The 57671-nt window shown below is 64.9% G+C and carries 46 protein-coding genes, 1 tRNA gene and 1 other RNA gene (1 of these 48 running past the window's edge); 20 read left to right on the top strand and 28 right to left on the bottom strand.

What is annotated here, in order from left to right; translation table 11 throughout:
- Window positions 1–178 precede the first annotated feature (178 nt).
- Entirely contained in the window at window positions 179–742 is a 564-nt protein-coding gene (gene greB, locus ACOJB8_RS10265) for a transcription elongation factor GreB (RefSeq protein ID WP_368728486.1), read from the top strand.
- Window positions 743–831: 89 nt separating this feature from the next.
- Here greB and ACOJB8_RS10270 read toward each other — a convergent pair whose 3' ends face one another.
- Window positions 832–1983, bottom strand: coding sequence for a porin (locus tag ACOJB8_RS10270; RefSeq protein WP_069262673.1), 1152 nt, complete (start codon window positions 1981–1983; stop codon window positions 832–834).
- Window positions 1984–2531: 548 nt separating this feature from the next.
- Window positions 2532–2732, bottom strand: a complete 201-nt coding sequence (locus tag ACOJB8_RS10275; protein WP_083245145.1) for a hypothetical protein — start codon at window positions 2730–2732, stop codon at window positions 2532–2534.
- 410 nt (window positions 2733–3142) lie between these two features.
- On the opposite strand from ACOJB8_RS10275, the gene ACOJB8_RS10280 reads away from it, so the two are divergent.
- Window positions 3143–3346, top strand: coding sequence for a cold-shock protein (locus tag ACOJB8_RS10280; RefSeq protein WP_028205165.1), 204 nt, complete (start codon window positions 3143–3145; stop codon window positions 3344–3346).
- A gap of 275 nt (window positions 3347–3621) precedes the next feature.
- Window positions 3622–4788, top strand: a complete 1167-nt coding sequence (locus ACOJB8_RS10285; RefSeq protein ID WP_475012422.1) for an exonuclease domain-containing protein — start codon at window positions 3622–3624, stop codon at window positions 4786–4788.
- A 6-nt stretch (window positions 4789–4794) separates the two neighbouring features.
- On the opposite strand, the gene ACOJB8_RS10290 is transcribed toward ACOJB8_RS10285, so the two are convergent.
- From ACOJB8_RS10290 to ACOJB8_RS10300, 3 genes are all read right to left on the bottom strand, one after another.
- Complete coding sequence (locus tag ACOJB8_RS10290) at window positions 4795–5385, bottom strand: chorismate mutase (RefSeq protein WP_069262671.1); 591 nt, start codon at window positions 5383–5385, stop codon at window positions 4795–4797.
- A gap of 251 nt (window positions 5386–5636) precedes the next feature.
- Entirely contained in the window at window positions 5637–5786 is a 150-nt protein-coding gene (locus ACOJB8_RS10295) for a hypothetical protein (RefSeq protein ID WP_176732842.1), read from the bottom strand.
- Window positions 5787–6349: 563 nt separating this feature from the next.
- Complete coding sequence (locus tag ACOJB8_RS10300; protein ID WP_368603984.1) at window positions 6350–7468, bottom strand: aldo/keto reductase; 1119 nt, start codon at window positions 7466–7468, stop codon at window positions 6350–6352.
- A gap of 117 nt (window positions 7469–7585) precedes the next feature.
- Here ACOJB8_RS10300 and ACOJB8_RS10305 point away from each other — a divergent pair, with 117 nt between their 5' ends.
- The gene (locus ACOJB8_RS10305) at window positions 7586–8539 is read left to right on the top strand and encodes a LysR family transcriptional regulator (RefSeq protein WP_368603983.1); all 954 of its coding nucleotides are present in this window, start codon (window positions 7586–7588) and stop codon (window positions 8537–8539) included.
- 126 nt (window positions 8540–8665) lie between these two features.
- On the opposite strand, the gene ACOJB8_RS10310 is transcribed toward ACOJB8_RS10305, so the two are convergent.
- The 3 genes from ACOJB8_RS10310 to pepN all read right to left on the bottom strand — a co-directional run bounded on the left by ACOJB8_RS10310 (window position 8666) and on the right by pepN (window position 12780).
- A tRNA-Thr gene (locus ACOJB8_RS10310) sits at window positions 8666–8741 on the bottom strand.
- 66 nt (window positions 8742–8807) lie between these two features.
- Window positions 8808–9824 (bottom strand): class 1 fructose-bisphosphatase, encoded by a 1017-nt coding sequence (locus ACOJB8_RS10315; RefSeq protein ID WP_368603982.1) that lies wholly within the window; start codon window positions 9822–9824, stop codon window positions 8808–8810.
- Between the two features lie 265 nt (window positions 9825–10089).
- Entirely contained in the window at window positions 10090–12780 is a 2691-nt protein-coding gene (gene pepN / locus ACOJB8_RS10320) for an aminopeptidase N (RefSeq protein WP_368728484.1), read from the bottom strand.
- Between the two features lie 362 nt (window positions 12781–13142).
- Between pepN and ACOJB8_RS10325 the strand changes: the two genes are divergently transcribed.
- Entirely contained in the window at window positions 13143–13841 is a 699-nt protein-coding gene (locus tag ACOJB8_RS10325; protein WP_321929933.1) for a DUF4136 domain-containing protein, read from the top strand.
- A gap of 111 nt (window positions 13842–13952) precedes the next feature.
- On the opposite strand, the gene guaD is transcribed toward ACOJB8_RS10325, so the two are convergent.
- The 7 genes from guaD to ACOJB8_RS10360 form a co-directional block, all read right to left on the bottom strand.
- Window positions 13953–15260, bottom strand: a complete 1308-nt coding sequence (guaD, locus tag ACOJB8_RS10330) for a guanine deaminase (RefSeq protein ID WP_069262664.1) — start codon at window positions 15258–15260, stop codon at window positions 13953–13955.
- 243 nt (window positions 15261–15503) lie between these two features.
- Window positions 15504–16565 carry an adenosine deaminase gene (locus ACOJB8_RS10335; RefSeq protein WP_083245121.1) on the bottom strand — a complete coding sequence of 354 codons (1062 nt, stop codon included), beginning with the start codon at window positions 16563–16565 and terminating at the stop codon, window positions 15504–15506.
- 40 nt (window positions 16566–16605) lie between these two features.
- Window positions 16606–17664, bottom strand: coding sequence for a xanthine dehydrogenase accessory protein XdhC (xdhC, locus tag ACOJB8_RS10340; RefSeq protein WP_069262663.1), 1059 nt, complete (start codon window positions 17662–17664; stop codon window positions 16606–16608).
- Between the two features lie 118 nt (window positions 17665–17782).
- Window positions 17783–20140: a xanthine dehydrogenase molybdopterin binding subunit gene (gene xdhB / locus ACOJB8_RS10345; RefSeq protein ID WP_475012652.1), complete on the bottom strand. Its 2358-nt coding sequence runs from the start codon at window positions 20138–20140 to the stop codon at window positions 17783–17785.
- A gap of 23 nt (window positions 20141–20163) precedes the next feature.
- Window positions 20164–21720, bottom strand: a complete 1557-nt coding sequence (gene xdhA, locus ACOJB8_RS10350) for a xanthine dehydrogenase small subunit (protein ID WP_475012428.1) — start codon at window positions 21718–21720, stop codon at window positions 20164–20166.
- A 373-nt stretch (window positions 21721–22093) separates the two neighbouring features.
- Window positions 22094–22624 (bottom strand): disulfide bond formation protein B, encoded by a 531-nt coding sequence (locus tag ACOJB8_RS10355; RefSeq protein ID WP_069262660.1) that lies wholly within the window; start codon window positions 22622–22624, stop codon window positions 22094–22096.
- Window positions 22625–22762: 138 nt separating this feature from the next.
- Window positions 22763–24142 (bottom strand): amidase, encoded by a 1380-nt coding sequence (locus ACOJB8_RS10360; protein ID WP_406953954.1) that lies wholly within the window; start codon window positions 24140–24142, stop codon window positions 22763–22765.
- Between the two features lie 213 nt (window positions 24143–24355).
- Between ACOJB8_RS10360 and ACOJB8_RS10365 the strand changes: the two genes are divergently transcribed.
- Together ACOJB8_RS10365 and ACOJB8_RS10370 are read left to right on the top strand one after the other, a co-directional pair.
- The gene (locus ACOJB8_RS10365; protein WP_069262658.1) at window positions 24356–26113 is read left to right on the top strand and encodes a cation:proton antiporter; all 1758 of its coding nucleotides are present in this window, start codon (window positions 24356–24358) and stop codon (window positions 26111–26113) included.
- A 133-nt stretch (window positions 26114–26246) separates the two neighbouring features.
- On the top strand, window positions 26247–27617 hold the full coding sequence (locus tag ACOJB8_RS10370; protein WP_342948562.1) for a gamma-glutamyl-gamma-aminobutyrate hydrolase family protein: 1371 nt from the start codon (window positions 26247–26249) through the stop codon (window positions 27615–27617).
- 81 nt (window positions 27618–27698) lie between these two features.
- Here the strand turns inward: ACOJB8_RS10370 and ACOJB8_RS10375 are convergent, their stop codons facing one another.
- Complete coding sequence (locus tag ACOJB8_RS10375; RefSeq protein ID WP_342948563.1) at window positions 27699–28238, bottom strand: GNAT family N-acetyltransferase; 540 nt, start codon at window positions 28236–28238, stop codon at window positions 27699–27701.
- Window positions 28239–28582: 344 nt separating this feature from the next.
- Between ACOJB8_RS10375 and tcuC the strand changes: the two genes are divergently transcribed.
- Window positions 28583–29878, top strand: coding sequence for an MFS transporter (gene tcuC / locus ACOJB8_RS10380; protein ID WP_069262655.1), 1296 nt, complete (start codon window positions 28583–28585; stop codon window positions 29876–29878).
- Window positions 29879–29961: 83 nt separating this feature from the next.
- On the opposite strand, the gene ACOJB8_RS10385 is transcribed toward tcuC, so the two are convergent.
- Entirely contained in the window at window positions 29962–31899 is a 1938-nt protein-coding gene (locus ACOJB8_RS10385) for a tetratricopeptide repeat protein (protein ID WP_475012430.1), read from the bottom strand.
- Between the two features lie 153 nt (window positions 31900–32052).
- Between ACOJB8_RS10385 and ACOJB8_RS10390 the strand changes: the two genes are divergently transcribed.
- The 3 genes from ACOJB8_RS10390 (at window position 32053) to ACOJB8_RS10400 (ending at window position 35526) form a co-directional block, all read left to right on the top strand.
- On the top strand, window positions 32053–32373 hold the full coding sequence (locus ACOJB8_RS10390; RefSeq protein WP_342948565.1) for an ArsR/SmtB family transcription factor: 321 nt from the start codon (window positions 32053–32055) through the stop codon (window positions 32371–32373).
- Window positions 32370–33428, top strand: coding sequence for a cation diffusion facilitator family transporter (locus tag ACOJB8_RS10395; RefSeq protein WP_342948566.1), 1059 nt, complete (start codon window positions 32370–32372; stop codon window positions 33426–33428). Before ACOJB8_RS10390 ends, ACOJB8_RS10395 begins: the two co-directional genes overlap by 4 nt.
- A gap of 409 nt (window positions 33429–33837) precedes the next feature.
- Window positions 33838–35526 (top strand): FAD-dependent monooxygenase, encoded by a 1689-nt coding sequence (locus tag ACOJB8_RS10400; protein ID WP_342948567.1) that lies wholly within the window; start codon window positions 33838–33840, stop codon window positions 35524–35526.
- A gap of 46 nt (window positions 35527–35572) precedes the next feature.
- Here ACOJB8_RS10400 and ACOJB8_RS10405 read toward each other — a convergent pair whose 3' ends face one another.
- The 4 genes from ACOJB8_RS10405 to ACOJB8_RS10420 are packed head-to-tail and all read right to left on the bottom strand — an operon-like array spanning window position 35573 to window position 40847.
- Entirely contained in the window at window positions 35573–35812 is a 240-nt protein-coding gene (locus ACOJB8_RS10405) for a formate dehydrogenase subunit delta (protein ID WP_342948568.1), read from the bottom strand.
- A gap of 4 nt (window positions 35813–35816) precedes the next feature.
- Window positions 35817–38753, bottom strand: a complete 2937-nt coding sequence (gene fdhF, locus ACOJB8_RS10410; protein WP_342948569.1) for a formate dehydrogenase subunit alpha — start codon at window positions 38751–38753, stop codon at window positions 35817–35819.
- A gap of 13 nt (window positions 38754–38766) precedes the next feature.
- Window positions 38767–40338: a formate dehydrogenase beta subunit gene (locus tag ACOJB8_RS10415; protein WP_475012433.1), complete on the bottom strand. Its 1572-nt coding sequence runs from the start codon at window positions 40336–40338 to the stop codon at window positions 38767–38769.
- A complete protein-coding gene (locus tag ACOJB8_RS10420; protein ID WP_342948598.1) occupies window positions 40335–40847 on the bottom strand; it encodes an NAD(P)H-dependent oxidoreductase subunit E in 513 nt (170 codons plus the stop codon). The genes ACOJB8_RS10415 and ACOJB8_RS10420 overlap by 4 nt, the downstream gene beginning before the upstream one ends.
- 130 nt (window positions 40848–40977) lie before the next feature.
- Between ACOJB8_RS10420 and ACOJB8_RS10425 the strand changes: the two genes are divergently transcribed.
- From ACOJB8_RS10425 to ACOJB8_RS10435, 3 genes are all read left to right on the top strand, one after another.
- A complete protein-coding gene (locus tag ACOJB8_RS10425) occupies window positions 40978–42075 on the top strand; it encodes a substrate-binding domain-containing protein (protein WP_069262648.1) in 1098 nt (365 codons plus the stop codon).
- Window positions 42076–42187: 112 nt separating this feature from the next.
- Window positions 42188–42454, top strand: a complete 267-nt coding sequence (locus tag ACOJB8_RS10430) for a hypothetical protein (RefSeq protein ID WP_342948571.1) — start codon at window positions 42188–42190, stop codon at window positions 42452–42454.
- Between the two features lie 268 nt (window positions 42455–42722).
- Window positions 42723–42998, top strand: coding sequence for a hypothetical protein (locus ACOJB8_RS10435; protein WP_475012435.1), 276 nt, complete (start codon window positions 42723–42725; stop codon window positions 42996–42998).
- 17 nt (window positions 42999–43015) lie between these two features.
- On the opposite strand, the gene ACOJB8_RS10440 is transcribed toward ACOJB8_RS10435, so the two are convergent.
- The 7 genes from ACOJB8_RS10440 to ompA form a co-directional block, all read right to left on the bottom strand.
- Window positions 43016–44080 (bottom strand): T6SS immunity protein Tli4 family protein, encoded by a 1065-nt coding sequence (locus ACOJB8_RS10440; RefSeq protein ID WP_342948574.1) that lies wholly within the window; start codon window positions 44078–44080, stop codon window positions 43016–43018.
- 14 nt (window positions 44081–44094) lie between these two features.
- Window positions 44095–45672, bottom strand: coding sequence for an esterase/lipase family protein (locus ACOJB8_RS10445; RefSeq protein ID WP_342948575.1), 1578 nt, complete (start codon window positions 45670–45672; stop codon window positions 44095–44097).
- A gap of 501 nt (window positions 45673–46173) precedes the next feature.
- Window positions 46174–46662 (bottom strand): hypothetical protein, encoded by a 489-nt coding sequence (locus tag ACOJB8_RS10450; RefSeq protein WP_342948576.1) that lies wholly within the window; start codon window positions 46660–46662, stop codon window positions 46174–46176.
- A gap of 214 nt (window positions 46663–46876) precedes the next feature.
- Window positions 46877–47246: a transfer-messenger RNA gene (gene ssrA, locus ACOJB8_RS10455) on the bottom strand.
- A gap of 103 nt (window positions 47247–47349) precedes the next feature.
- Window positions 47350–48072 carry an HAD-IA family hydrolase gene (locus ACOJB8_RS10460; RefSeq protein ID WP_368605533.1) on the bottom strand — a complete coding sequence of 241 codons (723 nt, stop codon included), beginning with the start codon at window positions 48070–48072 and terminating at the stop codon, window positions 47350–47352.
- A gap of 86 nt (window positions 48073–48158) precedes the next feature.
- Window positions 48159–48857, bottom strand: coding sequence for a bifunctional 2-polyprenyl-6-hydroxyphenol methylase/3-demethylubiquinol 3-O-methyltransferase UbiG (ubiG, locus tag ACOJB8_RS10465; RefSeq protein ID WP_069262645.1), 699 nt, complete (start codon window positions 48855–48857; stop codon window positions 48159–48161).
- Window positions 48858–49071: 214 nt separating this feature from the next.
- Window positions 49072–49716, bottom strand: coding sequence for an outer membrane protein OmpA (ompA, locus tag ACOJB8_RS10470; protein WP_042260999.1), 645 nt, complete (start codon window positions 49714–49716; stop codon window positions 49072–49074).
- A 563-nt stretch (window positions 49717–50279) separates the two neighbouring features.
- On the opposite strand from ompA, the gene gyrA reads away from it, so the two are divergent.
- The 6 genes from gyrA to ACOJB8_RS10500 form a co-directional block, all read left to right on the top strand.
- Window positions 50280–52889 carry a DNA gyrase subunit A gene (gene gyrA, locus ACOJB8_RS10475; protein WP_475012438.1) on the top strand — a complete coding sequence of 870 codons (2610 nt, stop codon included), beginning with the start codon at window positions 50280–50282 and terminating at the stop codon, window positions 52887–52889.
- Window positions 52890–53085: 196 nt separating this feature from the next.
- Window positions 53086–53694: a DUF2059 domain-containing protein gene (locus ACOJB8_RS10480; RefSeq protein WP_069262944.1), complete on the top strand. Its 609-nt coding sequence runs from the start codon at window positions 53086–53088 to the stop codon at window positions 53692–53694.
- A 235-nt stretch (window positions 53695–53929) separates the two neighbouring features.
- A complete protein-coding gene (gene serC / locus ACOJB8_RS10485; protein ID WP_069262943.1) occupies window positions 53930–55012 on the top strand; it encodes a 3-phosphoserine/phosphohydroxythreonine transaminase in 1083 nt (360 codons plus the stop codon).
- A gap of 62 nt (window positions 55013–55074) precedes the next feature.
- Window positions 55075–56160, top strand: coding sequence for a prephenate dehydratase (pheA, locus tag ACOJB8_RS10490; protein WP_069262643.1), 1086 nt, complete (start codon window positions 55075–55077; stop codon window positions 56158–56160).
- Between the two features lie 128 nt (window positions 56161–56288).
- Window positions 56289–57410 (top strand): histidinol-phosphate transaminase, encoded by a 1122-nt coding sequence (gene hisC / locus ACOJB8_RS10495; protein WP_475012441.1) that lies wholly within the window; start codon window positions 56289–56291, stop codon window positions 57408–57410.
- Window positions 57397–57671: the 5' end (the start) of a prephenate dehydrogenase gene (locus ACOJB8_RS10500; RefSeq protein ID WP_368727376.1), read on the top strand. Its footprint extends 715 nt past the window's final position; 275 of the gene's 990 nt are visible here — the first part of the coding sequence; the start codon lies at window positions 57397–57399; its stop codon lies off the right edge, out of view. The genes hisC and ACOJB8_RS10500 overlap by 14 nt, the downstream gene beginning before the upstream one ends.

The following is a 57671-nucleotide window of genomic DNA, read 5'->3' on the forward strand; positions in this document are numbered from 1 at the left end:
ACGACCCCTTGGTTCGTAGCCAAGTACTCTATCCAACTGAGCTACAGCCGCACGCAGAAAAGAGATTATAGCAGGGCTTTAAAAAAAGGGAAGGCCCTGTCGTGATTTGTGTTGCGGCGAGGTTCGTGTACGCTGGTAGTCATGACTGAATCAGTACACGTACCGCAGTGATCCCATCATGAACAAGGCATTTGTCAAAGAATCGACCGACAACGACGACGACGATCTCGAAGCCGGTCTCCCGGAAGTTCCCACCGGCACGAAGAACTACATCACGCCCGCCGGCTATGAGCGCATGCGCAGCGAACTGCTGCACCTGATCGACGAGGAGCGGCCCGAAGTGGTCAAGCTCGTCTCATGGGCGGCCTCGAACGGCGACCGTTCCGAAAACGGCGACTACATCTACGGCAAGCGCCGGCTGCGCGAAATCGACCGCCGCATCCGCTTCCTCACGAAGCGACTGGATCTGGCCGAAGTCGTGGACAGCAGCCGGCAGGAGAGTGTGGACCAGGTATTCTTCGGCGCGACCGTCGAGTACGGCACCGGGGACGGCGAGGCGCATTCGATCACGATTGTCGGCATCGACGAGGTCGATCTCGACCTCGGCCACGTGAGCTGGGTTTCACCCATCGCGCGGGCGCTTCTGAAGGCGAAGATCGGCGATCAGGTCACGCTGCACACGCCGGCGGGGCCGGAGCCGATCGACGTCCTGGACGTGCGCTATCCGCCGCCGCGAGGCTGAGCGTATCGGTTGCCGCAGAAATAAAAAAAGGCACCCGAGAGTGCCTTTTTCAGCTGCAGTGCTGGCCGAGACGGCCAGCAGCGTGCTGCTTAGAAGCGGTGACGCATACCGACCGTCACAGCAACCTGGTCCTGACGGGTCGAAGCCGAACCCAGACCGTTCAGGTACGCGCCGATACCGTCCTGGTTCGACGACACGTGCTGCCAGTCGCCTTGCAGGTAGACGTCGGTGCGCTTCGACAGTGCGTAGTCCGACTGCAGTGCGACCGTGTTGTAGTTCGGGTTCACGCCGCCGCCGAAGTTCGCACGGGTGTACGTGTACGCGCCAGCCAGGCTCAGGGCCGGGGTCAGAGCGTAACGGATGTTGCCTTCAAAGTTCTGGAAGCGTGCGCTGTTACCGCCCAGCGAGATGCCCTTGCTCGTACCCGACTGCGCCGGCGAAATGTTGATCGCGTTGCCCAGTTGGGTTTGCGTGTAGACGAAGCCAGCCGTTGCCGGGCCGAACGTGTAGTTCACGCCGCCGCCGAACGTGCTTTGGCGGCCTGCGCCGAACGTGTAGTCGCCCGCTTGCGCGCCCGAGAACGAAGACGAGTTGAACTGCTGGTTGTTGATGTTGTTGTTTGCGTGCAGGTAAGCAGCTGCAACGTTCAGGCCGGCGTAGTTATACGTCGCGCCGAAGCTGTACGCACGGTTGTTCGCGAATTCGGTGCTGTTCGAGAACGAGTACGTGCCGCCGAACTTGAAGCCAGCGTAGTTGACGCTCGAGTACTTGATCGTGTTGTTGAAACGGACCGAGTTGTTCAGATTGTCGTTGTCATACGGGTGGGCAGCGATCGTGCCACCGTATTGCGTCCCGGTGTTCGACAGCGGTGCAAGGTAGTCGACCACGGAGTCGTACTGGCGACCGAGGGTGACCGCGCCGAACTGGTCGCTTGCCAGACCGACGAACGCCTGGCGGCCGAACATGCGGCTCGACTGGCCAAGCGTACCGTTCTGGATGTTGAAGCCGTTTTCCAACGTGAAGATGGCCTTCAGACCGCCACCGAGGTCTTCAGCGCCACGCAGGCCCCAACGGCTGCCGTTGACGGTGCCGCTCGATGCCTTCCAGAGGCTGTGGCCGCCGGAGTTGTTTGCGTAGGTGATGCCTGCGTCGATCAGGCCGTACAGCGTAACGCTGCTTTGCGCGTGTGCAGCCGTTGCAAAAACGCCCGTCAGGGCGGCGACCATGAGAGTCTTTTTCATCTTTGTAACTCCGAGAACAGAGGTGGGTTTCGTTGAACCCTGTTTGGGAAACCGACCATGCGAAGCGCAGCGAGAGGCAAAGTTCGCGTGGTACGAATTAATCAGTCCGAGACAATCAGTCCGAGACGGTTTCCAGACAGGCAGAGTGTAGAGAGGGTGCTCGAAGAGGGGGTATTCCGAATTCCGCAATAAAGTATTGCGATATCGGAAATGATTATCTCGCTCGTCTTAAGCCCTGCTGGTAAAGGCTTTGAGCGGATTTCTCGGGAGAGGGATGAAACTGTCAACCGATCGAGCGTTGTGCGATCGCTACAACAATCGGTTGCTGAAAACGGCCTAAAACGATTTCAACTGATTATTGCGCGCAGCGTAACAGATGATTGCGCGCCGTATACTTAATCGTGAGACCTGGCTCCGGCTATACTTCCATCGCTGCTTTCCGAAGCAGACTTTTTCGTTGACGAAAAAGATCTCCAAACCTTTGTCGGCGCGGCCTTTTCAGCCGCGCTTTTTTTTGCCTGTCTTCAGCCACGCGCGCTACGCGTACCTTATCGGGTGCCCGCGTGCGGCGGTTCCGGCTGCAGGCTCCAGTCTTCCATTACGTAGTGCCTGGCGTCCATAGGGGAACACAGCAGGTTGTGCCAGTGGTCCCCGTGCCATGCGCCGTAGGTTTCGGCTTCTTCAGCCGTTGGCGCAATCCCGTCCGTTTGTACGAGCCAGTGAATCCATCGCTGCAGAGCTGTCAGCATGATGACCTCCGATGCCGCTAACAATATGAATCATGAATTGAATGTATTACTCGAACAACCGGGAGAAACACTTACGTTTGACACGAATTGTTACATTTCGGGAAAACTTCCCGGTAGAAATGACGTGAGCGAGATAATCGGGTAAAAACGACGTACTTTTATATATTCATTCGGATGGCATACGATTTTCTTGCCGCTTTTTGATGCGTACCGCTTTTATCGCTGAATCGGGAATGCTGTTATAAAAAATTCGCTTGACTGGCGATTGTCGTTCCCCGTATAACGGCAAGGCTGATTTTCGTTCTGCTGCATTTCAAACCTGGAATTCGCGAAGCGGGACGGCGGGAATTGGCTGGATACGGCGTGAGGGTTATTACCCGCGTCATTAAAATCTCGAGGGAAACTGAAACATGGAAACCGGTATCGTCAAATGGTTCAATGATGCGAAGGGCTTTGGCTTCATCACGTCTGACGCGGGCGGCGACGATCTGTTCGCGCACTTCTCGGAAATCCGCGCCGACGGCTTCAAGTCGTTGAAGGAGAACCAGCGTGTGTCGTTCGACGTCAAGGTCGGTCCGAAGGGCAAGCAGGCCGCGAACATTCAGCCGCTGTAAGTACAGCGTGCGAGCGCTCGCTACGCGTACGCTCATGCGACACCAGGCCCCGGGCAAACCCGGGGTTTTTTATTTTGACATATTGATATTTAGTCAAATCTACTTGTCATGCTTTTAGTCGCGGAATTAATCGGGAAAACCCTGGAATCCGGGATTTTTCTGATTCGGGTTTTCACTAAAAGGCAAAAGTCGTAGTTGCACTGCCGGAACCGTCGGCGCGTGGCGTCCAAACGGTGCATACTTGGGCCGTTTTCCATTTCCCCTGTCGTTTTCCCATGTTTGAATCCTCCTCGAGCGCCGCACAGCCCGCCGGCGATCTTCCCATCGTCTTCGTGGACCTCGAGACGACCGGCGGTTCGCCAGGCGAGCACCGCATTACCGAAGTTGGCGTTGTAGAGGTGGCCCAAGGACAGGTAACACGATGGAGCACCCTCGTCGATCCCGGTCAGCCTATCCCGCCCTTTATCCAGCAGCTCACCGGTATTACGGACCAGATGGTGCGCGGCGCGCCGCGCTTCGCCGAGATTGCCGCGGAACTCCACGAGCGACTCGCCGGCAAGCTCTTTGTGGCGCACAACGCGGCCTTCGATCGCGGCTTTCTGCGCGCAGAGTTCGAGCGTGCCGGTTATTCCTTCAACCCCGATGTGCTGTGCACCGTGCGCCTTTCGCGGGCGCTTTTTCCGGGTGAGAAGCGCCACGGGCTCGACGCGCTGGTCGAACGCCACGCGCTCGTGCCGTCCGATCGACATCGCGCGCTCGCCGACGCCGATCTCCTCTGGCAATTCTGGCAGCGGCTACCCGTGCTAGTGCCCGGGGAAGCGCTGGCGTCGCAGATCGAGCGTACGACGCGCCGCCACGTACTCGCCGGCGACATCACCGACGAACTCATCGACACGGCGCCGGCAGGCCACGGCGTGTATGCGTTCTACGGCGAGAGCGACGTCCCGCTCTATGTGGGGCGCAGCGTGCGGGTGCGCCAGCGTGTGCGTGCGCATCTTTCGGGTGAGCGGCGCTCGTCGCGCGAACAACGGATGGCGCAGCAGGTCCGTCGCGTGGAGTGGCGAGCGACAGGCGGCGAGCTTGGCGCGCTCCTTGTCGAGGCGCAATGGATCGCCACGCTCAAGCCCTCGTTCAATCGCATGCCGCGTGTGTCGAAGCGCGACCCTGCCGACCTTGGGGCGGCGCCCTGGCCATTCGGCGGCGCAGTGGTCGTGCTCGAGCAGGACTCGACGAATGGCGCCGACGTTTATCACCTGATCGATCGCTGGTGCTATATGGGCGCCTTTCCCACCACTACCGAGGCTGAGGCGCTGGTGGACCACAGCGCCGAGCGGGTATTCGAGCTCTCGACCTGGCGCATCCTGCAGACGCACTTCGAACGCGGCCTTCGCGTGCAGGTGCTGCAGCCCTCCGAGGCCGACGGCCTCACGAGCGCGGCATAGCAGCGCTTAGGCGGTTCCGCCCACGCCGCCCGATTCGCACACGTGTTCCAGCGCCTGATTCATCGCATTCGTGCGCGCGGAGTCGTATCGTGTGAGCTCTTTCCAGTTCGCCACCGTCCTTGCGACGCGCGCCGGGCAATCCGGTGCGCTGCGCAGCGGCTGCACGCGTGCGAGCGCGCCGATCAATTGTCCGGTGAGTCTGTCGAGTTGCGGCCGTGTCGCCGTAGCGAGATCGGGTGCCGGGTCGCTGGGCGCCTGGGAGGCACGCCACGTGTCGAATAGCGACTTCTGCATTTGCGTGCTGGCATCGATCTGATCGCGGAAGAATGCACGCGCAAACGCGGGATCGACGCCGGCTGCCGTGGCGCGCTTCTGCACGTCGGCGAGCAGGGCGTCTTCGCGGGGCGTATCGGTGATCGGCTTGTGATGCTGCCATTTCCAGTGCGCGACCGGTTCGGCGAGCGCCAGCCGCTGGGAAACGAGCGCGACGAGGTTGGTCAGGGCGGTGTCGTCACCGTCGGCGTGGACGGATGCGATCGGCAGGGCGAAGAGCAGCGCTGCAGCGCAACGCGCGCTCGCACGGGTCAGCAATGTCATCGAGTGGAAGAGAGACGCCGGCAATAAAAACAGAAGCATAGCCGGTTATGGCGCGCTTGCGTCTAACGGCGCTGAGGTCGAATCTTCGAGATGGTCGCATCGAGGCGCGCCCGCGATCCAGCGCGCCGGGTGCAAGCTGCTATTGCGCAAAACTGCGCGCAGCACGACACGCGCGTCCCCGAGCTACGCGTGTCTTTAGTCACACGAACGTCTACCGCGTGCTCGCGAGCGCGTACGTGTGCATTTCCCCGTCACTTCTGTTCGTGTGCCTTGCGTTGCTCATCGAGAAATGCGCGCACGTGAGCGGGCAATTCATCGCCGAGAAACTCAACGGCCACCGGTTCCGGATCCGGGCTGAAGACTTGGTCCGGGGTCGGAACCCTTGGCGGTTTGGCGTCCATGATCTTTCTCCTATGTAAGCCGATTATCCGGCTCGCTACTTCTGCTGCGCTAGTCCCGCTTACGGTAACAGTGCTTTTCTCGCACGCGTGTTGCTTCTTCGCACAGCGATACAAATGATTAACGGCGCGGGAATATAATTGTTGAGATGTCCTTCATACTGTCGCATGCTGCGTGAATCGCGCACGTCCCACCGCACGTCCCACGTTTCTCCCAACACTCCCGCGCAGCATCTGCTGCACTCGCACAACGCCACGAGCGCACTTCCCCCGGGTCTGAGCACGGCGCGGGTCCTGCCGCCTTGCCGCGTTCGTATTGCGCGACGCCGCAAGGGCGGGCCGGTCCCTCGGGGCTTGGCTGGCACATACCGTTTATGTACAACGGTCGATTATGCTTAGCCGTTGACGTCGAAACGTTAATAAGAATTAAAACTATGTAAGCGACCGTTTCTATCCAATTGGGCGATTAATACTTTGTTGCGCGTCATTTGGCCGCGATTAATGACCGAACGTGCGTAAATGGCCGCGCATTGGGGCGCGCCCTCTTGATGCACTCCGATAATTCGTTACGTTTGGGCCTCCGGCGGCGCCGGCACGCGCTGCACGTGAGCATGGTTCGCGGGCGTCGCGCGCACGTCCACCTGACCGTGAATACGTGACTGGTGGACGTCCGCGAACATGTAGTACGGGAACGGGTGTGCGGGCTCGGAGGCCGCATCGAGACGCGCGACCAGTTCGGGCGCGAGCGTGAAGTCGAGCGCGCCAAGCGACTCTTCGAGTTGCTCCGACCTGGTCGCGCCCACGATGATGCTCGCCACGCCGCGCTTCTGATACAGCCAGTTCAACGCGACCTGCGCCATGGGCCGGTTGGCCTCGTGCGCGACCCGCTCGAGCTCGGCGACGATCGCGAAGTTGCGCGCCGAGAGCTTGTCGAAGCCGGGCGGCGGCTTGGCGCCCATCGTCTGCAAGCGGCCCGCACCGCTCACGCCTTCGCTTGCCTGCGACGGCCGATATTTTCCCGACAGCACGCCCATGCCGAGCGGACTCCAGGGCACGAGCCCCATGCCGAGTTGCGTCGCGAGATCGGCGAATTCGTGTTCCGCGTTGCGCTCGATCAGGGAGTATTCGAGCTGCATGGCGGCTACCGGCTCGAAGCCGCGCCAGTCGGCCAGCGTCTGCGCGCGGCCCGCGTACCAGGCGGGCACGTCGGAGAGGCCCACGTAGCGGATCTTGCCGGCGCGCACGGCGTCGTCCATGGCGCGCATCACTTCGTCGACGGGCGTCATACGGTCCCACGTATGCAGGTAATAGAGATCGATGTAGTCGGTGCCGAGGCGTTTGAGCGAGCCGTCGAGCGCACGCAGCAGGTTCTTGCGATGGTTGCCGCCGGCGTTCGGATTGCCCGCTTGCGCGTTGTATGAATACTTGGTGGCGATGACGAGTCGCTCACGCAGACCGCGTGCCGCCGCGAAGCGCCCGACCCAGGTTTCGCTCGTGCCTTCTGTATAGAGATCGGCGGTATCGATGAAATTGCCGCCTGCGTCGACATAGAGGTCGAAGAGTCGCTGTGCGGCGGCTTCGTCGGCGCCCCAGCCCCATTCGGTGCCGAACGTCATCGTGCCGAGGGCGATGGGGCTGACGCGTAGGCCCGAGCGGCCGAGCAGGGTATAGCTGTCGAGTTTCATGGCGGTTTCCTCAAAGAGTGATTGGCGAACGCGAACTCATCTTGCGCTATTCCTTTTTGTGGAAAAATCGGGTTCACCTGAAAGCACTGTGAAGTCAGGCTTCACAATGGAGACGAGATGAGCCCGGTTTCCACTCCGGCGTTAGCGCCGCCCGTCACCTCGGGACTGGCGGGACGCCTGCCTGCACTGCTGGCGGTGGCTGCTGTCGCGCGCCACGGCAGCTTCACGCGTGCGGCGTCCGCCGCGGGCTTCTCGACGTCGGCGCTATCGCAAACCGTGCGTGCGCTCGAAGCGCAACTCGGCGTGAGGCTCTTCAATCGCACGACGCGCCGGGTCGCGCTGACCGAGGCCGGCGCGCAGTTTCTCGCGCGCGTCCAGCCCGCGCTCTCACAGATCGAGGCGGCGTTCGAGGCGCTCGACGCCTCGCGCGACGCGCCGGCCGGCACGCTGCGCATCAACCTGCCGCGCGTGGCGAGCGAGCTGCTCGTCATGCCGCACCTCGCGGAATTCATGACGCGTTATCCGCAGATCAAGCTCGAACTCGCGCTCGACGATGGTTTTGCCGATCTGGTCGGCGACGGCTTCGATGCAGGCATTCGCCTGGGCGAATCGGTTGCGCCGGGCATGGTGGCGGTGCCGATCGGCGGGCCGGTTCGCATCGTCGTGGTGGGCTCGCCCGCATACTTCGAACGCCACGGCCGGCCGGTCACCCCCGACGACCTGGCCGCGCATGATTGCCTGCACTATCGCTTCGCGACGGGTGGGGTCTACCGATGGGAGTTCGCGCAGCCGGGCGACCCAGGGCGCGTGTTCGAAGTGGTCACCGAGGGCCGCTTCGTGACGAACGATCTGCGTACCATGGTGCGCGCCTCGGAGCAGGGCGTGGGTCTTCTGCACGTGATCGAGGATTACGTGCGCGCGCCGCTGGAGGAAGGCCGGCTCGTGCCGGTGCTCGAGCCGTGGGGCGCATCGTTTCCGGGGTTCTATTTGTATACGGTCGGACGTGCGCAGTTGCCGCCCAAGCTGCGTGCGTTCATCGACTTTCTGCGCGAGAAGCGTGAGGGCGCTTAAGCTCAGGTAGCGCGACTTGGGGGGCGATGGGAGGATGGGATGGCAGAGGCGGGCGAGGCCGCTGCGTGCACGCCGACGCCACAAAGCAAAAAGCCCAGTCGAAGACTGGGCTTTTTGCTTGAATCCTGGTGCCGGAAAGAGGAATCGAACCCCCGACCTTCGCATTACGAATGCGCTGCTCTACCGTCTGAGCTATTCCGGCGCGCATCAGAGAAGAAAGATTATAGGAAGTCTCCGCGAACTATGCAAGCCCTTCCCTCCTCTTTTTTCATTTTTTCGCTTCGTGGTGGTAGCGCGTGACGCGCTCGACCTCGCTCTTCGAGCCGAGGAACACGGCAACGCGCTCATGCAGGCTCTTCGGCTGGATGTCGAGAATGCGCTCTTCGCCGTTGGTCGCCATGCCGCCCGCCTGTTCGACGATGAACGACATCGGGTTCGCTTCGTACATCAGGCGCAGCTTGCCGGGCTTGGACGGATCGCGCTTGTCGGCCGGGTACATGAAGATGCCGCCGCGGTTCAGAATGCGGTGCACGTCCGCGACCATCGAGGCAATCCAGCGCATGTTGAAGTTCTCGCCGCGCGCGCCGTCCTTGCCGGCGTTCAGCTCGCCGATGTACTTCTGCACCGGCTCATACCAGTGGCGTGCGTTCGACGCATTGATCGCGTATTCGCGCGTCTCTTCCGGAATGCGCATGTTGCTCTGCGTGAGCACCCACGAGCCCAGTTCACGGTCGAGCGTGAAGCAGTTCACGCCGTGGCCGGTCGTGAGCACGAGCACCGTTTGCGGGCCGTACACGGCGTAGCCTGCGGCGACCTGCTTCGTGCCGGGCTGCAGGAACGATTCCTCGGTTGCCTGCTGGCCGTCCGGGCAGCGCAGCACCGAGAAGATCGTGCCGATCGACACGTTCACGTCGATGTTCGACGAGCCGTCGAGCGGATCGAACACGAGCAGGTATTCGCCCTTCGGATAGTTGGCCGGAATCGGGAAGAACGTTTCCATTTCCTCCGAGGCCATCGCGGCGAGGTTGCCGCCCCATTCGTTGGCGTCGAGCAGGATTTCGTTCGAGAGGATGTCGAGGTTCTTCTGCACTTCGCCCTGGACGTTCTCGCTGCCGGCCGTGCCGAGGGCGTCACCGAGCGCGCCCTTGCTGACGTTGAAGCTGATCGCCTTGCACGCGCGCGCGACGACTTCGATCAGAAGACGCAGGTCGGCGGGCAGATTGCTGTGCTGGCGCTGCTGCTCGATCAGGTACTTGGTGAGGGTGGTGCGACGTTGCAAAGCCATTGCAGTACTCCGGATACGCTTAGGGATGTCGCAATTCTACCCGCTCGACTGTGACCGCCCGCCGCACAGCCACGCAAAATAAAGCGCCGGGGCGCCGCTGGGCTTGCTGGAGCGGCTTTTCGCGCGGCGACGGGTCGCTTCACCCCGCCAAAAATAATCGTGAAAAAATGCGCAAAAAAACCGGCGCGAAGGCCGGTTCGTGTATCGCCGCGCGGCGCTGCCCGGCCGCCGCGCGTTGTTCGCCCAATCGCTATGTTTCGTCTGATCAAGCCAGCGCTTTTTCGACGATCTCGCGTACATCGCGCGATTTGGCTTCGGCGGCGACGCGCTCCAGCGCCGCTCGCATCGCGTCACGCAGTGCGGGCGTGAAGCGGCGCCACAGTTCGAGATTGCGGGCGAGGCGCGCCGCGACCTGCGGATTGAGCGCGTCGAGCGCGATCACCTGGTCGGCCCAGAACGCGTAGCCCGATCCGTCGGCGGCATGGAACTGCGCGGGGTTCGCCGCGCAGAAGCTGAAGATCAGCGAGCGTGCGCGGTTCGGGTTCTTGATGTTGAACGCCGGGTGGCCCATCAGCGCGCGCACCGTTTCGATGGTCGGGCGTTGCGCAGTGCCCCGTTGCGTGGCTTGCAGCGCGAACCACTTGTCGATCACGAGCGGTTCCTTCTCGAAGCGCACGTAGAAGTCTTCGAGCGCGCGGCGCGCGACGTCGCCGCCCGTGGCCGCCTGCACGTTCAACAGCGCGGAAAGCGCCGCCGAACGGTCGGTCATGTTGTTCGCGGCGTCGTACTGCGCCGTGGCGAGCCGTACCGCTTGCGCGGAGTCGTCGAGTTCCGGGAGATACGAGAGCGCGAGGTTCTTCAACCCGCGGTGCCCGGCCGCCTCGGGCGTCGGCTCGTACGCGCCAGGCGTGACATTGCGCTCATAGGCCGCGAGCCATTCGCCTTGCAGCACCGTTGCCAGTTGCTTGCGCACGAACTGGCGCGCGGCATGCACGGCGGCCGGATCGGATTCGGTCATCTGCTCGGCGAGATACGTTTCCGAAGGCAGCATGAGCGCAAGCTCGCGGAACGACGGCGAGAGCGATTCGTCGGTCAGCACGCGGCGGAAGGCATCGACGAGCGCGTCGTTGATGTCGAGCGGCTGGCCCGCGGCGGCGCGCCCGGCGAGCGCGAGCAGTTCGCGCGTGGCGAGGCGCTGGCCCGCTTCCCAACGGTTGAACGCATCGCTGTCGTGCGCGAGCAGGAACGCGAGTTCGTCGTTGCCGTAGTCGTAGTCGACGATGACCGGCGCCGAGAAGTTGCGCAGCAGCGAGGGCAGGGGCTTGGCCATCACATCGGCGAACGTGAAGGTCTGCTGTGTGTCGGTCAACTCCAGCACGCGCGTCGTGCCGTGCGCGGCGGCTTCGCCTTCGAGGCGCAGCGGCAGGTCCGCGCCGTCCGGGCCGATCAGGCCGATCGCAAACGGAATGTGCAGCGGGCCCCTCTGCGTTTCGCGCGCGGCGGGCGAACCGTTGGCGTAGCCCTGCGTGAGCGTCACGCTGTAGCAGCGCGTGCCTTCGTCATAGCTCGTGCTCACACTCACGCGCGGCGTGCCCGCCTGGCTGTACCAGCGCTCGAACTGCGCGAGGTCGCGGCCATTGGCGTCGGCCATGGCGTGGCGGAAGTCGTCGCAGGTCACGGCCTGGCCGTCGTGGCGCTGGAAGTACAGGTCCATGCCTTTGCGGAAGCCATCGCGGCCGAGCAGCGTTTGATACATCCGCACGACTTCCGCGCCTTTTTCGTAGACGGTCATCGTGTAGAAGTTGTTGATCTCGACGTAGCTCTCGGGGCGCACTGGATGCGCCATCGGGCCTGCGTCTTCGGCGAACTGCATCTGGCGCAGCACGCGCACGTCTTCGATGCGTTTGGTCGCGCGCGCCGCTTCGTTCTCGTCGCCGCCCGACATCGCCGCCGAGAACTCCTGGTCGCGGAACACCGTGAGGCCTTCCTTCAGGCTCAGCTGGAACCAGTCGCGGCAGGTCACGCGGTTGCCGGTCCAGTTGTGAAAGTACTCGTGGCCGACCACGGCCTCGATGTTGGCGAAATCGACATCGGTGGCCGTTTCCGGATTCGCGAGCACGTACTTCGTGTTGAAGATGTTGAGCCCCTTGTTCTCCATCGCGCCCATGTTGAAGTCGCTCACGGCGACGATCATGAAGCGGTCGAGATCGAGCTCGAGGCCAAAGCGCTGCTCGTCCCAGTGGATCGAGTGGACGAGCGAGTCCATGGCGTGGCGCGTCTTGTCGAGATCGTGCGGCTCGACCCAGACCTGCAGCAGCTTTTCCTTGCCCGAGCCGCTCTGGATGCGCTCTTCCAGCGCCACGAGCTTGCCCGCCACGAGCGCGAACAGATAGCTCGGTTTGCGGAACGGGTCTTCCCATTTCGCATAGTGACGGCCGTCGGGCAGCTCGCCTTCGGCGATCAGGTTGCCGTTCGAGAGCAGCACCGGGTAGGCGGTCTTGTCTGCGCGCAGCGTCACCGTGTAGGTCGCCATCACGTCGGGCCGGTCGAGGAACCAGGTGATGCGGCGAAAGCCTTCGGCTTCGCATTGCGTGAAGAAGTTGCCGCTCGACACGTACAGGCCCGAGAGCGTGGTGTTGGCGGCGGGCGCGCACGCGCCGGTGAGCGTGAGCTCGAAAGTTTCGGGCACGTTCTCGATCGTGAGCCCGTGTTCGTGTGCGCGCACATTCGCGTACGGCTTGCCGTCGATCGCCGCGCCGATGAATTCGAGTTGCTCGCCCATGAGTTCGAGATGCGCGGTGGGCTGCGCATCGGGATTGCGACGCACGCGCAACGTGCTCTTGACGATCGTGCGCTCGGGCACGAGGTCGAATTCGAGGTCGACGGTATCGATCAGAAACGCGGGCGGCGCGTAGTCTTCGCGGCGGATCACGGTGGGCGTGGCGGTATCGGACATGGTCTGGATAGGGGCGGGTCGGATCGGGGGGGATCGCTCGGTGTTGATCGAATGGGCCGGCCGCGGCGGCGTGTGCGCCCGCGGGCGCTGCCTGCCGTCGCGGGAGCGCGGCGGATCGCCCCATTGTACAAAGGCTCGGGCCGCTTTGTCCGTCGGGGCACGGCCGCCGAACTTTCGCGCCGGGCCGCGAGTCAGTATGATCAGGCCCTGCCGCGCGGCTGGCGGAGCGCAAAACAAGACACGACCGGCGCGCAATGCGCACGGAGCGGATACGGAATAAGCGCGGCGCAACGATCGTATCGGAGAGAGCGGCCCCCACGACTGCACTTTTCCAACTGAAGCAACACTGCTATGAGAAGACCATGATGCACGACAGATGGACCCGCCGCGCCCTCCTGATGCTGGCGGCGCTCGCTCTCACGCTCTCCGGCTGCACGACGTACGTGACGAGCCAGGTGACCGCCTTCTCCGCATGGGACGGCGGCAGCGACGCCACGCGCACCTTCGCGTTCAAACGCAGCCCCGAGCAGAACCAGAGCATCGAGCAGAGCACCTACGAGCAGTTCGTGGCCAACGGGCTCGCCATGCACGCGTTCCGCCTCGTGCCCGAGCCGCAGGCGCGCTATCTGGTGGGCCTCGCCTACGGCAGCCGCACCGACACGGTGACGGTCGCGCAGCCCGTGTTCTACAACCCCTGGCCGGGCCCGTACTGGGGGCCGTGGAACCCGTGGGGCGCGTGGGGACCGTATCAGCCCGCCTACGTCAACCAGAGCTATCCCGTGTATTCGCATGCGCTAGGCATTCGCATCACGGAAAAGGCGAGCGGCAAGGAGGTCTATAACGTGCAGGCGCGCACCTCGGGCGACGATCCCTCGCTCGTGCGCGTGATGCCTTTTCTCGTGCAGAGCGCGCTGGGGAATTTCCCGCTGGCCAATGGCACGGTCACGGAGGTCAAGATCCCGGTCGGCAAGAACGGCGGCGCTCCGAACGAGACAGCCGCGGCCCCGGCGGGTGCGGGGCAGGGCGGGGCGGCCGCGACGGGGAACGCGCCGGCGAAATAGGCACGTATCGTCGTGCCCGCCCAGTAAGCGACGCGCCGGGCCTCGTATCCGGCGCCCAGGCGCGGATTGCAGTCTGACGCTTTTTCCTGTAACCCGCGCCGGGCGGGGCCTTCAGCGCCGCGCGCCGTCGCGGCTGTGCACGCGCTTGCCTGCCGCGTAGGTCTCGAACACGGCGCGGTCGTCGCCGAGCAGGGCGAGCGCGAACAGCAACTCCTCGAGCGATTCGGCGCGCGCCGTGCGCCGCGCGAGCAGCGGCGTGGCCTGCGCATCGAGCACGACGAAGTCCGCTTCGCTGCCGGGCGCGAGCGTGCCGATCTTGTCGGCGAGATCGAGCGCCTGCGCCGCGCCCGCGGTCGCGAGCCAGAACATGCGCGTGGCCGTGAGGTGGTGGCCGCCCATGCGCGCGACCTTGTGCGCCTCGTTCATGGTTTGCAGCATGGAGAACGAGGTGCCGCCGCCCACGTCGGTGGCGAGCGTGACGGGCATCGACGATTCGCCCGCCTTGTCGAAGTCGAACAGACCGCTGCCGAGGAACAGGTTCGAGGTCGGGCAGTGCGCGGCGACGGTACCCGTATGCGCCATGCGGCGGCGGTCTTCATCGTCGAGCCAGATGCAGTGGCCATACACGGCCCGCTTGCGCAGGAGTCCGTAGTGATCGTACACGTCGAGGTAGCTGCGATGGCCCGGGAACAGTTCCTTGACCCACTTCACCTCGTCCGGGTTTTCGGCCACGTGGCTCTGGATGAAGATATCGCCATGCGCCTTCGCGAGCGCGCCGCACGCTTCGAGCTGCGCTTCGGTCGAAGTGGGCGCGAAGCGCGGCGTAAGCGCATACATCTGGCGCCCGCGGTTGTGCCAGCGCCCGATCAGCTCGGCGCTGTCGTCGTAGCCCGTTTGCGGCGTGTCGCGCAGGAACTCGGGGCAATGGCGGTCCATCAGCACCTTGCCCGCGACCATGCGCAGGTTCTTCGCTTCGCTCGCGGTAAAGAGCGCGTCGGCGGACTGCTTGTGGACGGTGCAGTACACGAGCGCCGTAGTCGTGCCGCAGGCGAGCAGCTCGTCGACGAAAAAGCGCGCCGTGTCCTGCGCCACCGCTTCGTTTTCGAAGCCGCGCTCGGTCGGGAACGTGTATGTGTTCAGCCACGGCAGCAGACCCGGCGCGGGCGAGGCGATCATGTCCGTCTGCGGGTAGTGGATGTGCGTGTCGATGAAGCCCGGCACGATCAGCTTGTCGCGCAGATTGTGGACCGTCGCGTTTTCATCGACGCGCGACTTGAGCGCGGACCACGCGCCCGAGGCGACCACGTGGCCGTCTTCGACGATCACGACGCCGTCCTCGTCAAAGACAGCGGCGTCGGACGATTGCGCAGGGTCGCCTGTGAACGTCAACAGTTTCGCGCGGTAAGCCGTTTGAGTCATGGGAACTTCGTCTCCGAAAAAATCAGGTATTCGTCCAATGCATGCCCCGCATGACGCGTGCCGCTCCTGAAAACGTGTCGACCAGAGTTGGCGCTTCAGCGCTTACTCTGGTCCCATGCCAGAAGGGCACGCGCGAGGGCCCACGGTCCGGCGCTCGCGCGCTGGACCGGATTCGTGTGACAGCCCGGGCTGGGGCTTGCTGTGCGGACGAGTCCGCTTTTCAGTTTGCGCCTGAGTCGACGCTTAAGCCGTTGCGCGACGCCAGTTCGCGTCGAGCTTCGCGATCAGCGCGGCGCGCTCTTCGGGCGTGACGAACGACGCCTCGAAGCCGTTGCGCAGGATCGTGTACACCTCGTCGTCGTCGAGCTCGAGCGCTTCGATGATGGCGCGGTAGTTCTCGTTGACGTAGCCGCCGAAGTAGGCGGGATCGTCGGAATTGACAGTCACCGCGACGCCCTTGTCGAGCAGGGCCTTGAGCGTGTGCTGCGTCATGTCGTCGAACACGCACAGCTTGGTGTTCGAGAGCGGGCACACCGTGAGCGCCACGCGCGTGTCGGCCAGACGCGTGACGAGCGCCGCGTCTTCGATGCTGCGCACGCCGTGATCGACGCGGTCGACCTTGAGCAGGTCGAGCGCTTCGTAAATATAGGAGGGCGGCCCTTCCTCGCCTGCGTGCGCGACGAGCTTCAGCCCCAACGCCCGCGCCTTCTCGAACACGCGCTCGAATTTCGAAGGCGGATGACCGCGCTCCGACGAGTCGAGGCCCACGCCGATCAGGCGCGCATAGCGCTCGAACAGCGGGCGCGCGGCTTCAAAGGTGGCGAGCGCATCGGCTTCGCTCAGGTGGCGCAGGAAGCACAGGATCAGCTTGCTCGTGAGGCCGCGCTTTTCGGCGTCGCCAAGCGCACGGTCGATGCCCGCGACCACGGTTTCGATCGGCACGCCGCGTTCGGTGTGCGTTTGCGGATCGAAGAAAATTTCGGTGTGCACGACGTTGTCGGCGAGCGCGCGCTCGCAGTACGCCATCGTCATGTCGTAGAAGTCCTGCTCCGAGAGCAGCACGCTCGCGCCCGCGTAGTAGATGTCGAGGAACGACTGCAGGTCGGTGAACGCGTAGGCGGCGCGCAGCGCGTCGATCGAGTCGTAGGCGAGCTTCACGTTGTTGCGCTGCGCGAGCGCGAAGATCAGCTCGGGTTCGAGCGAGCCTTCGATATGGATGTGCAGCTCGGCCTTCGGCGCATTGGCGGCCTTTTCGACGAGCGCCTTTGCGTTGGCGGCGGTGTTGGCGGTGGTCGTGATCGTCATGTTAGGTTCGATTCGCTGATGGGTTCTTCAGTGTTTGACATCACGCGGAATGGGTGGCGGGGGCATGCGCCGCGCTCGCCCGCTTCGCCGCTTCGATCGCCTGCAGCAGTTGCGCGGCGGCCGACACGGCGATGACTTCGGGCGACTTGTCGACGATACCGTCCACGCCGAGCGGGCAGTGCATGCGCGCGATCTGCATGGGATCGATGCCGCGCGCGGCGAGCCGGTGCTCGAACTGCTTGCGCTTCGTGTGCGAGCCGATCATGCCGAAGAACACGAAGTCGCCGCGGCGCAGGATGCGCTCGGCGAGATCGAGGTCGCGCGAATGATCGTGCGTCATCACGATGAAGCTCGTGCCGGGCGGGGCCGTGTCGACGGCTTCGTCGGGCGCGTCGTTGGCGTCGATCGCCACGTTGGGCGCGTTCAGCAGCGCGAACGCCTCGGGCGTCGGAAACGCCGCGTCGCGCTCATCGACCCACAGCACGCGGCAGGGCAGCGTGCCGAGCACACGCACGAGGGCCGCGCCCACATGGCCCGCGCCGAACAGCACGACGGGAAAGTCGTTCGGCGCGATGGTTTCGGTCAGGAGCAGCGCGCCGCCCGTTTCCCAAAGCAGGCAGTCGGGCGCTTCCACGCCCGGTTCCGGCTCGGACAGCATGGCCGGATCGGCCGCGGTGCCTTCGCCCTCCGGGCTCCCGTTCCGCGAGGAGCGAAATGATACGCTACGCACGGTCGACGCGCCTGCCGCGAGGCGGCGCGCGAGCGTGGCGAGCCAGCCGAGGTCGGCCACGTCGAGGCGCTCGAACGCGAGCACCACGGCGCCGCCGCAGCACTGGCCGAGGCTCGGCCCGAGCGCGAGACGCTCGAGGCGTCGCGCGTGCGGCGTGCGCATGCCGTCGCGCAGCACCTGGCGCGCGATTTCGATGGCCTTCCATTCGAGGTGGCCGCCGCCGATGGTGTGGCGGGCCGCTTCGCGCGTGACGATCATCTTCGTGCCGGCCTCGCGCGGCGCCGATCCCTCGACGCGCGCAACGGTGACCAGCACGGCGGCGTCGCCGTGCGCGAGCAGTTGCTGCAGATCGGAAAGCCAGGTTTGCATCTGGCGCTTCTCCCTACGGGGCGGCACGTTCTTGCCTGTGCCGCCGGTTAATCTTCGTGGCCTCGCGCGGGCGGCGCTTCGCGGTGGGAGTGTGCGAAGCGCTGGCCGGTTCGCGCGGTCAGTTCATTTTGCGGTGGTTTTCCCGCAGCGCGTCCAACGCATCGAGAATCGCTTCAGGCGTCGCGGGCGCACGCAGCGGCGCGGCCTCGCGCGCCTCGGGCACCGCCGCGCCCACGGCCTCGCGAATCGCGAGAAATACCGAGAATGGCAGCAGCAGGGGCGGTTCGCCTACGGCCTTCGAGCGGAACACCGTCGGTTCCACGTTGTCGTTGCCGCCGCTGCGATAGAGCCTCACGTCGAATGCCTCTGGCGTGTCGCTCACCGCTGGAATCTTGTAGGTGGACGGGGCATGCGTCATGAGCCGCCCGTCGCGGTTCCACCAAAGCTCCTCGGTGGTGAGCCAGCCCATGCCCTGGATGAAGCCGCCTTCCACCTGGCCTAGATCGATGGCCGGATTGATCGACTGGCCCGCGTCGTGCAGCACGTCGGCGCGTACGAGCTTCCATTCGCCCGTGAGCGTATCGACGACCACTTCGGACACCGCTGCGCCATAGGCGAAGTAATAGAACGGATGGCCGGTCAGCGTACGTGCATCCCAATGCACTTTGGGCGTGGCGTAGAAGCCATCGGACCACAGTTGCACACGCTTCATGTAGGCGAGTTCGACGAATTCGCCAAACGCAATCGCCTTACCGTTCGCTCGCACCTGGACATCTTCGAACGCGACGTCTTCGGGCGAGCCGCCGTATTGCGCCGCCGCGAAGGCCGCGAGGCGCGTGCGGATCGTGAGCGCGGCGTCTTCGGCGGCCTTGCCGTTGAGATCGCTGCCCGTGGAGGCGGCCGTCGCCGACGTATTGGCGACCTTCGAGGTATCGGCGGCGCTCACGCGCACGCGTGCGAGCGGCAAGCCGAGCGTGCCCGCCACGACCTGCGCGACCTTGGTGTTGAGCCCCTGGCCCATTTCCGTGCCGCCGTGGTTCACGAGCACCGAGCCGTCGCGGTACACATGCACGAGCGCGCCCGCCTGGTTCAGATGCGGCACGTTGAACGAGATGCCGAACTTGACGGGTGTAAGCGCGATGCCGCGCTTGAGCACGGGGCTCGTGCGGTTGTACGCGGCGATGGCCGCGCGGCGCTCGTGATAGCGGCTCGACGCGAGCAGTTCGTCGGTCAGCGGCGCGAGCACGTTGTCCTCCACGCGCTGGCCGTACGGCGTGACATCACGCTCGCCGATGCCGTAATAGTTCGCGCGCCGCACATCGAGCGGATCGCGGCCCAGTGCGCGCGCGATCTCGTCGAGCATCACCTCCATCACGAGCGCGCCTTGCGGGCCGCCGAAGCCGCGAAACGCAGTGTTCGACTGCGTGTTCGTCTTGCAGCAGAGCGCGACGATTTCGACATCCGAAAGAAAGTAGGCGTTGTCGAAGTGGCATACCGCGCGCGTGGCGACCGCGCCCGAAAGATCGGCCGAATAGCCCGCGCGCAGCGCGATCTCGACGCGCGCGCCGAGCAGCCGTCCTTCGTCGTCGTAGCCCGCCTCGTACGTGTAGAGCGCGTCGTGGCGCTTGCCCGTGATCATGAAGTCGTCGTCGCGATCCGCGCGCAGTTTCACGGGCCGCTGCAGCTTGTGCGCCGCGAGCGCGGCGACGCACGCGAACAGCGCCGACTGCGATTCCTTGCCGCCGAAGCCGCCGCCCATGCGCCGGCATTCGCAACTCACGCGATGCGCGGGCCAGCCGAGCAGATGCGCGACGACCTGCTGCATTTCGCTCGGGTGCTGTGTCGAGCTGTAGACGAGCATGCCTGTCTGCTCCTGCGGGAGCGCATAGGCCACCTGGCCTTCGAGATAGAACTGCTCCTGGCCGCCCACGGCAAACGTGCCCGCGAGGCGATGCGGCGCCGCGGCGAGCGCGGCATCGGGTGCGCCGCGCACGAGACGCAGCGGCGGCAGCACGTAATGCTGGCGCGTGCGCGCCTCTTCGATGCTGAGAACGGGTTCGAGCGGCGCGTAGCGCACGACGTCTTCGCTGGCGGCGAGCGCTGCAGCGCGGCGTGCGAGCTCGTGGCTCGTGGCGATCACCGCGAACACGGGCTGTCCGAGATATTGGACGGTGTCGCTCGCGAGCACGGGATCGTCGTGCACGACCGGGCCGCAGTCGTTCTCGCCGGGGATGTCGGCGGCAGTGAGCACCGCAAGCACGCCCGGCGACGAGCGCACACGGTCGAGATCCAGCGCGACGATGCGTGCGTGCGCATGGCGCGCGAGGCCGAGCGCCGCGTGCACGGTGCCGTGCAGTTCGGGGATGTCGTCGGTGTAGCGCGCCTCGCCGCTCACGTGCGCATCGGCGGATTCGTGCGGCAGCGGTGCGCCGAGCGCGCGCTCGTGGGCGTGCTCTTCGCCTTGCTGCGGGCGCATGACGAGCGCTTCGGCCTGATCGTTCATGGCGTGACTCCCGCGGCTGCAGTGCCCTGGTCATCGTCGTCGCCTTCGGCGAAAGCGAACGCGTTGACGTCGCAAAGCGCGAGCGGGGCCTCGTCGCGCGTTTCGAGCCAGCAGCGCCACAGCAGATTGCGCGCGACCTTCAGGCGATAGGCACCGCTCGCGCGCATGTCAGTGAGGGGCTGATAGTCGGTGGCGAGCGCATCCATCGCGCGCTGCGCACTGGTTTCGTCCCAGCGTGCGCCGGTTAGCGCGGCTTCGGCAAGCGCGGCGCGCTGCGGGATCGCGGCCATGCCGCCGTAGGCGATACGTGCGCTCGCGAGTGTGCCGTCCTCGCGCACGTCGAGTGCGAACGCGGCGCACACCGCCGAGATATCCTGGTCGTAGCGCTTCGAGACCTTGTAGGTGCGAAAGCGCAGTGTCGGCGCGGGGCGCGGCACGCGGACCGCTTCGACGAATTCGCCCGCTTCGAGCGCGTTCTGCTGGTAGCCCGTGTAGAAGGCCGCGAGCGGCAGCGTGCGCACGTGCGCCGCGCGGCGCAGCACGAGCGTGGCATCGAGCGCGAGCAGCGCGGGCATGGAGTCGCCGATCGGCGAGCCGTTCGCGACGTTGCCGCCGAGCGTGCCCGCATTGCGAATCGGCAGCGAGGCGAAGCGCGCCCACAGTTCCGCGAGTTCGGGGTAATCGATGGCGAGCGCGGCGTAGGCAGCTTCGAGCGAGACGGCCGCGCCGATCGTGAGCGTCTGCGCGTCGCGCGAAACGCTCGCCAGTTCCGCGACGTTGCCGGTGTAGATGAGGTCGCCCAAGTCGCGGAACTGCTTCGTGACCCACAGGCCGATATCGGTGCTGCCCGCGAGCACCCGCGCGTCAGGATGCGCGGCACGCAGCGCCGCGAAGTCGGCGAGCGTGCGCGGCGCGTAGAACGTGCTTTCACCGTGCGCGGCGCCTCGCACGTCGGGGCCGCGATATTCGAAGGTGCCGGTGCGCTGCAGCGCGCGCAGCTGCGCTTCGACGCGAGCGCGATCGAGCGCCACGCGTGCATGGCAGGTCTCGTCGAACATGCGCAGCGACGCTTCGATGATCGGCCGGTAGCCGGTGCAGCGGCAGAGGTTGCCCGAGAGCGCCTCGTTGATCTCCTCGCGGGTCGGCAGGCCCGCACCGATGGGCTGGTTCTCGTAAAGCGCCCACATGGACATGACGAAGCCCGGCGTGCAGAAGCCGCACTGCGAGCCGTGGCAATCGACCATCGCCTGCTGGACCGGGTGCAGTGCGCCGTCCGGCTGGCGCAGGTCTTCGACGGTATAGAGCGCGCGGCCGTCGAGGGTCGGCAGGAACTGGATGCAGGCGTTGACGGACTTGAGCGCGAGATGACCTTCGCTGTCGAGATCACCCACGACGACCGTGCACGCGCCGCAGTCGCCCTCCGCGCAGCCTTCCTTGGTGCCGCAGGCATGCAGATCCTCGCGCAGATGCTGAAGCACCGTGCGCGTGGGAGGCAGGTCGCGCACTTCGTGCACGGCGCCTCGGTGGAGGAAGCGGATGGTTTGCGTTGTCATGGTGAACCCGGGGACATTGCGGATCAGGCGCGCGTTACGAGAGGGGCGCGCCAACACCGGCCTCGCGCACGTAGATCGCCATCCAGTTCCGAAGATAGCACCGCTTGCCGCAGGAAAGTATTTCCCCCGCAAGATGGGGGTTATGTGACTTGGGTCATGACGCCGTCACAGCGCGCACGGCGGCGCAACGCCGCTGCGCGCGGCAATCGCGCCCGGATGGCCGGGGAAGGTGCGCAAGTCGTGCGCGATTCGATGCTACGGTGCAAGGCTCACGCTCGCCTCGCGCTGGCGGGCGGGCCGCCCGATGGCTGGGCGGCGCAAGCGTTTGAAGAGCCGGCGGAGCCTGAAATGGCGCGGTGCGCCCTTTAACCGGTCAGCGGCGGATGCCGGGCCACGACACCTGGCGGCGCCGGTTGCGCCACAGGCTCAGGATCACGGCCAGGAACACGATGATGAAGGCGAGCAACGACCACACCGGCATGGTCAGGCCGAGCGTCGGCGGGTAGGTGGTTTCGCAAAGACCCTGGACCTTGAACACGCCTGGCAGCCAGTGCGCGAAAGGCAGGCTATCGACGATGGGCTGCAGCGTGTCGAAACCGCAGCTGTAGTTGGGGAACGCCTGCACCCAGACGAGCTTCGCGGACGCGACTGCGCCGCCTGCCGCCGAAAGCACCACGAGCGCTTCGAGCACGCGCACGCCGCGCCAGCTCGTCATACGCGCGCCGAGAAAGGCGAAGACCGCAATCAGGATCAGGAAATAGCGCCCCAGGATACACAGCGGGCACGGGTCCTGATGCTCGACATACTGGAAGTACAGGGCGCCGCCCAGGAGCGCGAGGCAGATCAGGCCAAGGAGGACCAGCAGGCCGCGCTCGCGGCGCAACAGCGCGTTATCGTCGTTCATGAGGCTCGTTCGTTCGGGTTATCTGGCGCAGCGCACGGGCGGCTGCGACGGCGTGACGGGATTCTAGCGCGAAGGTTGCGTGCGGCGCGGACGTGTCCTTGCCCCCGCGCAGGGGGGCTCAAGCGATTCCCGCTCAAATCAGCGCAGCGGCGCGAGCACGGCCTCGACGCCGCGGCCAATGGCGAGCAGCGCGTCGTCGTTGTCAGGCGCGGCGGCGAGCATCAGCCCGACTGGCGCTGCGCCGTAGTGGTGGCATGGCAGCGAGAGCGCGCACGCATCGAGGAAGTTGAACGCGCTCGGGTTGCGCAGCACGAGTGCATTAGTGCGCGCGAAGACATCGTCGTCGGCGGCAAGCGGGGCGACGGGCGGCGGCGCGATGGGGACAGTCGGCGCGATCACGGCGTCGAAGCGCGACCAGAGCGTAGCCTGCGCCTCGGCCATGACCGACGCGCGCGCGGCGATCAGATCCAGATAGTCGACGGCCGTCGCGTGCTCGCCCTTCAGGATGCGCACCAGCACGCGCGGGTCGTACTGGTCCCGATGCTTCGCAATCAGCTCGCGATGCCATGCATACGCTTCCATCGGCGAGAAGCCGATGCGGTTGATCTCGGCGAAGCGCTCGAAGGCGGCGAAGCGGACTTCGCTCACGATCGCGCCGGCGGCATCCAGATGCTTGAGCGCCGTATCGATCGTTTCCGCGACTTCGGGGTCCACGTCGTCGGTCACGTAGTGGGTCAGCACGCCGAGGCGCACGCCTTCGAGGTGGCGCGTGGCCGGCACGTGCGGCGCGAGCCCGGCGAGCACGCGGTCCGTGAGCGCGCAGCACGCCACCGTGTTGCCGATCGGGCCAAACGAGTCGAGCGTGGTGGAGAGCGGCACGCCGCCCGTTTTCGGAATGCGCCCGGCGGTGGGCTTGAAGCCCGTGAGACCGCAAAACGCGGCGGGAATGCGAATGGAGCCGCCGGTGTCGGTGCCGAGCGCGACGGCGGCCATGCCGTCCGCGACCGAGGCCGCCGCGCCCGAGGACGAGCCGCCCGCCACGCGCGCGTCGCCTGCCACGCCGCGGCGCCAGGGCGAGAGCGGCGTGCCGTAGTGCGGATTCAGGCCGAGCCCCGAGAACGCGAATTCGCTCATGTTGGTGCGGCCGACCAGCACCGCCCCCGCATGGCGCAGCCGCGCGACGGCGGTGGCGTCCTCTTTGGCGGGCGCCGCGTTCGCGAGCGCCGTGGAGCCCGCGCGCGTGACTTCGCCCGCCACGTCGAACAGATCCTTCACCGAGACGGGGATGCCCGCGAGCGGCGAAAGCACCGTGCCGGACGCGCGCAGGCGGTCGTGCGCGTCGGCGGCGGCGCGCACGCGCTCGGCGTCGACCTCCGTGAAGACGGTCGCGCCCTGGCCGGCCGGGTCGGCGATGCGCTCGAGCGCGGCTTCGGCGAGCGCGCGGCTCGTCGTGCGGCCCGCGGCGAGATCGGCCGCGAGCTGGGCGAGGGGAGGGAACGGGGTAAAAGCGGTGGTCATGGCGGCGGAAGACTCGGTCAATGCGCGGCGGCGCGCTGCGCGAAGTTCAGCAAAGCAGGCGGGCGGCCCGCCGGCGAAGGGCGCCGAGGGCGGTCGGCGCCTGCAAGGGTCGCATCATTGTAGGTCGGCTTTTTTCCTTGCGTGCGATTTGGCTCACGCCGTGCATCGGGTAACATGCTCAGACTCGATAGCTATTTGTAAGGAAAGACCTTCATGCACCACGGAATCGGCTTCATTCAGGACCTGGCAGTCGTGATGGCGCTCGCAGGCGTCGTCACCGTGCTGTTTCATCGCCTGAAGCAGCCGGTCGTGCTCGGCTATATCGCGGCGGGCGTGATCATCGGGCCGTACACGCCGCCGTTCCAGCTCATTCACGACGAGCAGACCATCCAGACGCTCGGCGAGCTCGGCGTGGTGTTCCTGATGTTCTCGCTCGGCCTCGAATTCAGCCTTCGCAAGCTCTTCCAGGTGGGCGCGACCGCCATCGTCGCGGCGCTCTCGGAAATCGTGCTGATGCTGTGGATCGGCTACGAGATCGGTCGCGCGTTCGGCTGGGCCACGATGGATTCCCTGTTCCTCGGTGCGATTCTCGCCATCTCTTCGACCACGATCATCGTCAAGGCGCTCTCCGATCTCGGCGTGAAGCGCGAGCCGTTCGCACAGCTCGTGTTCGGCATCCTGATCGTCGAGGACATTCTCGGCATTGCCATGCTCGTGCTGCTGGGCGGCATCGCGCAGACGGGCGAGCTTTCGCCGGGCATCGCGCTCATCACGCTCGGCAAGCTGCTGCTCTTCATGCTGGTCTCGCTGCTCGCGGGCATCCTGATCGTGCCGCGCGTGCTCGGCTATATCGCGCGCGTGGGCAACGACGAGATGCTGCTCGTCTCGGTGCTGGGCTTTTGCTTCGGCTTTTGCCTGCTGGTCGTGAAGCTCGACTATTCGATCGCGCTCGGCGCATTCCTGATCGGCGCGGTCATGGCCGAGTCGCGCCATCTGCACCGCATCGAGCATCTCGTCGCGCCGCTGCGCGATGCGTTCTCCGCCATCTTCTTCGTGACGATCGGGCTCATGCTCAACCCGCTCGTGCTGGTCGATTACGCCTGGCCGATCGCCGTGATCTCGATTGCCGTGGTGCTCGGCAAGCTCGTGTCATGCGGCCTCGGCACCTTTCTCGCGGGCCGCGACGGGCGCACCGCCATGCGCGTGGGCATGACCGTCTCGCAGATCGGCGAGTTCTCGTTCATCATCGCCTCGCTCGGACTCACGCTGAAGGTGACGAGCGGGTTTCTCTATCCGATCGCCGTGACCGTCTCGGCCATCACGACGCTCACCACGCCTTACCTCATCCGCATTGCCGATCCGCTCTCGCAGCGCCTCGCGCGCGCCATGCCGCCCGCCGTCTCGAACGTGTTCGGCATGTACAGCCAATGGCTGCGCTGCCTCGTGCCGCGCTCGGACGGGCCGACGATCTTTTCGCTCACGAAGCGCATCGTCGTGCAGATTGCCGTGAATCTCGCGCTCGTCTCGGCGATCTTCATCGGCGTGTCGTATGGCGCGCGCTACGCGTCGCCGTTGCTTGCACACTGGATCGGCGACGAGCGCATTCAGCGCGTCGTGCTCTGGAGCGCCGCGCTCGTGCTTGCGATGCCATTTCTCGTGGCGGTGTGGCGCAAGACGCAGTCGCTCGCGCTGTTGCTCGCCGAAGTGAGTGTGCAGCCGGAAAAGGCAGGGCGCTTCACACGTGCGATTCGTCATGTGATTGCGGAACTGGTGCCCGTGGTCTCGATGTTCGGCGTGTTCCTGCTCGTGGCGGCGCTCTCGGGGACGATCCTGCCGCCCACGGGCTTCCTCGTCGGCGTGCTGGTGTGCGCGGCGGCGCTGACCATGCTGCTGTGGCGCTGGTGCGTGAGGATCCACGCGTCGATGCAGATTGCGTTGCGCGAGACCTTCGACGAGCGTCCGGATGCCTGACCTGAGCATGGTCGAGACGCCGCTGGTGTGACGGGATGTGAGCAATTGTGTGCGGGGGTGGCGGCGGCGTGCCGTGCGACGGATAATCAAAGCCTGTTCATTCGTTCGCGCGCCGCGCGCCTGACCCCACGTCATGAGCGATAACAAATCAGACCAACCCGAGGTCCCTGACGGCGCAAGCCGTCCTGCCGATGCCGGTCCCGCCGGCGCTCCCGCGGCCCCGTCCTCTCCTCCCGCCGGTTCTCCCGGCACTTCTGCTGGTTCTCCCTCCGCATCGCCCTCCGGTTCACCCTCTGGGGAGGCCGCGCAACGTGCCTCGACCGACGCGCCCGAAAGCGCTTCGACCGTTACGCCCAGCGCTGGGGGGGCAGCAGCGGCTTCCACGCCCGGCGAGTTGCCGAAGCAGACGCCGGCGGGTACGACGCCGAGTATTCCGATCAGCGAAACCGCCGAGGCCGGCAAGGCCGCGCCCGCGCCGGCCCCGCATACCGAACCGGCGAGCACGGGCGAGGCGGCAGCGTCTGCTGCGCCGCAACGTCCTGGTGCCGCGCCGGCCGGCTTCGGCCAGGCACCCGACTTTACGGCACATCATCCTCCGCCGCCCGGTGCCATTCCGCCGGAACCGCCGCGCTATCTGCGCGCGAGCGATTCGGCCTGGGCGGTGTTCGGCCGCATCGTCGTGGCGCGAGCGCGGCAACTGTTCGACCGCGCCGGACAGCGCATCACGCAGCGCACGCTGCGCATCGGCGTCTCGGCGCGGATCTTCCACCCGGAGCCGGGCGCGCAAGGGCTGCGCGGCAAGACGTTGCAGTACCTGGAGGAATCGATCGCACACTGGGTGATGTCCCGGGACGTCATCGTGTTCATGATTCCGACGGTCGGGCACCAGGGGATGCTGCACCCGAGCAATATCCGCCTGCGCGATTACGCGAAGCACCTCGATGGCCTGCTGCTCCAGGGCGGCGCCGACGTCTCGCCGCAGACGTATGCGGAAATCTCGCCACGCCCCGAATGGCCGGGCGACCGTGTGCGCGACATGTACGAACTCGAACTGCTGCACGAGTTCGTCGAATCGGGCAAGCCGGTGCTGGGCGTGTGCCGCGGCTGCCAGCTCATCAACGTGGCGTTCGGCGGCACGCTTTACCAGGACATCGCGAGCGACGTGCCGACGGCCAGCGTGCACGTGAGCGAGCATTACGACCAGCATCGACACGCGGTCACGTTCCCGGAGGGCTCGACGTTCGCGACCATGTTTCCGGGGCGGCGCGAGGCGATCGTCAACTCGATACACCATCAGGCCGTGAGGAATCTCGGACGCGACCTGACCGTCGAGGCCGTTTCGGCGGGCGACGGGCTCATCGAGGCGGTGCGTTACCGGCGCTCGCCGTTCGTCGTGGGCGTGCAGTGGCACCCGGAGTTCCATCGCGCAGGCGGTCCCGAACTGCTCGACTGCACGCCGCTGCTCGACACCTTCTTGCGAACCGCGCGCGAAACCCGCTTCTGATTGCCAACCACGCTGCAACCCCATCCCGGCCGCGCGCAACCTGCGTGCGGCTTTTTTATTTCGGTCGCCTTCCTCGGAGTCCTACCTGCTTCCGAGCTCGTCGAGCCGGTATACGTAACGCAGTGCGGTAATGTCGATGCCGCCCATGCGGTCGGGCTCCGAGCCGGAATAGGTCCAACCCTGGCGCTCATAGAACGCAATCGCGGGCGTGTTGCCGTCGAGCACGTACAGATAGAGTTGCGTCTCGCCCTGGGCGCGCGCCCAGTCCTGCGCTGCGCGCATGAGCCGCTTGCCGACGCCGGTGCCCTGATGCGCCGGCAGCGCATGAAGATTGTCGAGCAACACGCCCCAGGGAGAGCCTGGCTGGCGTTCGACGCACACGAAGCCCACGGCCGCACCCGATGCAAGCTCGGCGATCAGAACGAGCCGCCGTTCGCCGCCTGGCGCCTCCATGCGCGCGCGCCAGTAAGCCGCGCGCTCGGCGTCGACTTCGCGCTCGAGAAACGCAGCGGGCAGCAGCGCACGATACGTGGCCTGCCAGCTTGCGGCGTGCATGGCGGCGAGCAAGGGAGCATCGGCGACGGTGGCCGGACGCAGCGTGAGGGCGGGGATTTCGGGCATGCGGATGGCGGACGTGTGGGCGTCTGGATCAGGGCGCGCGTCGGGGGCCGCGCGCCGAGCCCTGCTGCAAGATATTTTGCCCCATTCGAGGATATTCGCGGCGGGCTTGCCACGCATGAAAGCGTGACGAAGTGTAATCGTAATAAAAATGGAAGAAATGACTTCCGTTGATGCTTTTTGCTAGCCTCTTTTAAGGAAATGCCCGAATATCTGAGTCCCGGCGCGTACCGCACAATAAAATGCCCGCGCGCGCGCCCGCGCGACCCTCGCTTTACCGCGAGTGATTGTTTCTCACTGTCCCGCGAGCCGCTCAGGCTTCCCGGTCAGTCTCTTCAGAGAGTGTCATGTCTACCGCGTCCCACGCATCCCCAGGCGAATCGAAATTCCGGACCGTTTTCCGCGTCGTCAGCGGCAACTTCCTGGAAATGTACGATTTCATGGTCTACGGCTACTACGCTTCGGCGATCGCCCGGACCTACTTCCCGAGTGACAATGCGTTCGCTTCGCTGATGCTCACGCTGTCCGTGTTCGGCGCAGGCTTCCTCGTGCGTCCGCTCGGCGCCATCATCCTCGGCGCGTACATCGACCATCACGGCCGCCGCAAGGGCCTCATGCTCACGCTCGGCCTGATGGCGTTCGGCACGCTCGCGGTTGCCGTCGTGCCGGGTTACGCGACCATCGGCATACTCGCGCCGGCGCTCGTGCTGGTGGGGCGCCTGCTGCAGGGCTTCTCGGCGGGCGTGGAACTGGGCGGCGTCTCGGTCTATCTCTCCGAGATCGCGACCAAGGGCAACAAGGGCTTCTACGTCTCGTGGCAGTCGGGCAGCCAGCAGGTCGCCGTGGTGTTTGCCGCGCTGCTGGGCGTGCTGCTGCATCGCCTGCTGCCGGTCGAGCATATGACGAATTGGGGCTGGCGTGTGCCGTTCCTCATCGGCTGCCTGATCGTGCCGTTCCTCTTCATCATTCGCCGCTCGCTCCAGGAAACGGAGGAGTTCGCGAAGAGGAAGCATCGTCCCTCGATGGGCGAAATCATGGCGTCGATGGTGCAGAACTGGGGCGTCGTGATTGCCGGCATGGGCATGGTCATCATGACCACCGTGTCGTTCTACCTCATCACCGCCTATACGCCGACCTTCGGCAAGGAAGTGCTCAGGTTGAACGAGATCGACACGCTGATCGTGACGGTTTGCATCGGCTTGTCGAATCTCTTCTGGCTGCCGGTTTCCGGCGCGGTTTCGGACCGTGTGGGCCGCCGCCCGATGTTGATCACCTTCACCGTGCTCACGATCCTCACCGCCTATCCCACGGTGCAGTGGCTCGTGGCGGAACCGTCGTTCGGCCGCCTGCTCACGGTCGAGCTGTGGCTGTCGTTCCTCTACGCCTGCTACAACGGCGCGATGGTCGTGGCGCTCACCGAAGTCATGCCCGCCGACGTGCGCACCGCCGGCTTCTCGCTCGCCTACAGCCTCGCGACGACGATCGGCGGTTTCACCCCGGCGATCTCGACCTACCTCATTCACGTGAGCGGCAACAAGGCTGCGCCGGGGGCGTGGATGGGCGTCGCGGGCGTGTGCGGCCTGATCGCGACGCTCGTGCTCTATCGCACGCCGGAAGCGCGCAATCAGTACAAGGCGGCTTGATTTGCGGATCGGTTGATCTGCGAGTTCGCGGCAAAAGCAATGAAAAACGGGGCGCTCAGGCGCCCCGTTTTTCATTGTGCCGCTTACGCGTCGCGCAACTCGCGCGCGACCGTCTCCACGACTTCCGCCCACGCATGCGGGCGCGGCTGACGCACGAGTCGCGCGCGCGGGTACCAGGGGCTTTCGTCGGTGCCCGCAAACCAGCGCCAGTCCGCGGCGAACGGCAGCATGACCCAAAGTTTTGCGCCCAGCGCGCCCGCGAGGTGGGCGATCGACGTATCGATCGACACGACGGCGTCCAGACGTTCGATCACGGCCGCGGTATCCGCGAAGTCCTGCAGCTTGCCGCCGAGACGGTGGATCGAGCGCGCTCGCGGATGCGCGTCGAGCGCCGCGTGTTCCGCCGCGCTGAGTTCGGGCTGCAGGACGATCCAGTCGATGCCGTCGAGCGCGAAGAGCGGTTCGAGCTCGGCGAGCGCAATCGCGCGATTTTCGTGCTTCTGGATGCGTCCGGACCACGCGAGGCCGATCTTGCGCCGCGCCTGGCCGCCCAGCGAGCCGCGCCACTTGCGCCTGTAGGCAGTGCTCGCGTTGAGGTAGGGCGTGCGCGCCGGCAGTGTGTCGATGCTCGTGCCGAGCGCGAGCGGCAGCGAGAGGAGCGGGCAGTGCAGGTCGGCGGCCGGCCGCGGCGCGCCCTGCTCGACGAGCGTGACACGCCAGGCCTCGGCCGCGGGCGCGATGAGCGGCACGAGCGCGCGCTGCACTTCGAGCACGACGCGCGCACTGGCTTTCTGTGCCACGGCCACGACTTGCGGCACGAAGCGCACGAACTGGAGCGTGTCGCCGTAACCCTGCTCGGCCTCGATCAGCAGCGTGCGGCCGTTCAGGGGCTCGCCGTGCCAGCGTGGCAGCGCACTTTGCGGCGTGCGCGGCGCAATCGGTGCACTCACCTGCGGGGGCGTGGTGTAGCCCGCGCCGCGCGGTGCGTTGGCGTGCGCCTCGTCGCGTGCGGCCGGATCGAGCCGCCATTCGTACCCGGGCAGTCCACGCCGGAAGTCGCCGAGCGTGAGCCACGTGAGCGCGCGATTCAAATGCGCGGCGGCCAGATCGGGCCGCACGCGCAGCGCTTCGTCGAAGGCGCGCAGCGCGGCCGCATGGCGGCCGAGCGCGTGATGCGCCACGCCGAGCGCAAGCCAGGCGAGGGCAAATTTCGGATCGAAGCCGATCGCGCGCTCGTAGGGTCCGATGGCAGCGTCGTGGCGGCCGAGCGCGGCGAGCGCGTTGCCGAGCCCGAAGAGGGCAGGCCCGAAATGCGGCTGCAGCGAAAGCGCCGTTTCGAAGGCGGCCACGGCCTCGGTGTGATGGCCGGTCGCATCGAGCGTATTCGCAAGATTGAAATGCGCGGCGACGAAGCGCGGCTGCACGCGCAGCGCCTTCTGGAACTGTTCGATCGCGCTCGCGCTGTCGCCAAGCGCGTTGAGCGACATGCCGAGATTGTTGTGCGCCCCTGCATGGCCCGGGCGGATCTTGAGCGCGCGGCGAAACGAGTCGGCGGCTTCGGTATGGCGGCCGAGCGCGTGCAGCGCGTTGCCGAGATTGTTGTGCGAGGAGGCGTCGCCGGGCTGCAGGCGCACGGCCTGGCCGAACGCGTACATCGCGTCCTCGTGCCGGCCGATCGCCGCATAGGCGTTGCCGAGGTTGTAATGCGCGAGGGCAAAGGCGGGTGCGAGCGTGAGCGCGTTGCGAAAGCGCTCGATCGCGCCTTCCAGTTCGCCGAGTGCCTTGAGCGCGTTGCCCAGGTTCAGCTGGAGCGCGGCGTCGTCAGGGCGCAAGGCGACCGCGCGACGCACGAGGTCCGCGGCTTCGGCGTGCTGGCCTCGCTGATGCCGCAGCACGCCGAGCAGATGCAGCGCATCGACGTGCACGGGATCGGCGGCGAGCGTCGCGCGGTAGTCGCGCTCGGCGTCGTCCAGCCGGCCGTCGCGATGTGCGGCGTACGCGCGGACAAAAAGCTGTTCCATGACTGAAGAAGCAAAACGATCGAGACACAAAGGCGGCATTTTCCCACACTCGCGGACCCGTTCCCGAAGTTGGCCGAATGTTGAATGAAAGTTGACCTGCCGCTGTTGCCGAACTAACATATGAACATCTGTTCATACGTGATATGTTTAGTCATGACCCCAGTTTCCGATGACGAGCGCATCGTACCGCTCGCCGACCTCTTCCGTTTGCTCGGCGACGCAACGCGTCTGCGTATCGTGCTCGCCTGTGTCGAGGACCGGATCGCCGTGGGGGCGATCGCCGACACGCTCGGTCTGTCGCCGTCGCTCGTGAGTCACCATCTGCGGCTTTTGCGCGCTGCGCGCGTCGTGCGCGCCGAACGCGAGGGCAAACAGGTGTTCTACACGGCCGCGGACGCGCATATCAGCGCGATGATCGCCGGCATGCTGGAACACGTGGCCGAGCCCTCGGCGCAATGGCAGGAGGGCGCATGAGCGCAGCGGATCACGAACACGCGCATGACGGCGAGGGCGCCGGGAAGCACGAGGGCGAGCACGACCCTGCGCACGACGCCCACGCGCCGCACGGACAGGCTCACGCGCACGGCCACCATCACCATCATCACGCGAGCGTTGCGGGCCACGGCCGCGCGTTCGCCATCGCCGTCGCGCTAAACGTCTTCATCGTCGTCGTCCAGGCGGTGTATGGCGTGCTCGCGCATTCCACCGCGCTGCTCGCCGACGCCGGCCACAATCTCTCCGACGTGCTCGGCCTGCTGCTCGCCTGGGGCGCCGGGTGGCTCGCCATGCGCCGTCCGTCGGCGCGCTTCACGTTCGGGTTCGGCAGCTCGTCGATCCTCGCCTCGCTCGCCAACGCCGCGCTGCTCCTGCTCGCGTGCGGCGCGATCCTCGCGCAGGCGCTTGGCCGGCTGTTCCATCCGGCGCCGGTCGCGGGCTTCGACGTGTTCGTCGTGGCGACCATCGGCATGGTGGTCAACGGTTTTTCGGCATGGCTTTTCATGCGCGGGCAAAAGGACGACCTGAACATTCGCGGCGCCTTCCTGCACATGGCCGCCGACGCCGGTGTTTCCGCCGCGGTGGCCGTGAGCGGTCTGCTGATTCTTGCGACCGGCTGGAGCTGGATCGATCCGCTCATGTCGATCGCCGTGGTGCTCGTGATCGTGTACGGCACCTGGGGGCTGTTGCGCGAGTCGGTGCGGCTTGCCCTCGCGGCCGTGCCCGAGAACGTCGACATCGTGCGCGTGCGCGGCTTCCTTGTGCAGCAGGAGGGGGTCGTCGACGTGCATGACCTGCACGTCTGGGCGCTTTCGACCACGGGCTGTGCGTTGAGCGCGCACCTCGTGATGCCGGCTGGGCACCCCGGCGACGCCGCGCTCGATCATATGGTCGAGTCGCTCCAGGTGCGCTTCGGCATGCGGCACGTGACGTTGCAGGTGGATCTCGGCACGAGCGAGCATCGCTGCGCACTGGAGATGCCGGACGTCGCGCACAGGCACACGCCAACGCGCGGGCATCCGCACGCGCACTGAAGCGCGGCCATTCGCGCAGCGACTTCCCGCTCGATTCAAAGCGCATTTGATGCGCTGCCGCGCGACCGGTCCCGGCGCGGGCGATACACTAAGGGCCTGCTCACATGAATAACAGGCTTGCGCTGGCCACCAGAAGGGCCGAGCGCAAGGATGCGACGAAGCGAATACTCAACGTATTCGTGAGGAGCATGACGCAGCGATCGGCCCTTCTGGTGGCCAGCCCCTGTAATGCAATTAGTTGGTTTTGGGGAACGTGCCTTGCCGGCCGCATTGCAGCGTCGCGCGTCGCTTGATTGGCTCGGCCAAACGGCGCGCCGCCCTCTTTGCACTGCAGCCGGCAAGGCGCGTTCGCAAGCCTGTTACTCATGTGAGCAGGCCCTTGTATCGTGTCGAGCGCATGGAGGTCTGCATGGCCGTGGCTTCTTCTCTCGCGCCCGTGCTCATCGTGGGCGCGGGACCCACCGGGCTCGCCGCTGCGATGAGTCTTGCGCGCGCGCATATCCCCGTGCGGCTGATCGATCGCGCGCCGCAGCCCGGACGCCACTCGCGGGCGATCGGCATTCAGGCGCGCACGCTCGAGCTGTTCGAGCAGCATCGCATCGTCGAGCCGTTTCTCGAACTCGGCCACCGCGCCCATATTGCGAATCTCTATTCGAACGGTCAGCGCCGCGCGCGGCTCGACTTCGATCCGCTCTTCACGCGCTATCCCTATCTGCTCTTCATTGAACAGACGGTTACCGAACGCATCCTCGGCGGGCATCTCGCGACGCTCGGCGTGGAGATCGAGCGCGGCTGCGAACTGCTGGAGTACACCCAGGGCTCGGCCGGCGCGAGCGCGGAAGTGCGCCGCCCGGACGGGCGCGTCGAGTCGGTGCGCTGCGCTTACGTGATCGCCGCCGACGGCGCGCATAGCACCGTGCGCCATCGCCTCGACATGAAGTTCGACGGCGAGACGATGGCGCAGTCGTTCCTGCTCGCCGACCTGAGCGCGAGCACGCCCTGGTCCGACGACGAGTTCCACATCTTCGCCTCGGGCGACGGTCTCGCCGCGCTCTTTCCGTTCGGCCACGGCCGTTACCGCCTGATTGCCGATCACAAGGCCATGCTGCCCGCCGCGCCCGAAGGCACGATCCCCGTGCCCACGCTGGAAGAGTGCCGCGACATCATCCTGCAGCGCGTGCACCATCCGGTGTCCGTCTCGGACATGAGCTGGGCTTCGTACTTCAGCGTGAACAGCCGCATGGTGCGGCAGCTGCGCGTCGAGCGCACCTTCTTTGCCGGCGACGCCGCACACGTGCACAGCCCCGCCGGCGCGCAGGGCTTGAACACCGGCATCCAGGAAGCCTTCAATCTGGGCTGGAAGATCGCGCGCGTGCACGCGCGCGGCGCGCCCGAGCGCCTGCTCGACACCTATCATGCGGAGCGTTATCCGATCGAGCGGCTCGTGCTGCAGCAGACGAGCTTCATGACGCAACTGGTGGAAGCCGATCACGGCCCGCTCAAGCTGCTACGCGAGCGCGTGATGCCGGCGCTCGTCGCGCTCGGGCCGCTGCGCGACGCGGCGCGCCAGGCGGTGAGCGAGCTGTCGATCCAGTACCGCCGCAGCCCGCTCACGCTCGAGCGCGTGCTGGACGGCGGCCCTCGCGCGGGCGAGCGCGCCCCGGATGCATTCGTGCGCGTGGTGAACGGTCCGCTTGGCAAGGCGCCGGGCAAGGGGCGCATCTTCGATCTGCACGACCCGGCGTGCTTTTCGTTGTTCCTGCTGGTGGAGGGCGACGCCGACGCGGCAGCGGCGAAAAACGGTGCAGAGGTGAGCGCAATGCTCAAGCGTCTTGCCGAAGCCGTCGAGCGGCTGTTTCCGCAGGCGCTGCGAGTGTGGTGGATCGCCGATCTCGCCAATGGCGAGACGCCGCTGGCGGGCGAGGGCGCGGCAACGCTCACCGAATCGTACGGGCGCACGCGGCCCGCGTTTTATCTGATGCGGCCCGACGGCTATATCGGCGCGCGGGGGCGTCCCGCGTCGGACCTCAATGCCCTGCTGCGCCACTGCGAGACGTGGTACGCGGCTGCGGGCTTTGCCCAGGCGCCGGCGGTCTGAACCGCGCGGCGCCGTGCGTCTCATGTGACGGGCCGGCTGGCCCCGCTCAAGCCGCCGCGGGCGTCAGCGCCTCGCGATGCTTCGTGAGCGAGGCGAGCACGATCTCCGTGAAGCCCGCTTGTTCGCCATCGCCATCGAGCGCCGCGAGCAGCGTGCGGCGCATACGCGGCTCCCAGAACTTGCGGATGTGCTCCGCGATGCCCGTGAGCGCTTCCTCGCGATCGGGCAGCGAGTCGAAGAACATGCCTATCTGGTTCGCCATTTCGATCAAGTGATCCGCTTTCATCGCTTTATTTCCCTGAGGTTGTAAGCGGTTCGCGCTTGCTGAGCAGCTCGAGCTGGGTGGTGTTGAAGCGCGAGTATTCGCGCTGCCACTCCGAAGGCTGCTGCACGTGGCTGACCTGTACGGCCGTCACCTTGTACTCGGGGCAGTTCGTGGCCCAGTCGGAGGCATCCGTGGTGATGACGTTCGCGCCCGACTCGGGGAAGTGGAACGTCGTATAGACCACGCCCGGCTGCATGCGCGTGCTGACTTTCGCGCGCAGCACCGTATGGCCCGCGCGCGATTCGATCCCCACCCAGTCGCCGTCGCGGATGCCGCGGTCTTCGGCGTCCACCGGATGGATCTCGAGGCGGTCCTCCTCGTGCCAGCGCGAGTTCTCGGTGCGGCGGGTTTGCGCGCCCACGTTGTACTGCGAGAGGATGCGGCCCGTCGTGAGCAGGAGCGGGAAGCGGCGCGTGACCTTCTCCGGCGAGGCGATGAACTTCGTGATGACGAATTTGCCCTTGCCGCGCACGAACTCGTCGATGTGCATGATCGGGGTGCCTTCGGGCGCATCTTCGTTGCACGGCCACTGGATGCTGCCCATCTCGTCGATCTTCTTGTACGAGACGCCGTGGAACGTTGGCGTGAGGCGCGCGATCTCGTCCATGATCTGCGACGGATGCGTGTAGTCCATCTCGTAGCCGAGCGCACGCGAGAGCAGGATCGTCACTTCCCAGTCCGAGTAGCCGGCGATCGGCGGCATGACCTTGCGCACGCGCGAGATGCGGCGCTCGGCGTTGGTGAACGTCCCGTCCTTTTCGAGGAACGACGAGCCCGGCAGCAGCACGTGCGCGTACTTCGCCGTTTCGTTCAGGAAGATGTCCTGCACGACGATGCATTCCATCGACGAAAGCGCCGCCGCCACGTGCTGCGTGTTCGGGTCGGACTGAACGATGTCCTCGCCCTGGCAGTAGAGGCCCATGAAGGTGCCGTCGAGCGCCGCTTCGAACATGTTCGGAATGCGCAGGCCCGGCTCGCTTTGCAGCGCGACGTTCCAGGCCGCCTCGAACTCGCCGCGCACGATCGAATCGCCCACGTGGCGATAGCCCGGCAACTCGTGCGGGAACGAACCCATGTCGCACGAACCCTGCACGTTGTTCTGGCCGCGCAGCGGATTCACGCCCACGCCTTCGCGGCCGATGTTGCCCGTGGCCATCGCGAGGTTGGCGATGCCCATCACCATCGTCGAGCCTTGTGCGTGTTCCGTCACGCCGAGGCCGTAGTAGATCGCCGAATTGCCTTGCTGCGCATAGAGGCGCGCGGCGGCGCGCACCTGCTCGGCGGGCACGCCGGTCACTTCGGCCATCGTTTCGGGCGAGTTTTCCGGCAGCGAGACGAAATCGCGCCATTGCTCGAACGCGCGCGTCTCGCAGCGCTCCGCCACGAACGACTCGTTGACGAGCCCTTCGGTCACGATCACGTGCGCGATCGAGTTGATCATCGCGACGTTGGTGCCCGGGCGCAGTTGCAGGTGATGCTCGGCCTTCACGTGCGCGGTATCGACGATGTCGATGCGGCGCGGATCGACGACGATGAGCTTCGCGCCCTGACGCACGCGGCGCTTCAGACGCGAGCCAAACACCGGATGGCCGTCGGTGGGGTTCGCGCCGATCACGATAATCACGTCGGAGTGATCGACCGAAGCGAAGGTCTGCGTACCCGCCGATTCACCGAGCGTCGTCTTGAGACCGTAGCCGGTGGGCGAGTGGCAAACGCGTGCGCAGGTATCGACGTTGTTGTTGCCGAACGCGGCGCGCACGAGCTTCTGGACGAGGTAGGTTTCCTCGTTCGTGCAGCGCGACGACGTGATGCCGCCGATCGAATCGCGCCCGTGTTTCGCCTGGATGCGGCGGAACTCGCTCGCGGCGTGGTTGATCGCTTCGTCCCAGCTCACTTCGCGCCACGGATCGGTGATCTTCGCGCGGATCATCGGCTTCTTGATGCGGTCCTTGTGTGTAGCGTAGCCCCACGCGAAGCGGCCCTTCACGCAGGCATGGCCTTCGTTCGCCTGGCCGTTCTTGTGCGGGACCATGCGCACGACTTCATTGCCCTTCATCTCGGCCTTGAACGAGCAGCCCACACCGCAATAGGCGCAGGTCGTCACGACCGAGTGCTCGGCCTGGCCCAGCATCACGACGGTCTTTTCCTGCAGCGTCGCGGTCGGGCACGCGGCGACGCAGGCGCCGCACGACACGCATTCCGAGTCCATGAACGATTCGCTCGCGCCGGCGGCGACGCGCGATTCGAAGCCGCGCCCGGCGATGGTCAGCGCGAACGTGCCTTGCGTCTCTTCACAGGCGCGCACGCAACGATTGCAGACGATGCACTTCGACGGGTCATACGTGAAGTACGGATTCGATTCGTCCTTCTTGTCCTTCAGGTGATTCGCGCCGTCAAAGCCGTAGCGCACTTCGCGCAGGCCCGTCACGCCGGCCATGTCCTGCAGCTCGCAGTCGCCATTGGCGGGGCAGGTGAGGCAGTCGAGCGGGTGATCGGAGATGTAGAGCTCCATCACGTTGCGGCGTAGCTTCTGCAGCTGGTTGCTTTGCGTGCGCACCTTCATGCCCGCTTCGACCGGCGTCGTGCACGAAGCGGGATAGCCGCGACGGCCTTCGATTTCCACGAGACACAGACGGCACGAACCGAACGGTTCGAGCGAGTCGGTGGCGCAGAGCTTCGGCACGTTGATGCCGGCCTCGATCGAGGCGCGCATCACCGACGTGCCGGCCGGCACGGTGACGGACTGGCCGTCGATCTCGAGCGTGACGTCCACGTCGGCGTGAACGAGCGGCGTGCCGAAATCGGTATCGTCGAAGGGCGAGCGTTGCTTCTTTGCCTGGGACTTGCAGGCGCAATTGCCGGAACCGCAACCACCGGCTTGGGACATGAGCGTGTCGGACATGGTGGTTCCTCGTTCAGGCGGCCGCCGGTTGCTGGCCTGCTTGTTGGGCGACGGGTTCGAGACCGAAATCTTCAGGGAAATGGTTGAGTGCGGAGATCACGGGGTAGGGCGTCATGCCGCCCATCGCGCACAGCGAGCCGGACACCATCGTGTCGCACAGGTCGCGCAGCAGCGTGACCTGCTTTTCGGACGTGTCGCCCTTGCGGATCTTCGCGATCACCTCGACGCCGCGCGTCGAGCCGATGCGGCACGGCGTGCACTTGCCGCACGATTCGAGCGTGCAGAACTCCATCGCGTACTGCGCGAGTTCGGCGAGATTCGACGTGTCGTCGTGCACGACCAGGCCGCCGTGACCCACGACCGCGCCAACGGCCGCATACGCTTCGTAGTCCATGGGAATGTCCCACTGGCTTTCGGGCAGATAGGTGCCGAGCGGGCCGCCCACCTGCACCGCGCGTGCTGGACGGCCGCTGGCGGTGCCGCCGCCGTAGTCGACCATCAGCTCGCGCAGCGTCACGCCGAACGCAAGCTCCACGAGCCCGCCGCGCGCGATATTGCCCGCGAGCTGAAACGGCAGCGTGCCGCGCGAGCGGCCCATGCCGAAGTCCTTGTAGAACGCCGCGCCCTTCGCGAAGATGATCGGCACCGTGGCGAGCGTGATGACGTTGTTGATGACCGTGGGCTTGCCGTACAGGCCGGCGAGCGCCGGCAGCGGCGGCTTGGCGCGCACGATGCCGCGCTTGCCCTCGAGCGACTCGAGCAGCGCCGTTTCCTCGCCGCATACGTAGGCGCCCGCACCCTTGGCCACGAACAGTTCGAAGCGCTTGCCGCTGCCGAGCACGTCGTCGCCGAGCCAGCCGGCAGCACGTGCGCGGCGAATGGCTTCTTCGAGCGCTTCGATCGAATGCGGATACTCGCTGCGCACGTAGATATGGCCCACGGTCGCGCCCACCGCGATGCCCGCGATCGTCATGCCCTCGATCAGCACGTACGGATCGCTTTCCATGACGAGGCGGTCGGAGAACGTGCCCGAATCGCCTTCGTCTGCATTGCAGACGATGTACTTCTGGTCGGCATGCGCGTTCGCAACCGTGCGCCACTTGATGCCGGCCGGGAACGCCGCGCCGCCGCGGCCGCGCAGGCCCGACTCGAGCAGCGCTTCGCAGATATCGGCGCCGGTCATCTTCAACGCATTGCGCAATCCTTCGAGGCCGCCGTGGGCGACGTAGTCGTCGGTGGAAAGCGGGTCGGTGATGCCGATGCGCACGAACGTGAGGCGCTGCTGCTTGCGCAGATACGGAATTTGCTCGACGAGGCCGACGCTGCGTGCGTGCTGGCCGCCTTGCAGGAAGCCGGCGTCGAAGAGTGCGCCGACTTCATCGGGTTCGACGTTCGCATAGCCTACGCGGCCATCGGGCGTTCCGATTTCGACGAGCGGTTCGAGATAAAGCAGGCCGCGCGAGCCGTTGCGCACGAGTTCGATGCTCGCGCCGCGCGCGGCGACTTCGCGTTCGATGGCCTCGGCGATGGCATCCGCGCCGAGCGCAAGCGCCGAGGAGTCACGGGGAACGTAGACGCGAGTCATGCGGCCTCCTCGGTGCGCACGGTCGCGAGCGCGGCTGCGTAGAGCTTGTCGAACTTCTGCGGGGTCACTTTTGCGTGCAGCGTGCCGTTAATCGTCATGGTGGGCGAGAGCGCGCATTGCCCGAGGCAATAGACGGATTCGAGCGCGACCGGGCCTTCATGCGCGTGCGCGTGTTCGGCGTCGTGGCCGTGCTGTCGGAACCGGCAGCCGGTATGCGACTCGACGTGCTGCGCGAGCGCCTCGCTGCCCATGCTGCGGCAGGCCTCGGCGCGGCACAACTGAACCGTGACCGGCGCGGGCGGCGCAGTGCGGAAGTGGTGATAGTAGGTGATCACGCCGTGGACCTCGGCGCGCGAGAGATTCAGCGCCTTCGAGAGCGGCACGACCGTGGACGGCGGCACGAAGCCGACTTCGTCCTGGATCGCATGCAGGATCGCAAGCAGCGTGCGGCCTGGTTGTGCGTGACGCAGGACGAGATCGTCCGGCGCGCTAACAGCTGTCTCTTCCATCATGGGGCTTCTCCTGGGCATATATGCACTTGTTATTCATAAAGTGTGCATCTATGCTGCGGTTGTCTTGTTGTCTGACCGAACAATAGGCCCGTGGAAAGGCAGACGCAATAGGAAGGAAAATTTCATAATGATCAAGGTCGAGTGCCATGCGCAGCTAGTCGTGCGCGACGCGGACGGCCGCGAGGCAAGCCTGACGGACGTTGTACCGTTGCTTGCGCTCGTCGCCGAGGAAGGAAGCATTGCGCAGGCCGCGCAGCGTAAGGGTTTGTCCTATCGCCATGCGTGGGGCGTTTTGCGTGAAGTCGAGGAGCGCCTGGGGGGCGCGTTGATCGCGAAAGCGCGTGGCCGCGGCTCCGTTCTCTCCGAATTGGGCGAGGCTGTGCTGCGCTCCCAGCGCCTGTGCGGGGAGCGGCTGCAGGGCAACCTCGAGGCGCTGGCCAGTGAAGTGGCGAGCGACCTGAACCGCTGGCTCGCGCCCGACGCTCAGGATCTGCGCATCCATGCTTCGCACGGCTACGCGGTGGCGGCGCTCGTGACGGCGCTCGTCGCCGACCAGGTGCCCGTGGAGATCAAGTACCGCGACAGCGTCGATGCGATCACGGCGCTCGCGCGCGGCGAATGCGATCTTGCCGGCTTTCATCTACCGCGCGGCGATTTTCGGGCCGCCTGCGCCAACGCCTACCGGAGCTGGCTCGACCCGCAGCGGCACGTGCTCATCCATCTCACGCAGCGCAAGCAGGGACTCTTCGTCGGGCGCGGCAACCCAAAGCAGATCACAGGTCTCGCCGACCTCGCGCGCGGCGATATCCGTTTCGTGAACCGGCCACCGGGCTCGGGCACGCGCATGCTGATCGATCTGCTGCTCACGCGCATCGGCGTCGATCCTGAGCGCGTGAACGGTTATGCGTCGTCGGAACTCACGCATTCTGCGATCGCCGCATTTGTGGCGAGCGGAATGGCCGACGTGGGCTTCGGGGTTGCGCCGGCGGCGCACCATTTCGGGCTCGATTTCATTGAAATTGCCGACGAAGACTACTATTTCGCGTGTGATCGCGGCCACCTCGCGCACGAGCCGCTGGCGACCGTGCTCGGTTTGCTGCGCGGTGCGGGGTTCCGCGCATCCGTTGCGCAACTGGAGGGATACGATCCGGCGTCGTGCGGCGACGTGTTGGAACTCGAAGCCGCATGGGGCGGGCCGCTCGAGGGCGAGGCGCGGCCGTTGTAACAGAAGGCAATGGAATGGTCGGACTATGCTGCAGACTGAGGCGCTTTTTGTGATACTTTCAGTTTGTATTCGCTCTCACGTTTCAGATGCGCGCCCGTCGCGCCGATCGACCATGAAATTTGTCCTCAAAGTTGGTGCCGCGGCCGCAACGGCGGCAGTGTTGTTTGCTACGTTCAACGTTGCCTCTGCGCAGAATTCGCCGGGCGTGCCTGGCGGTATTCTGAGCGATCAGTTCAAGTTCAACGAGCATCCCCAGATGCAGTTCGCCGCTTCGGCGCCGTCGGCCAAGTATCAGCATGGCAAGCCGACTGCCGCACGCAAGCGTGGCGATCTGGGTGATCAGAACGGCTGTAATCTGCAGTGCCCGCAGGACAATTGATGATCACGGGGCGCACGCGAAAGTTGCGCCGCTTGTGGAGCAAAGAAAAACTCGCGAGGCCTGAACGGGGCGTCGCGAGTTTTTTTTGTGTGCGCTGTGCCGGTGCGCAGCGCGACCTGGGCGAGTTCGACCTCGACGCCGGAATCTGGACGATCGCCGGCGAGCGGATGAAAGCGGGGGAACCGCATCGCGTCCCGATGGCGGTACCGGTCGGTGCGATGCTTAAGACGCTGAAAGAACTTGTCACAAGACGCTGGTGTTTCCATCGGTGCGCGGCATGGTGCTGTCCGATATGACCTTGACGGCGCTATTGCGCCGCGTGAAAGGGAAAGGCGATACGCCTCGGCGCGTGGCGACTGCGCACCGATTTAGAAGCTCGTTCAGGGATTGCGCCAGCGAAAACGGCTACGCCCGCGATTTTGCCGAGCGGGCGCTCGCACACACGGTTGCGAACAAGGTCGAAGCGGCCTATCACCGCACAGACCTGCTCGAACAGCGCTACCCGATGATGGAAGCATGGACGGGGCATGTTCTCTCGTCCTGACGTAACTCGAAGGCGCGTCATAGCGCGCCGGGCCTCATACGCAAGGTTCGCGATACGGCGTCCCATAAGGCAACGGCTTCGCCAGTGGTGAGCGACCCCTTTTCGAGTTTTACAAGCTTCCCTTGAAGTTCGATCTGCCCGCCAGTGGTCAGGTCTAGCGACAGGTACGGCGTGGAAGGTCCACTCGTGGTCTCGTTGATGAAGAGCGAGAACAAGTTGCCGCGCCCGCCTCCCTCCATCCGACTTTCTGCCAGCCACTCCTCGGCCTTCATGCCAGTGAGCGCGACTGGCCCCTTGCGAACCAGATGACCGTCTGCCGCTTTTAATTCTGCGTGCATTTCAGCGCCGTCGGCTCGTTGCAGCAGGGTCGTGCTCTCGCGAATATCTGGCGTGGTCATCATGTCGAAACTCACATCTTGCATGTTGTCCCAGCCAAACTGGGCGTCCACCTCTTCGTTGCTCCCCGCAGGCGCTGGCAGAAACCCGCCTGCAAAGCACACGCCTGGCTCCGTTGGAACTTCGTCCGGTGCGCGGCCTCGCAGCTTATCCATCATGCCCAGTATGAGATCTCTTTTGTCGGGTATATCATTTTTTATGGCCATTTTTTCCACGATTGGATCATCTGTCTGATCCGGATTCGTAAAATCACTACCCTCGATTTTCAGTAAGAACTGATACCCCCGGTCCCACTTGTAGCCCTCGATTTGCCGCGTTGCCGGATCGTCGTAGATAGTGCCGCGATGGATGAAGACGTAAGTATGCTCACCCCGCCCCTTTCCCGCCGCATACAGGAATGGATACGCATCACGGCTCGTCGTGGCTTTCAATGCCGCCTCGCGTTGCGCGACCTCCTGCCGCCAGGCGTCTTCCGTCATCGCCTTCGCCTCGATGCTGACGCCCCGTATCTTTGCGCGCCCCCATTCCCAGGCATCGCCCGGCATGTCAACCAGATAGCGGCCCACGCACCGCGTTTTCATATTCGCAGTCAGTTCAGTCACGATTTGCTTTTCCTGTTGGCTCAACGGTGCCGGCTTGTGATCGCATGCGGCAACGGTAAATATCAGGCAGGCAACAGCGAGCATTGCGCGCGTTGTCCTCATGCCTGGTAGTCCAGTGCCGTACCTTTCACGCTCTGCGCGATGCGGGTAATGGCGTGAAGCGTGAAGCGTCGGGTCGCATCCAGTTTGAAGCCTCCCTCGTGGTCGATAGCCGCAAAGGCGACACAGGCACGCACCTTGTGGCCGGGCGCGCGTGCCGAGCGCACAGGCACCGTCCCGTCGCCATGCTCGTCCGCATCCCGAAGGACAAACGTGGAATATATGGATTTCCCGTTGAGCGTCGTCTTGACCGTCTGCCCGCCGGATGAGAGGTCATCACTGCCACGCGCTCGCAGCAGGTCGGTAATGGGAGGCGTGCCACCGCGCAGGAGCGGTGACGCCTGCTGTGTCCAGGTGACGTCGCCGTATGCCAGGTGTTTCGGGTCGTCGCCATAGAACGCATAGGTGTTGGCGTGATACTTGCCGCTGATCTCCTCGTGAAAGGTTTTCACTTTCTTTTTAATTATCTTCTCGAAATTATCCCAGTCCTGATCAACGGTTTTCTTTCCGGGATCGAGCGGATTGAGCAGCGAGTCATCGCACAGCCCCCACCAGGTACCGCGTACCGTATAGATCTGGCTGTATGGATCGATGTTGCCGTCCTTGTCCGGTTGCGGCAAGGCAACGAACCGGTCACCGTCCCGAATCTGCAACCAGCCCATGCCGTAGTCCCGGCTCGGCAGCAGTTGCAGCGGGCCGGGGGCACTGCCAACTACTGCAGTCATCGCTGCAGCGGTTGGGCCCAGTGCCAGCCCTGCCATGCCGTCGGTGCCCGCCTTCATCCGCTTATACGTGGTCGCTGCGCCTGTGGCGGGCATCACGCCATGCACGATCCCGAGAACCTTGTCCCGCATCCCCGCGACTTCGGAATAGTAGCGGGCTACCAGTCCCCCCATCGAATGGGTGACGAGAATCACCTTGTCGCATCGCCAGCCGAATTTCTCTCGATACCAGGCCGTGATTTCATCGATTCGCGTTTTCAGGCGCTGCGCCGACACGGCGTTTGATTGCAGCCAGTTGTAGCCAACCGCATGCACTGGAAACTGATACCTGTACGAGAGCGCCACCTCATCGCGCTCCAGCTTTTCCAGGCCAGGCGTGACGATATGGCAAAGGCTTTCGCGCAGTCCCTTGCGCCCGTAATCCGTTGCGGCATGAGCGTCGTTCAGCGCGTTTTCAAGCCATACCAGCCACTCGCCGTAGCTCATGTACGCGACTTCGCCCCAGCCTCGACGGCGCAGTTCATCGTCGGTCTGCGCCGTACCGGGCGCGATCTTGCCGCGACCGTGGACCTGGGTTCCATCCGGATACAGAATGCGCTGACGCAGGTCTGGACCTTTCGTCATCCAAGGCTTGACGGTAGACAGGCTGTCGAGCAGCCAGACAGGCTTCGGTTGCGTGCCGTTGGATTCCAGATTGGTGCCCATGACACCCGGCACAAAGACCACTGGAATGACCCGATCCGGCACCATGTAGCAGACTGCCGTGCTGTCGTCAGGCGCGGACATGACCGACGAATAGTGAACCGATCCGTCGTCGGCGATCTTCGGCTGGATAATGCGTTCTTGTGTAGCCAATGCAGATTTCTCCCATTTGCGTGCGGCGCACCCAGACGGGTTTCCAGGAGCCTGACGCATCAGGACTGCACAGGCTGGGAGGCCGCGATGCGGGGCGATATCTCATCCCGCCTGGGACTTCTAGCGCACGGACGGCATGGACTCAATCAGACGAAGTTCGAAAGTGTGGCACCTGTTGATGGAGCTCAATGCTGGCGGCCCGGTTCAACTTTCGGTGAATGCGGCTGCGGATCGGCAAGCTCCTGGAGCCGGCGGTACACGTACTCACTGAGCGGCATCGTCACCGCGTCTACCACTACGCCCCAGTTCGGCGGCTATGAACGGTGCGACCTTCGATGGCCACGCGAGCCATGTATCGCGCGCAGCACGAAACACGTCAAACACCACGGCCTCGGCCTGCGCAAGTTCGATCAGGCTGCCTTCGCGTTGCTCGTATTGAACTTGCGCAACATCGCCGCATAGTGCTCTTTCAGGCGTAGCGCTTCCGCCAGCGGCAACATCCTAGGCAACGGGTCGATTGCGCTTCCTGCCGGGTTCTCTGCGGTCGCGTTGCCGTGTCCGCTCGCCCCGGTCTGTACGAGCCGCCAGCGCGCCTTTCGCGAGCGTGCGCCGATTCGCCTTGCGCCACGCAGCCCCGGTCATCGCCGCGTCAATCAGGCCATCTGCGCCGCGCTCAAGCGTCCCGCGTGCGAGCGCACGGCGAACCTGTTTCACATCGCAACCTGCGCGACGTGCGAATTCCGATGCGCTGATTCGTTCGCTCATGCTGTTGTCCCAGGACAAGTTTTGCACCGCGTAGCTGGTGCAATATCGCGCCTCTGCGCAACCCGCATTGCAATCCGGCTTGGAAGGACCCGCGCACAGGGCGGGGGTGTGCCGTCTTTTTTTCTGGCCGGAAGCGACGCCGCGCGTGTCGCCCTCGATGATGGTGTCCGCCAGCACGGTCAGGCGCTGCGAGTACGCGTCGATATCCTTTTTCGGCCCGAACATGTGTCGACGTAGGGTTGTGCGGTTCCTGCTTCGCGCAACGCCGGAGGGGCTACCCTGGCACCCGCCAAAACCTGCCAGCGCGTACCAAGGGTGTCCAAAAGGGACTTTCCCTAACCACGACATAAAAACGAGTCGCCTAGCCCCCGCCAGATGATGGGCCAGAAAAAAGAAAACCCCGTAAGTCTTGAACTTACGGGGTTTTATCGTCAAATTCTGGTGGAGCCGGCGGGAATCGAACCCGCGTCCAGAAGCAGTCCATAACCAGTTCTACATGCGTAGTTCTGTCGTTTGATTTAACCGGAGCGACGCGGACGAACACGCTGCGCTACGGCGATTCACTGGATTTTCGACCTTGGCGTCGTGACGCCACCAAGGCTTAACTGACGTAAATGACCTCTGGCGGTATTGCTACCGGTCTTGCGACGCTAGCCCGTCAGTGAGCCAGGCAGAGGACGGCGGCCCTTAGGCTGCCAGTGCGAACGTATCGTCGTTTGCAGTTACGTTTTTCCCATTGATTAACGAGGTGACGGGTCCTCGGCATGCCCTGATTACTTCATAACCCCTGTCGAAACCAGGTCGGCCCCAGAGGATGGAACAATTATCCCATAGTTCGCCGTATGAGGCGAACCGTGCCCGGTTCAAGGGCGCGCGGGGCTCTTCGCGATCAAAAGCCGCTGCAGCACCGCCTCAGGCCCCCTTGCCGATGTGCTGAAGCAGGGCGAACAGTGCCGCCGTGGTGTCCGCGACATATTGCGCGTCCCACTGCGAGGGCGGTACGTCGTTGCCGCAGTAGCCGTAGGCGGCGGCGATCGTCGCCATGCCCGCCGCGGCGCCCGCCTGCACGTCGCGCAGATCGTCGCCGACATAGACCACGCGCTGCGGCGCGATGCCGAGCGCCTCGGCCGCGTGCAGCAATGGCGCCGGATGCGGCTTGGAATAGGGCGTCGTATCGCCGCTCACCACGCAGCTAGCGCGCGTGTCCAGATGCATCAGTTTCACGAGCGGCTCGGTGAGACGGGCGACCTTGTTGGTCACGATGCCCCAGCGCACGCCGCGTGCGTCGAGGTCGTCGAGCACCGCATCGATACCGGCGAAGAGCGCCGTCTCGATGCGCAGATTCGCCTCGTAGTTGGCGAGAAACTCCTCGCGCATGGCGGCGAACTCGCGATCGTCGGGGCCGATCCCGAACGCGCCGCCAATCAGGCCGCGTGCGCCCGCCGAAGCGAGCGGACGCAGCTTCTCGAGCGGCGTGGGCACGAGACCGCGCGCGTGGCGCATCTGGTTGACGGCGGCGGCGAGGTCGGGGGCCGTATCGGCGAGCGTGCCGTCGAAGTCGAACAGCACGGCGTCGCAGGCGGCAAGCGCTGCGGCGCTCTCCGCGGCAGGTTGGGCGTTCGTGGGTGAATTCATGTCTGGAAGCGATGGCGCGGCGCGCCGGTGTGCAGGGAATGCCGCCGGAGCAGGGTGATCCGGCGGCGCCGCTCGCGCAAGAGCCGTCAGGCGCCGCGCCGGCAAGCGATCATGTAATTGACGCTGGAATCGTTCGACAGCGCGAAGTGCCGCGTGAGCGGGTTATACGTGATGCCCTTGATCTCGGCGACGTGCATGCCGGCGTCACGCACGAACGCGGCAAGCTCCGAGGGGCGGATGAAGCGCGCGTAGTCGTGCGTGCCCTTGGGCAGCATCTGCGCGATGTATTCCGCGCCGATTACGGCGAGAAGATACGACTTCACGTTGCGATTGAGCGTCGAAAAGAACACCCAGCCGCCAGGCTTCACTAGCGTCGCGCAGGCCTTCACGACTTCGGCGGGCTGCGGCACGTGTTCGAGCATTTCCATGCAGGTCACGACGTCGAACGACGCCGGTTCGCGCGCGGCGATCGCTTCGGCTGCGATCAGCTCGTAGTCCACCGTCACGCCGCTCTCGAGGCTATGCAGGTCGGCCACGCCGAGCGCCTCGCGCGACAGGTCGATGCCTTTTACGGTTGCGCCGAGTCCCGCCATCGATTCGGAAAGGATGCCGCCGCCGCAGCCGATGTCGAGCACGCGCCTGGAAGGCAGATGCGCATGGCTGTCTATCCAGGCGAGGCGAATGGGGTTGAGTTCGTGCAGCGGCTTGAATTCGGCGTTCGGGTCCCACCAGCGATGAGCGAGATCGCTGAATTTCTGCAGCTCGTGGGGATCGGCATTCGTCATGTCGTGGCAGCCTGAAGCGCGGTACGGGTCGGAAAGAATAAGCCCAGAGTATACAGGCGGGTGCACAGGGCAGCAAAATGCCGCGCCGTGCCGTCAGGCTTTCCGGAACGATGACGCCGCGCGCAGACAGGCGAAATGAAAGAAGGATAAAGCGCGGGATAAAAAAAGCCCCGCCGAAGCGGGGCTTTTGAGACTTGCGGTCGAGCGCTCGCGATTACTGCTTTTGCGTGCCGACGACTTCGACTTCCACGCGACGGTCCGGTGCGAGGCAGGCGATGAGAGCCTTGCGGTTCTTCTGGTTGCAGCCCGTCGTAACCGGGTTGCGCTTGCCCTTGCCTTCCGTGTAGATACGCTCTGCCGGAACGCCCTTGCTGACGAGGTACGACTTGACGGCTTGCGCACGGCGCAGCGACAGACGGTCGTTGTAGGCGACCGAGCCGATACGGTCGGTGTAGCCCGTCGCGACGACGACTTCGAGGTTCAGAGCCTGGATCTTGCTTGCCAGGTCGTCCAGCTTTTCCTTACCAGCCGGCTTCAGGATGGCCTTGTCGAAGTCGAACAGGGCGTCAGCCTGGTACGTGATCTTCTGGCTGGTGATGGCCGGCGGCGGCGGAGCGACCGGCGGCTGCGGTGCCTGGGCGACCAGGGCGCCATCGCACTTGGCGTTGGCGGTGGCCGGCGTCCAGAATGCATCGCGCCAGCAAAGCTCGTTCGTGCCGTTCATCCACACGTATTCGCCGGTACCATTCACCCAGTTGTCATTGACGGCTTGTCGCGACGCCGGCACCGATTGTGCCTGAGCGGATGCAGCCACAACTGCGGTAGCTGCAATGAACGCGAGCTTTGAAAGTTTATTCATATTTCTCCTCTCGAAATTGAGATTACCGCAGGTTTACTGCGAGCCATATGACGAAGACAAGTCATACATTGCTCGAAGTATAACATTGGCAAGTTGTGGGGAACGCTTTGCGTTGTGTAGACTTCGAGCAGTGTCTAACTTTGTGCGTTGGCATTTTGCCATATCGTTCCCCTCCGACGATAAAAAAAATCCGCCCCTTTCACTGCTGCTGGTCGAACGTGGTACGCCCGCAACAAAAAAGTTCCCTTAATTTTACCTGGTATTGCGCCTGGGTAGCGGGAGCGTCACACATTGTCATCCAAATCAGTGGCGATGCATCTGATTCCGGTTCGCACTGCGGCGTTTGCGCCACGCTCAAGGCGCTTTTGAGCCCTTCGGCTTCACTCCTCTAATAGGTATACGCAGGCGGCGGGCGAGGGTGTCGTGCATGGTAGAATCGCGTGATGCGCTGCGTCCGCGGCGTCCATGCGACAGCTGGGCGTCCCGTGGTGACTGCGGCGACCTCCGCTCTACAAGTTGGGGCGAGGCGCTAGCACACCGCGTGCCCAAATAAGACATCGATAATGGATCAATTCGCCAAAGAGACTCTGCCAATCTCCCTCGAGGAGGAAATGCGCCGCTCGTATCTCGATTACGCGATGAGCGTGATCGTCGGGCGAGCACTTCCGGATGTTCGTGACGGCCTGAAGCCTGTCCACCGGCGCGTGCTCTATGCAATGCACGAGCTGAATAACGACTGGAACCGCGCTTACAAGAAGTCGGCGCGTATCGTCGGCGACGTCATCGGTAAGTACCACCCCCACGGCGACACGGCTGTCTACGACACGATCGTGCGGATGGCGCAGAACTTCTCCCTGCGCTACATGCTCGTCGACGGCCAGGGTAACTTCGGCTCCATCGACGGCGACAACGCCGCCGCCATGCGATACACCGAAATCCGCATGGCGAAGATCGGCCACGAGCTGCTGGCCGACATCGACAAGGAAACGGTCGACTTCGGGCCGAACTACGACGGCAGCGAGAGCGAGCCGCAGATCCTGCCGGCGCGCATCCCGAACCTGCTCATCAACGGTTCGTCGGGTATCGCGGTCGGCATGGCCACGAACATTCCGCCGCACAATCTCAACGAAGTCGTCGACGCTTGCCAGCATCTGCTGAAGAGTCCGCAGGCAACGATCGACGAGCTGATCGAGATCATTCCCGCACCCGATTTCCCGACCGCCGGCATTATTTATGGCGTCGCCGGCGTGCGCGACGGCTATCGCACCGGCCGCGGCCGCGTCGTGATGCGCGCGGCTACGCACTTCGAGGAAATTGATCGCGGTCAACGCATGGCGATCATCGTCGACGAACTGCCGTATCAGGTGAACAAGCGTTCGCTTCTCGAACGCATTGCCGAGCTCGTCAATGAGAAGAAGCTCGAAGGCATCTCCGATATTCGCGACGAATCGGACAAGAGCGGCATGCGTGTCGTGATCGAGCTCAAGCGCGGCGAAGTGCCCGAGGTCATCCTCAACAATCTGTACAAGGCGACGCAGCTGCAGGACACGTTCGGCATGAACATGGTCGCGCTGGTGGACAACCAGCCGAAGCTGCTGAACCTGAAGGAAATGCTCGAGCATTTCCTCTCGCATCGCCGCGAAGTGCTCACGCGTCGTACGGTGTACGAGCTGCGCAAGGCGCGCGAACGCGGCCACGTGCTGGAAGGTCTCGCCGTTGCGCTCGCGAACATCGATGATTTCATCGAGCTCATCAAGGCCGCGCCCACGCCGCCCATCGCGAAGCAGGAGTTGATGAATCGCTCGTGGGATTCGTCGCTCGTGCGCGAGATGCTCACGCGCGCGGAGCAGGACAATGCGGCGGCAGGCGGGCGCGAAGCCTACCGTCCGGAAGGGCTGAACCCGCAATATGGTATGCAGGCCGACGGCCTCTACCGTCTGTCCGACACGCAGGCGCAGGAAATCCTGCAAATGCGCCTCCAGCGCCTGACCGGCCTGGAGCAGGACAAGATCATCGGCGAGTACCGTGAAGTGATGGCGCAGATCGCCGACCTGCTCGACATCCTTGCGCGCCCTGAGCGCGTAACTGTCATGATCTCCGACGAACTCACCTCGATCAAGAGCGAATTCGGCGACGCCCGCCGCTCGAGGATCGAGATGAACGCCACGGAGCTCAACACCGAAGACCTGATCACGCCGCAGGACATGGTCGTGACCATGTCGCACGCCGGCTATGTGAAATCGCAGCCGTTGTCGGAATATCGTGCCCAAAAGCGCGGGGGTCGCGGCAAGCAGGCGACTTCGATGAAGGACGACGACTGGATCGACACGCTCTTCATTGCCAATACGCACGATCACATCCTGTGCTTCTCGAATCGCGGCCGCGTGTACTGGGTGAAGGTGTATGAAGTGCCGCAGGGTTCGCGCAACTCGCGCGGCCGTCCGATCGTCAACATGTTCCCGCTGCAGGACGGCGAGAAGATCACGGTCGTGCTGCCGGTCAAGGAGTTCTCGGCCGACAAGTTCGTTTTCATGGCCACGGCGCTCGGCACGGTAAAGAAGACGCCGCTAGAAGCCTTTAGCCGCCCGTTGCGCAAGGGTATTATTGCGGTCGGTCTCGACGACGGCGACTACCTGATCGGCGCCGCGATCACCGACGGCGAACACGACGTCATGCTGTTCTCCGACGCCGGCAAGGCGGTGCGCTTCGACGAGAACGACGTGCGTCCGATGGGCCGCGAAGCGCGCGGCGTGCGCGGCATGCAGCTCGAAGACAATCAGCAGGTCATCGCGCTCCTCGTGGCGGGCGACGAGCAGCAGTCGGTGCTCACCGCGACCGAGAACGGTTATGGCAAGCGCACCCCGATCACGGAGTACACGCGCCACGGCCGCGGCACGAAGGGCATGATCGCGATCCAGACGTCGGAGCGCAACGGCAAGGTGGTTGCGGCCACACTCGTCGACTCCGAAGCGCAGATCATGCTGATCACCACCACGGGCGTTTTGATTCGCACCCGCGTGTCGGAAATTCGCGAAATGGGCCGTGCAACGCAAGGTGTTACACTCATCAGCCTTGACGAAGGTACGAAGCTTTCCGGACTGCAGCAGGTCGCCGAAGCGGACGCAGAAGTGGACGCCGAAGGTGAGGGCGAACCGGGCGAAGGCGAAGAGTGATGCGTCATCCTGGCCCGCACAAGCGTGTTCAATCGATGCGCTTACGCGGGCTTTAAGGTGGGTTTCAGCGAACCTTGTTAGTGTCAGCGAAATGAATGGTGTGCCGGGCGGACCGGTGAGCGGGCGCAGAACGCAATGCGGCGCCCCGCAGTCCGCGCGGCAGCGCAAATCGATTAATTTCTCAAAGGGAGTAATGATGCAAAAACGATTCAAGCAGGTGATGTTGCTGGCCGCTCTCGTGCCGACGTTTGCCATGGCTCAGGCGCTCCAGAACCAGGCGCCCGCCCCCCAGGCACCGGCAGCGGCTGCAGCACCCGTCGATCCGGCCAAGCAAGCCGCGATCAAGGACCTGCTCGACGCGATCGACGCACAGAAGCTCGTCGGCGCAATCGGCAACAGCGCCCAGATGCAAGCCAAGCAGCTCGTCCCGGCCATCCTGTCGGACGCGCTCTCGGAAAACAAGACGATGACGGACAAGCAGAAGCAAGCTGCCGTGCCGTCGCTGCAAAAGAACGCCGTGCCGAAGCTGGTTGACTCGGCGGGCCAGGTCTTCGCGACCGACTCGTTCAAGACGGACGCCATGCAAGCTCAGTACGACGCCTACGCGAAGTACTATAGCACCCAGGAAATCAAGGACCTGACGACGTTCTACCGCAGCCCGACCGGCCGCAAGTTCATTCAGGTTCAAGACCAGGTTGGCCGCGACGTCGTGAACAGCCTGATGCAGAAGTACATGCCGCAGTCGATCAAGGCAACGCGCGACCAGGCCGACAAGGAAGTCGCTTCGGTCAAGGTCGGCAAGTAAGCCTGGCAAATGAGCCCGGCACTTAAGCCCTTCAGGTCCGCAGCCATGATGCACGGTCGCGGGGCCGGATCGGCCGCATAGACCGGGAAGCCCACTGCCGCGCGGTGCGTGGCGGGTTCCCGGCGACAATGCGATAATGGTCGTTTGCGCGATGAGCGCAAGCGGCCATTTTCTTTTTTCTGGCGTGTTTTCCGGCGGTTTTTGCCACAGCGCCTGCCTCGGGGATCTCTTTACGATGCGCGTCTACAACTTCTCAGCCGGGCCGGCAGCGTTGCCAGAGGAAGTCCTGCGTCAGGCCGCTGACGAAATGCTCGACTGGCACGGCAGCGGCATGGGCGTGATGGAAATGAGCCATCGCGGCCCGGAATTCATGCAGATCCACGCCGAGGCGCTGCTCGATCTGCGTGAGTTGATGCAGGTCCCCGCAAGTCACCAGATTCTGTTCCTGCAGGGCGGCGGCATCGGCGAAAACGCGATCGTGCCGCTCAACCTGTTCGGTTCGAAGCCGCGCGCCGATTTCGTCGTGACCGGCTCCTGGTCGCAGAAGTCGCAGAAGGAAGCGCTCAAGTACGGCGAAGCGCATATCGCCGCCACGGGCCGCACCGAGGCCGGCTTCACGCATTCACCGCCGAAGAGCGAGTGGAAGCTCTCCAGCGACCCCGCCTACGTGCACCTGTGCACGAACGAGACGATCGACGGCGTCGAGACCTTCGAGATTCCCGACCTGGGCGACATTCCGCTCGTGGCCGACGCCTCGTCGCACATCCTCTCGCGCCCGATGGACATCGCCAAATACGGCGTGCTTTACGGCGGCGCGCAGAAGAACATCGGCATGGCGGGCGTGACGGTCGTGATCGTGCGCGAGGACCTGCTCGACCGCTCGATGCCGATCTGTCCTTCGGCGTTCGAATGGAAGACCGTGGCCGCGAACAACTCGATGTTCAACACGCCGCCGACCTACGCGATCTATATCGCCGGGCTCGTGTTCAAGTGGTTGAAGCGTCAGGGCGGTCTCGAAGTCATCGAGGCGCGCAATGTGGAAAAAGCGAAGCTGCTCTACGACACGATCGACGCGAGCAGCTTCTATATCAACAAGGTGGAGCGCCGCGCGCGCTCGCGGATGAACGTGCCGTTCTTCCTCGCCGACGAAACACGTAACGCAGATTTCCTCGCCGGCGCCAAAGAGCGCGGGCTGTTGCAGCTGAAGGGCCACAAGTCCGTCGGCGGCATGCGGGCATCGATTTACAACGCGGTGCCGCTCGAAGCAGTGAATGCGCTGGTCGAGTACATGAAGGAATTCGAGGCGAAGCACGCGTAAGCGCTCCTCGCTCACGGGCGAAGCGGCGCCGCGCGCATCCTTTCAGATTGCCGGTTTCACGCATGGACGACGAACTCAACTCCCAACTCAAGCCGCTGCGCGAACGCATCGATGCGATCGACGCGCAGCTCATCGCGCTCCTGAACCAGCGCGCCTCGGTCGCGCTCGAAGTCGGCGAGGTCAAGAAGCACTTCAACGCGCCGGTGTTTCGCCCGGAGCGCGAGCAACAGGTGATCGAGCGCCTGCAGAACATGAGCGACGGCCCGCTCGGCAACGATCACATCAGCGCGATCTGGCGCGAGATCATGGCCGCGAGCCGTTCGCTCGAAAAGACGATTTCGGCTGCGTTCCTCGGCCCGGTCGGCACCTATAGCGAACAGGCGATGTACCAGTACTTCGGTCAGTCGATCGAAGGCCTGCCGTGCCCGTCGATCGATGAGGTGTTCCGCTCGGTCGAGGCGGGCGCCGCCGAGTTCGGCGTCGTGCCGGTCGAGAACTCGACCGAGGGCGCCGTTTCGCGCACGCTCGACCTGTTCCTCGAAACGCAGCTCGTCATCGGCGGCGAAATCGCGTTGCCGATTCAGCACAATCTGATGACGCAAAGCGGCAACCTGCAAGGCGTTACGCGCGTGTGCGCGCATCCGCAGGCGCTTGCACAGTGTCAGCACTGGCTGACGGCGAACGCGCCGCAGCTCGAGCGTCAGAGCGTGTCGAGCAACGCGGAAGCCGCGCGCCTCGCCGCCGCCGACCCGACGGTCGCCGCGATTGCGGGCGATCGCGCCGCCACGCACTACGGTCTCCTGATCGCAAACGCGCTGATCCAGGACGACCCGCACAACCGCACGCGCTTCGTCATGATCGGCAAGCAGCCGGCGGGCGCGACGGGGCGCGACCAGACCTCGATGATCGTGTCGGTGAAGAACGAGCCGGGCGCGGTGTACAAGCTGCTCGAGCCGCTCGCGCGCCACAGCGTGTCGATGACGCGATTCGAGTCGCGGCCGGCGCGCCTTGGCAGCACGTGGGAGTACTACTTCTACATCGACTTCGAAGGTCATCGTGACGAACCCGCCGTGGCCGCCGCGCTCGACGAACTCAGCAAGAAAGCCGCGTATCTGAAGATCCTTGGTTCGTATCCGCGCGCACGCTAAGGCGTGGAAGGTGCGGGCGGCCCGCCGCCAATCGCCGCCCGCCGCATGAGAATGCCGGGCGGCGCGCCTTTCCGATCCGTCCGGTAGAGACCGTTGTACGCCCGGCGCCCTGAGCCCTGGAGAGACGCATGACCACGCAATTCGGCCCCTCGTATGTGCGCGCCATCGCGCCTTACATCGCCGGCAAACCGATTTCCGAAGTCGCGCGCGAGTTTGGACTCGACGAAGCGCGCATCGTGAAGCTCGCGTCGAACGAGAATCCGCTCGGTATGCCCGAATCGGCGCAGCGCGCGATCGTGCAGGCCGCGAGCGAACTGGGCCGCTATCCCGATTCAAACGCGTTCGAGCTGAAGGCTGCGCTGGCCGCGCGCTACGACGTGCCGCCCGAGTGGATCACGCTCGGCAACGGCAGCAACGACATTCTCGAAATGGCCGCGCATGCGTTCGTCGAGCGCGGTCAGGCGATCGTTTATTCGCAGTACTCGTTCGCGGTCTACGCACTCGCGACCCAGGGCCTCGGCGCGCGCCATATCGTGACGCCGGCCGTGCACTACGGCCACCATCTCGACGCGATGCTGGCGGCGATCGATGAGGACACGCGTCTCGTGTTCGTGGCGAACCCGAACAACCCGACCGGCACGTTCGTCGACGGCGCGACGCTCGAGGCGTTTATCGCGAAGGTGCCCGCGCATGTCGCGGTCGTGCTCGACGAGGCGTACACGGAGTACCTCGCGGCTGAGAAGCGCTATGACTCGATCGCGTGGGTGCGCCGCTATCCGAACCTGCTCGTTTCGCGCACGTTCTCGAAAGCCTACGGACTCGCCGGCCTGCGTATCGGCTTCGCGATCGCCCAGCCGGAACTGACCGATCTGCTCAACCGTCTGCGCCAGCCGTTCAACGTCAACACGCTCGCGCAGGCCGCTGCGATTGCCGCGCTCGGCGACACGCCGTTCCTCGAGCGCAGCGCGGCGCTCAACGCCGAGGGCTATCGCACGCTTACCACGGCGTTCGAGCGCCTCGGCCTCGAATACGTGCCTTCGGACGGCAATTTCGTGCTGGTGCGCGTGGCGAAGGACGCAACGGACGACGGCGCAGGCGAGCGCGTGAATCTCGCGCTGCTCAAGCAAGCCGTGATCGTGCGTCCGGTGGGCAACTATGGCCTGCCGCAATGGCTGCGTGTGACGATCGGCTTGCCCGAGGAGAACGCGGCATTCGTCGCGGCCCTCGAGCGAGCGCTTGGCGCGCAATGAGCGCGCAACCCTTACTTTTTTCGGTGACGTCGTGAGTGCGTTTTCGTTTAACAAACTGGTGATTTTCGGCGTGGGCCTGATCGGCGGGTCGCTCGCGCGCGCGTTGCGCGAGCGAGGCTCGCACGGCGGCGAAGGCGTGCAGGTGATCGGTGTGGGCCGCAGTGCAAAGTCGGTATCGCGCGCGCTCGAACTGGGCGTGATCGATGCCGCCGCGACGCTCGACGACGAAGCGGCGCTCGCCGCCGCGCTCGACGGCGCCGA

The sequence above is a fragment of the Paraburkholderia sp. BR10141 genome, assembly GCF_056155635.1.

Excerpts from the sequence above, each read along its gene's own strand:
- greB (WP_368728486.1), top strand. The coding sequence starts at position 179 with ATGAACAAGGCATTTGTCAAAGAATCGACCGACAACGACGACGACGAT.
- ACOJB8_RS10270 (WP_069262673.1), bottom strand. The coding sequence starts at position 1,983 with ATGAAAAAGACTCTCATGGTCGCCGCCCTGACGGGCGTTTTTGCAACG.
- ACOJB8_RS10275 (WP_083245145.1), bottom strand. The coding sequence starts at position 2,732 with ATGCTGACAGCTCTGCAGCGATGGATTCACTGGCTCGTACAAACGGAC.
- ACOJB8_RS10280 (WP_028205165.1), top strand. The coding sequence starts at position 3,143 with ATGGAAACCGGTATCGTCAAATGGTTCAATGATGCGAAGGGCTTTGGC.
- ACOJB8_RS10285 (WP_475012422.1), top strand. The coding sequence starts at position 3,622 with ATGTTTGAATCCTCCTCGAGCGCCGCACAGCCCGCCGGCGATCTTCCC.
- ACOJB8_RS10290 (WP_069262671.1), bottom strand. The coding sequence starts at position 5,385 with ATGACATTGCTGACCCGTGCGAGCGCGCGTTGCGCTGCAGCGCTGCTC.
- ACOJB8_RS10295 (WP_176732842.1), bottom strand. The coding sequence starts at position 5,786 with ATGGACGCCAAACCGCCAAGGGTTCCGACCCCGGACCAAGTCTTCAGC.
- ACOJB8_RS10300 (WP_368603984.1), bottom strand. The coding sequence starts at position 7,468 with ATGAAACTCGACAGCTATACCCTGCTCGGCCGCTCGGGCCTACGCGTC.
- ACOJB8_RS10305 (WP_368603983.1), top strand. The coding sequence starts at position 7,586 with ATGAGCCCGGTTTCCACTCCGGCGTTAGCGCCGCCCGTCACCTCGGGA.
- ACOJB8_RS10315 (WP_368603982.1), bottom strand. The coding sequence starts at position 9,824 with ATGGCTTTGCAACGTCGCACCACCCTCACCAAGTACCTGATCGAGCAG.
- pepN (WP_368728484.1), bottom strand. The coding sequence starts at position 12,780 with ATGTCCGATACCGCCACGCCCACCGTGATCCGCCGCGAAGACTACGCG.
- ACOJB8_RS10325 (WP_321929933.1), top strand. The coding sequence starts at position 13,143 with ATGATGCACGACAGATGGACCCGCCGCGCCCTCCTGATGCTGGCGGCG.
- guaD (WP_069262664.1), bottom strand. The coding sequence starts at position 15,260 with ATGACTCAAACGGCTTACCGCGCGAAACTGTTGACGTTCACAGGCGAC.
- ACOJB8_RS10335 (WP_083245121.1), bottom strand. The coding sequence starts at position 16,565 with ATGACGATCACGACCACCGCCAACACCGCCGCCAACGCAAAGGCGCTC.
- xdhC (WP_069262663.1), bottom strand. The coding sequence starts at position 17,664 with ATGCAAACCTGGCTTTCCGATCTGCAGCAACTGCTCGCGCACGGCGAC.
- xdhB (WP_475012652.1), bottom strand. The coding sequence starts at position 20,140 with ATGCGCCCGCAGCAAGGCGAAGAGCACGCCCACGAGCGCGCGCTCGGC.
- xdhA (WP_475012428.1), bottom strand. The coding sequence starts at position 21,720 with ATGACAACGCAAACCATCCGCTTCCTCCACCGAGGCGCCGTGCACGAA.
- ACOJB8_RS10355 (WP_069262660.1), bottom strand. The coding sequence starts at position 22,624 with ATGAACGACGATAACGCGCTGTTGCGCCGCGAGCGCGGCCTGCTGGTC.
- ACOJB8_RS10360 (WP_406953954.1), bottom strand. The coding sequence starts at position 24,142 with ATGACCACCGCTTTTACCCCGTTCCCTCCCCTCGCCCAGCTCGCGGCC.
- ACOJB8_RS10365 (WP_069262658.1), top strand. The coding sequence starts at position 24,356 with ATGCACCACGGAATCGGCTTCATTCAGGACCTGGCAGTCGTGATGGCG.
- ACOJB8_RS10370 (WP_342948562.1), top strand. The coding sequence starts at position 26,247 with ATGAGCGATAACAAATCAGACCAACCCGAGGTCCCTGACGGCGCAAGC.
- ACOJB8_RS10375 (WP_342948563.1), bottom strand. The coding sequence starts at position 28,238 with ATGCCCGAAATCCCCGCCCTCACGCTGCGTCCGGCCACCGTCGCCGAT.
- tcuC (WP_069262655.1), top strand. The coding sequence starts at position 28,583 with ATGTCTACCGCGTCCCACGCATCCCCAGGCGAATCGAAATTCCGGACC.
- ACOJB8_RS10385 (WP_475012430.1), bottom strand. The coding sequence starts at position 31,899 with ATGGAACAGCTTTTTGTCCGCGCGTACGCCGCACATCGCGACGGCCGG.
- ACOJB8_RS10390 (WP_342948565.1), top strand. The coding sequence starts at position 32,053 with ATGACCCCAGTTTCCGATGACGAGCGCATCGTACCGCTCGCCGACCTC.
- ACOJB8_RS10395 (WP_342948566.1), top strand. The coding sequence starts at position 32,370 with ATGAGCGCAGCGGATCACGAACACGCGCATGACGGCGAGGGCGCCGGG.
- ACOJB8_RS10400 (WP_342948567.1), top strand. The coding sequence starts at position 33,838 with ATGGCCGTGGCTTCTTCTCTCGCGCCCGTGCTCATCGTGGGCGCGGGA.
- ACOJB8_RS10405 (WP_342948568.1), bottom strand. The coding sequence starts at position 35,812 with ATGAAAGCGGATCACTTGATCGAAATGGCGAACCAGATAGGCATGTTC.
- fdhF (WP_342948569.1), bottom strand. The coding sequence starts at position 38,753 with ATGTCCGACACGCTCATGTCCCAAGCCGGTGGTTGCGGTTCCGGCAAT.
- ACOJB8_RS10415 (WP_475012433.1), bottom strand. The coding sequence starts at position 40,338 with ATGACTCGCGTCTACGTTCCCCGTGACTCCTCGGCGCTTGCGCTCGGC.
- ACOJB8_RS10420 (WP_342948598.1), bottom strand. The coding sequence starts at position 40,847 with ATGGAAGAGACAGCTGTTAGCGCGCCGGACGATCTCGTCCTGCGTCAC.
- ACOJB8_RS10425 (WP_069262648.1), top strand. The coding sequence starts at position 40,978 with ATGATCAAGGTCGAGTGCCATGCGCAGCTAGTCGTGCGCGACGCGGAC.
- ACOJB8_RS10430 (WP_342948571.1), top strand. The coding sequence starts at position 42,188 with ATGAAATTTGTCCTCAAAGTTGGTGCCGCGGCCGCAACGGCGGCAGTG.
- ACOJB8_RS10440 (WP_342948574.1), bottom strand. The coding sequence starts at position 44,080 with ATGCTCGCTGTTGCCTGCCTGATATTTACCGTTGCCGCATGCGATCAC.
- ACOJB8_RS10450 (WP_342948576.1), bottom strand. The coding sequence starts at position 46,662 with ATGTTCGGGCCGAAAAAGGATATCGACGCGTACTCGCAGCGCCTGACC.
- ACOJB8_RS10460 (WP_368605533.1), bottom strand. The coding sequence starts at position 48,072 with ATGAATTCACCCACGAACGCCCAACCTGCCGCGGAGAGCGCCGCAGCG.
- ubiG (WP_069262645.1), bottom strand. The coding sequence starts at position 48,857 with ATGACGAATGCCGATCCCCACGAGCTGCAGAAATTCAGCGATCTCGCT.
- ompA (WP_042260999.1), bottom strand. The coding sequence starts at position 49,716 with ATGAATAAACTTTCAAAGCTCGCGTTCATTGCAGCTACCGCAGTTGTG.
- gyrA (WP_475012438.1), top strand. The coding sequence starts at position 50,280 with ATGGATCAATTCGCCAAAGAGACTCTGCCAATCTCCCTCGAGGAGGAA.
- ACOJB8_RS10480 (WP_069262944.1), top strand. The coding sequence starts at position 53,086 with ATGCAAAAACGATTCAAGCAGGTGATGTTGCTGGCCGCTCTCGTGCCG.
- serC (WP_069262943.1), top strand. The coding sequence starts at position 53,930 with ATGCGCGTCTACAACTTCTCAGCCGGGCCGGCAGCGTTGCCAGAGGAA.
- pheA (WP_069262643.1), top strand. The coding sequence starts at position 55,075 with ATGGACGACGAACTCAACTCCCAACTCAAGCCGCTGCGCGAACGCATC.
- hisC (WP_475012441.1), top strand. The coding sequence starts at position 56,289 with ATGACCACGCAATTCGGCCCCTCGTATGTGCGCGCCATCGCGCCTTAC.